Source organism: Streptomyces sp. NPDC056231, from assembly GCF_048270745.1.
Classification (GTDB): Bacteria; Actinomycetota; Actinomycetes; order Streptomycetales; family Streptomycetaceae; genus Streptomyces.
On sequence record NZ_JBLVKW010000063.1, the window covers coordinates 1 to 49,282 of the forward strand.

Genomic DNA, 49,282 nt, shown 5'->3' on the forward strand with positions numbered 1-49,282 from the left:
CAACCCAGCCACCACATAGACCAAGGGGCCACCCGGCCTACGGCCGGACAGCCCCTCAACAAGATCTTCATGAGTCTTCTAGGGCGTGTTTCGAACGTCCCGCCTGCCGGGCGGACGACGCTACTTTCGAAACACGCCCTGGCAGACCTTCTTGCCGTTCGCGAACAGTGAGCTGCGGACAGTCACTTGGCGGCTGCGGCTCGCCGTGATCACCACACGGCAGGCCTGCCTCGCGAACCATTCGAGGTCGACGGTGAAACCACCCCGGGCGCGCAGTCCGCGGACTGATCCTTTGTTCCAGACGCCCTGGATGTTGGCGGGCAGCGATCCGGCGCGGGACGAGGCGATCAGCAGGTAGCGGCCGTCGCTGCGCGGTGAGGTGTAGCGCAGCGTGAAGGTGACCTGTCCCGGGCAGTCCGCGGCGAGGCGGCCGACGATGATCTGGCCTATCGTGCCGCATGACGCTGTAGGTCCGATGACTACCCGGACGAGACGCATGACAAAGCAGCCTCCCGGACAGAGGCTGCGAGTACTCGGACAGGAGTACCCCGCGGCCGCCCGATCAGTACGGACGGCCCTTGCGGGATGCCGGGGTCGGAGAAGCAGGGACGTTTCAGCCCTGTTGGAACAGCTCGGCCGGCAGCGGTTTCAGGAGGGTGTACAGATCATCGGTGATCGGCCGGTCCCAGCTGGCGATGGTGACGAGCACCCCGTCGCTGCGGTCGAACTGGACGCAGGAGATCCGGGTCTCGGAGAGCTTGACGCGCCGGACGATCAGCAGGTTGTCACCCTGCATCACCGGCATGTCATCGGTGCCGGTCACCTCGACCGGCTCGTCGTTCTCCAGCGCGAGCAGCAGCTGCGCGACCTCGAAGGGGACCTGGCCCTCCTCGGTCTCGCGGGCGGGCGAGCCCTCCGGGAGATTGCCGATGATCATCGCCGGTCCGCGGCCGCCGAACAGGTCGTACCGCAGGAAGACGCCCTGACAGCTCCCGTCGGGGGCGGGCAGCAGACCGGCGCCGAGATTTCCGGGCCAGTCGCCCGGGTCCATGGCCAGGACGTCGAAATCCGGGCCCGCGGGTGTGGCGGCGCTACGGCGGCGGAGGAAGGACATGCAGACATGTTACGTGTCCCGGCTCACCTTGCGGAGCCGGGCCCGGAGACCCTCCCGTCGGACTCCGCGGCGAGGGCCTGCAGCACACTCACCGCCTCGGCGCCACGCCCGTGGGGGACGAACAGGTGGTCGTGGTGGTAGCCCGCCACCACATTGCAGCTGACGTCCGCGTCCGTGAGGGCCAGCGCCACGGCGGCGGTGAGTCCGACTGCGTCCAGGGCGGAGTGGACACGAAGAGTGATCCAGGCCGCCACATAGTCGTACGCAAGCCCCGCGGCGAGGGCTTCCGATTCCGGGATCACAAGAGTCAGCCCTTCGGGCTCGGCGACCGTCACCACGGGAATGACTCCGGCGGGGACTACGGCGCCGGGCACCGTGGTGAAGACGTACCGGCCGGGATTCAGCTTCGGCCGCAGGCTGCTCAGCAGGGTTCGAAGATCACGCTCGCCAGTCATGATCGCCACGCTACTGCGGTACGCCCTGCGAAGGCGGGGTGCGGTGCCGCTCGTGGTGGCGGGCCGCTCGGGCGCGGTTGCCACCGGACGGTGTGCTCCACTCCTGGCGGGGGTGCTCCTTGACGCAGTAGCGGACGCACCATGGGGCGTGGCAGGCACGCAGTGCAGCCAAGTCCGGTCCGGCCCGGAAGCCCATCGCGGTGCGGGCCAGGGCGGTGGGCAGGGCGTTCCGCCGCGGCGTACCTCCGGTCGGGTGACGAGAGACGAAGGGGGCGCCGTCGTCCGGCCACTCCAGGTACGAGGCGGTCGGGACGGCGGCGGCCGACGGTGTTGAGCCGATCGAGTGCCTTTGGCACGGGCATCAGGCTGCGCGCGTCGGCGGGACTCGGCTCGTCGGGGCCGACGGCCTGCGCGAAGAGTGCCCGGACGGCTGCGCGCAGGGACCGTACGACGGCAAATGTCTCCCCGTCGTCCGTCCTGGGCGGGGCGGGGCGGCCCTCGGGTGAGGCCGGACGTCAGGTGAGGTCGAACTCGCCGTCGCGGGCGTTCACCACGAAGGCCCGCCATTCGGCCGGAGTGAAGATCAGCGAAGGGCTGCCGGGTCTGCCGGCGTTGCGCATCGCGATGAATCCCTCGACGAAGGCGATCTGGACATCCCCGGCCCCCTGAGTGCCCGGCTGCCAGTTCGCGTTGCTGAGATCGAGGTTCGGCTTGTCCCAGCCGGCAAAGGGCTGCTGGGTGGTGGTGCTCTCCGCCACGTCGGCTCCTCCCGCTCGTCGTCCCGGCCAAAGCCTAGCCACCGTCGGCGGTCCCGGACAGGCCGCGGCCAGGGGTCGTTCGGCCTGTCCGGGACGGCAGCCGGGTCAGCCGGTGGGTGGTTCGGCCCCGACCAGCCACATGGAGAAGAACTGCGCCCCACCGCCGTAGGCGTGGCCGAGCGCCTTGCGGGCGTCCGGCACCTGGTGTTCGCCCGCCTGTCCGCGTACCTGCAGGGCGGCCTCGGCGAAGCGGATCATGCCGGAGGCACCGATGGGGTTGGTGGAGAGCACTCCGCCCGAGGGGTTCACCGGCAGATCGCCGTCGAGTTCGGTGACGCCGGACTCGGTGAGCTTCCAGCCCTCCCCCTCGTCGGCGAAACCGAGGTTCTCCAGCCACATCGGCTCGTACCAGGAGAACGGGACGTACATCTCCACGGCGTCGATCTCCCTGCGCGGGTCGGCGATCCCGGCCTGCCGGTACACATCGGCGGCGCAGTCCTTGCCCGCTTGCGGTGACACGAAGTCCTTGCCCGCGAAGAGGGTCGGTTCGCTGCGCATCGCCCCGCCGTGCACCCAGGCGGCCGGATGCGGTGAACGGTCCGCACCGGCCAGGTCGGTGAGGATCATCGCGCACGCGCCGTCCGAGGACGGACACGTCTCGGAGTAGCGGATCGGATCCCAGAGCATCGGTGCCGCCTGGACCTTCTCGAGAGTGATGTCCGGGTCGTGGATGTGTGCGTACGGGTTCTTGAGCGCGTTGCGCCGGTCCTTGTACGCGACGAGCGAGCCGACTGTGTCGGGCGCTCCCGTGCGACGCATGTACGCGCGCACGTGCGGGGCGAAGAAGCCGCCCGCGCCCGCGAGCAGGGGTTGCTGGAACGGGATGGGCAGTGACAGGGCCCACATGGCGTTGGACTCGGACTGCTTCTCGAAGGCCAGGGTGAGAACGGTGCGATGCACCCGGGCAGCGACCAGATTCGCGGCGACGAGTGCGGTGGAACCGCCGACCGAGCCCGCAGTGTGCACCCGCAGCATCGGTTTGCCGACCGCGCCGAGGGCGTCGGCCAGATAGAGCTCCGGCATCATCAGGCCTTCGAAGAAGTCCGGCGCCTTCCCGATCACGACGGCGTCGATGTCCGCCCAGGTCAGTGCGGCGTCCTGCAGCGCGCGGACAGCGGCTTCGCGGACCAGGCCGGCAATGGAGACGTCCCGGCGGGCGGCGACGTGCTTGGTCTGGCCGATGCCGACGACGGCCACGGGCTCCTTAGGCATGAGCGGCCTCCCCTTCGAGGACGGCGACCAGATTCTGTTGCAGGCAGGGCCCGGAGGTGGCATGAGCGAGCGCCCGGTCCGACTCACCACGCTGGATGCGGGCCGCGGCCTCGCCGAGCCGGATCAGTCCGGCAGCCATGACGGGGTTGGCCGCGAGCGCTCCTCCGGACGGGTTGACGCTGACGTCGGCATCGAGTCCGAGCGCCCTGCGCAGCACGACCTCCTGCGACGTGAACGGGGCATGCAGCTCCACGGTGTCCACCGGTCCTTCGAAGGCTCCAGCGCGTTCGGCCGCGAGGCGGGTCGACGGCGAGTCGGTCAAGTCGCGCACCCCGAGACTGTGGGCCTCGATGCGGTGGTCGATGCCACGGATCCAGGCGGGGCGGGTGCACAGGGCGCGTGCGGTGTCGCCGGCGGCGAGGATCACGGCGGCGGCGCCGTCGCCGACCGGCGGGCAGTCCCCCGTGCGGAGCGGCTGTACGAGGTAGTCACCGGCCGGGACCGAACCCGAAAGCTGTGTGTGCGGGTTGTCCGCGGCAGCGGTGCGGCTGCGGTGGGCGATCGCGGCGAGGGCGGCCTCGTCGGTGTGGCCGGCGTCGATCAGCGCCTGGGCCTGGAGTGCGGCGAGGGCGACGGAGTCGGGCCAGAGCGGGCCGACGTAATACGGGTCGAGCTGGCGGGTGAGGACGTCGCGCACGTTGCCGGGAGAGGACTTCCCGTACGCGTAGACGAGGGCGGTGTCGGCCTCGCCGGTCTGGAGTTTCACCCATGCCTCGTACAGCGCCCAGGCGCCGTCCATCTCCACATGGGACTCGGAGATCGGCGGGTGGGCGCCGACGCCGTCGAGCGCCATGGTGAAGGAGAAGGCTCGGCCGGCGAGGTAGTCGCTGGATCCCGAGCAGGTGAACCCGATGTCGCTCGCCTTCAGACCGGTGGCGTCGAAGACCTGGTGGAGGACCGGCATCAGCATGTCGACTTCGGAGAGTTCGTCGGCGCGCCGCAGATGATCCGTCTGCGCGAAGGCGACGATCGCTACGTCTCGCATCTACAGCAGCCCCTTGTACACGTCGTAGTCGGCGTCCGGCTCTCCGGTGGGCCGGTAGTGGTCGGGGTGGCGGCCCTCCCCGGTCCAGACGGGTTCGACCCGCAGCCCCATGCGCACCTGGTCGTACGGGATGCCGCCGATCCGTCCGTGCAAGGCGAGGTCGGCGCCGTCGAGCGCGATGTGGGCGTAGACGTACGGCACTTCGATGTCGAGGTTCTTCGCCTTGATGTTGACGATGCAGTACGTGGTGACGGTGCCGCGCGGGCCGACCTCGACCTGTTCCGTGGTGGCGACGCCGCAGGTGGGGCAGGCGCCGCGGGGCGGGACGTACACCTTGCGGCAGGACGGGCAGCGCTCGCCGACGGTGCGTTGCTCGGAAAGGGCGTTGAGGTACGCGTTCTGGGCGCGGCCGGGGGTGTATGTGTAGTCGAGGCGGGCCGGGGTGACGATGCCGGTGACAGGGTCCGTGAACTCACCGCTGTGCGGGGATGGTTGGCTGATCTCGCCCTCGTACGGTTCGAAGCAGGCGATGTCCGTGATGGCACCGGTACGCTCCGGGGACCAGCGGATGCGGACGCGCATGCCGGTGCGCACTGCTCCGGGTCCCGGTGCGTCGAGGACGTGGAGCAGGGCGGTGTCGGCCCCGTCCAGCTTGACCAGCACCCAGGCGAACGGGGTGGCCAGGGGCTGGTCGCGGCGCGGGGCGGGGTTCCAGGCCCAGGTGATGACGGTGCCCGCGGGGGCGACCTCGGTCAGTTCGCGGAGTTCTTCGGCGGTGACCGGGTCGTACTCGACGGGCGGGACGAGGACTCTTCCGTCGGCGGTCCGCACGCCGAGGACGGTCCGCTCGCGCAGTCCGGTGAGGAAGGCACTCTGGACGGGGCCGAGGGAGCGGGTGAAGGGGAATTCGACCACCAGCGGTGCGCTGAGGACGTCGGGCACAGTTGTCTCCTTGGCTCAGGCGCGCCGGTACACAGGCGGGCGTTTCTCGGCGAAGGCGCGGGCGCCTTCCTTGGCGTCGGCGGTGGCGAAGACCGGCCAGCCGCGCTTCAGTTCGGCGGCGAGGCCCTCGGTTTCGGTCATCTCGGCGGTCTCGTACACGGAGGCTTTGACGGCCTCGACGGCGAGCGGGCCGCAGGCATTGATCCGCTCGGCAACGTCGAGGGCCTGCTCCAGTGCGGTTCCGTCGGGGACGACTCGGCCGATGAGCCCGATGCGGGCGGCTTCGTCGGCGCTGTACGGGCGTCCGGTGAGCAGCATTTCGAGGGCGTGGGTGAGGGGGATCTGGCGCGGCAGCCGGACCGTCGAGCCTCCGATGGGGAACAGTCCGCGCTTGACCTCGAAGAGTCCGAAGGTGGCGCTCGCGCCGGCGATGCGGATGTCTGTCCCCTGCAGGATCTCGGTGCCGCCGGCCACGCAGTATCCCTCGACTGCGGCGATGACCGGTTTGCGGGGGCGGTGGTGGCGCAGCATCGCCTTCCAGTGCAGATCGGGGTCGGCCGCCATCCGGTCCCGGTACTGCTCGCCCTCCATCCCCTTGCCCGCCAGCGCCTTGAGGTCCATGCCGGCGCAGAAGGTACCGCCCGCGCCGGTCAGGACAACGGATCGGATGCCGTCGTCCTCGTCGGCGGCCAGCCAGCCGTCGTACAGCCCGACCAGCATCGGCAGCGAGAGCGCGTTCTTCGCTTCCGGCCTGTTCAGGGTGAGCACCAGTGTGGCGCCTTCGCGCTGCACGGTGAGGTGTTCCGTACCACCCATTGCCTGCCTCCCGTCTCCAGATCCAGAACAGGTTGCAGTAGGCCGGGGTTCAGTTCAATAGTTTTCTGACAGTCAGTCAGATTTCTTCTACGGCACCCCTTCCCAGTTGTGCGGGTCGGCGCTCTAATGGCCGCCGAGCCACTCAGCGCCCCGGGGTCAGGAGGAACGGTGGAGTACAACCTTGCCGACCTTTTCGAGTCGGTCGTCAACGCGGTCCCGGATCGCGAGGCGCTCGTGTACCTCGACCATCCCGGTACGGGTGCGGAGCGCCGGCTCACCTACGGGGAGCTGGACGCCGCCGCCAACCGGATCGCCCACCATCTGATCGACGCGGGCCTCACGCCGGGAGAGCACCTCGGCCTCCACCTCTACAACGGCATCGAGTACCTCCAGACGGTACTGGCCTGCCTCAAGGCACGCCTGGTACCAGTCAATGTCAACTACCGTTACGTGGAAGAGGAGTTGATCTACCTCTACCGTGATGCGGATCTGGCCGCGTTGGTCTTCGACGCCGAGTTCGACGAGCGGGTCGCAGCCGCCGCGCCGAAGGCCCGTAAGCTCCGCCACCTCGTACGGGTGGGCACGCCGGTGGCGGGCGCGCCCGGTCCGGATGCCGTGGCGTTCGCCGATGCCGAGGCGGCGGGGAGTCCCCGGCGCGGTTTCGCCCCGCGCTCGGCCGACGACCAGTTCATCATCTACACCGGTGGGACCACGGGCATGCCCAAGGGCGTGATGTGGCGCCAGGAGGACCTCTTCTTCTCCGGCCTCGGCGGCGGCGCCCCGACCGGCGAGCCGGTGAAGACGCCGCAGGAACTGGCCGAGCGGGTGGCCGCGGGTGGTGGCGGCATCACGTTCTTCCCCACTCCCCCGCTGATGCACGGCACCTCGACGCTCACCGCGTTCATCGGGTTCAACTTCGGGCAGCGGGTCGTCATCCACCGCAAGTTCGTCCCCGAGGAAGTGCTCCGGACGATCGAGAAGGAGAAGGTCACCAGCATGTCGCTGGTCGGCGACGCGATGCTGCGGCCGCTGATCGACGCACTGAAGGGACCGCTGAAGGGCACCGACTGTTCGTCCATGTTCTCCCTCTCCAGCTCGGGCGCGATCATGTCGGACTCGGTGCGCGCGGAGTTCCAGTCACTGGTGCCCACCGTGATGATGCTGAACAACTTCGGCTCGTCCGAGTCCGGCTTCAACGGCACGGCGACGGCCGACTCCGGTCCGCAGAACGGATTCCGCCTCCAGGTCAACTCCCGCACTCTGGTGGTCGATCCATCGACGTACGAACCCGTGGCCCCGGGCGAGCCGGGGCGGATCGCCCAACGGGGACATGTGCCGCTCGGCTACTACAACGACCCGAAGAAGACCGCGGAGACGTTCTTCCGCAAGGGAGAGCAGCGGTGGGTGCTGCTCGGTGACATGGCGACCGTTGACGCGGACGGCATAGTCACCGTCCTCGGACGCGGCTCCCAGTGCATCAACACCGGCGGCGAGAAGGTGTACCCGGAGGAGGTCGAGCAAGCCCTGAAGTCCCATCCGGACGTGTACGACGCACTGGTGGCGGGGGTGCCCGACGCACGGTGGGGCAATCGCGTGGCAGCGGTCGTGCAGCTGCGGGAAGGCACGTCCGAGCTCTCGCTCGACGACATCCAGGCGCACTGCCGGACCCGTCTCGCCGGATACAAGATCCCCCGGCAGCTGGTGATCGCTCCGCAGATCCAGCGCTCACCGAGTGGCAAGGCCGACTACCGGTGGGCCCGCTCTGTCGTGGCACCCGGCAGCGGGGCTCAGGGCTGAGACGCGCCGAGTCACTCGATTGCCTCAGCCCGCGAGCACCCCCGGACGTGCGACGCGGCCGTCCGGTCGTAAGCCATTCGGGCACGGGATACGCTCGTCCGCTCACCCTGCGTGGCGATGGTCGCCGATCGCCCATAGCTTCGGCTCATGAGGAAACGACACATCACCAGCCTCGTGTGCATGGCAGTCGTCTCGGCCACCGCGGTGGCCTGCGCCGAACCGTCCGTCTCCGCCGCTACCCCGGCCGTGCGCACGGTCCAGCCGGGCCAGTCGATCCAGGCCGCCGTGGACGCCGCCCGGACGGGTGACACCATCGTCGTCCAGCCCGGCACCTACCACGAGAGCGTCCTGATCAAGAAGCAGGGTCTGACCCTGCGCGGCAGCGGGGCCCGGACCGTCATCAAGCCGAGCGCGACCGGGACCAAGGCCGGCAACGCCTGTGCGAAAGCCGGCAGCGGCATCTGCGTGCTCGGCACGTCCGCTCACACCGTCGACGGTGTGAACATCCGCTCCCTCACCGTCTCCGGATTCAAGAAGAACGGCATCTGGGCGTCCTGGACCGACGGTCTGAAGGTCGGGCAGGTGACCTCCGAGACCAACGGCGTCTGGGGCATCGCCCAGGAGAGGTCGACCCGCTCCGAGCTCCGGAGCAACACCGCCCACGGCAACGGCGACGCCGGCATCTTCGTCGCGAACACCGTGGACGAGGAGGGCGGAGCCACCGACACCCACGGGACGCAGCTCCGCGGCAACACGCTGACGGACAACCGGATCGGCATCACCGCCCGCCGCGTCCGCAACCTCACCATCCGGGACAACACCTTCACCGGCAACTGCAGCGGCATGTTCGTCGTCGGCGACGAGGGTAAGCCGCAGGCCGGGGTGATGACCATCCACAACAACCGGGTCACCGGCAACAACAAGTTCTGCCCGGCGACCCCCCGGCTGCCCGCCATTCAGGGCTCCGGCATCGTCCTCACCGGCACCGTGGACACCAAGGTGCGCGACAACACGATCCGGAACAACGTGGGCGCCACCCCGCTCTCCGGCGGCCTCGTGCTGTTCAAGAGCTTCGTGGGCGCCCACAACACCGGCAACACCATCAGCCGCAATGTGGTGCTGGGCAACCGGCCCGCGGACCTGGCCAACCAGGAAGCCGGACCGAGCAACACCTTCACCGGCAACACATGCGCGACGTCCGCACCGGCCGGCATGTGCCGACCGTGACCCGCCGCACGAGAAGAAGCGAGACGGTATGACCACCGCGAGCACTACTCCCATCCCCACCACTCCCCTGCACACCCCGCAGCCGGGAATGCGGCTGCGCGAGATCGTCTTCGGCGCGGCCTGCGCCGCGGCCGTTCGCGCCGCGGCCCGGCTGGGCGTCGCCGACGCGCTCGGTGAGACGCCGGCCACCGCGGCCGAGCTCGCGGCGCAAGTGAACGCCGAGCCGGCGCCGCTTCGCCGGCTGCTGCGCGCTCTGTCCTGCTACGGAGTCTTCGCCGAGACCGCCGACGGAAGCTTTGTCCACACCGACATGTCCCGACTGCTGCGCGAAGACGACCCGAACAGCCTGCGGTACATCTCCCTGTGGTGCACCGAGCCCTGGACCTGGGAGGTCTGGCCGCGGCTGGACGACGCGGTGCGCTCAGGCACGAGCGTCTTCCCCGACGTGTACGGGAAGGGGTTCTTCGACTACCTCCACGACGACGCGCACGAGTCGGCGCACGTCTTCAACCGGGCCATGACCACCTCCAGCATGCAGTCCGCGCTGGATGTCGCCGAACTCCTCGACCTCGCAGGGGTGTCCGAGGTCGCCGACATCGGCGGCGGTCAGGGGCACGTGCTCGCCAGCCTGCTGGAGAAGCACCCGAAGGTCCGCGGCACGCTGATGGATCTGCCGGGCGTGGTCGCGCGCGCCGACGCCCGGCTGCGGGACGGCGGAGCGCTCGCCGGACGGACGAGCATCGTCGCCGGGGACTGCCGCGAGGCGATCCCGGTCGAGGCGGATCTCTACATCATCAAGAACATCCTGGAATGGGACGACGAGAGCACGCGCAGGACACTGCGCAATGTTATGGCGTCGGCCCGCCCGGGTGCCCGGGTCGTGATCATCGAGAACCTGGTCGACGACACCCCGTCGATGCGGTTCACCACCGCCATGGACCTGCTGCTGCTCCTCAATGTCGGCGGTGCGAAGCACACCAAGGAGAGCCTGATCGGGCGGATGGAGGAAGCGGGGCTGATCCTCGGCGACATCAGTCCGGTGAACGGATACCTGCACGCGTTCGAGTGCATCGTGCCCAGCTGAATCGTTTCGCCTCACGCAATCGCCCCGGGTCCGGCTCTTCAGCCGGACCCGGGGCGATTGTCGTGTGTGTGTCTCAGGCGCTGGAGTCGCGCTCCCACCGGTAGAACTCGTGGGCCATCGCGTCCTTCGGACCACGCCAGGTCTGCGGATCGTACGGACTGATGAAGGCGGTGAGCTTCTGGCTGAGGTCCTGGAACTCCGGGTGCTGGTGCACCTTGGCAATCTCCGGGCCCGGCGGGCGGTCGGACTCGATCAGGTGCAGATAGACGTCGCCGAACTGGAACAGCTTGCGCTGCTTGACTCCGACGAGGTGCGGCAGTTCGCTGCGGTCGGAGGCGGCGAACAGTTCGGCGATGTGCGGCGCCGACTCCGGCGCCATCCGGGCAACGATCAGAGCGTGGTGCATGAGCGGGGTGCCTTTCTGATACCCGGCCGGTACCCCGCCGGGGCGGCGGGGTGGCCGGACGCGGGCGGGCGGGGGGTCAGCGGGCGTTGACCGGGGCGGTACGGCGCTCGCGGTCGCGCTGCTCGATCTTGTCCCGGATGAGTTCCATCTGGACGCGCGAGTTCCGGTTGATGTTGTCGGTCATCCACGCGTCGTCGACGGGCGCGTCGGACCGCATCGCGAAGTCCTGCGTCCAGTGCAGCTTCGTGCCACCGGGGACCTCCGAGTACTCCCAGCGGATGTTCATGTGCTCGAACGGCCCCGGCTCGACGCGGCGCGCGACGACCTTGCGCCCGGCGCGGTCGGTCGTGCGCTCCGAGACCCAGCTCCACACCTTGCCGTTCTCGTCAGGGTGCATGGTCAGACGGAACCTCGTCCTCTCGCCCTCCCGCTCGATCACCTCGACCGCCGCGTACTCACTGAACAGCCGCGGCCAGTTCTCCAGATCGTTCGTCACGTCCCAGACCAGGTCGAGGGGGGCGGCGATGGTGATCTCGTTCTCGGTGTGTCCGGACACTTCAGGCTCCTGTCATGAGGGTGTGGTTGACGAGGTCGAGGAATTCACGGGGCGTCTTGCACCGGTCGGCGTCGGCCGGGAGCGGCCTGCCGTGCCGGTTCTCCAGCACGCCCACGATGCCGAGGAGGCCGAGCGAGTCCAGGCCGTACTCGTCGAAGCCGGACGCGGGCCGGCTCTCCATCTCCTGCGGGTCGACGCTGACTCCCGCGCCCTTCTTCATCAGCGCAGCCAGCTCCTGGTAGGTCAGTGGACCGTTCATGAGGACTTCTCCTTACTCACGCGTGGATAGCGGTGGGGCGCCGCAGCACGATGGCCGCGTTCGAACCCATGAGGCCGCGGCTCAGCACGAGCGCCGTCCGCAGTTCGGCGGGGCGCGCCCGCCCGGTGACGACATCGAGTTCGTGACACACGTCGACGACGTTCGGGGTGGGAGGTATCAGGCCGAATTCCATGGCCAGTACGGCGGCTGCCGCGTCCAGCACCGGCGCCCCGCAATAGGCCCGGCCGATCCCGGTCTTGGGCGCCGTCACGGGTACCCGCTTGCCGTGCACGCCGAGCGCGTCGGCGATGGCCATTGCTTCGGCGCGGTCGGCGGAGGGTACGCCGAGGGCGTCGGCGAAGACCACGTCGATCTCCTCCGGCGCACAGCCGGCCTCCCGCAGGGCGCCGCTGATCGCCCGGGCGAGCCCCTCCCGGGACGCCTCCCATCGGGACGCCCCGGTGAACGTCGCGGCGTGGCCCGCCAGTTCGGCCCTGATACGGGCCCCACGACGGTTCGCCGCGACCTCCTCCTCGACCACGAGCATGGCGCCGCCCTCGGCGGGTACGAAGCCGCACGCGTCCGAGGTGAAGGGGCGATAGGCCCGGTCAGGGTCCTCGCAGACGCTGAGGTCCTCGTACCCGAGCTGACAGACGACCGAGTACGGGGCCAGAGGTGCCTCGGCGGCGCCGACGACCACTGCGTCGGCGCCGCCGCGGATGGACCGGGCAGCCTGCGCCAATGCGTCCAGGCCGCCCGCTTCGTCGCTGGCCACAACGGCGCACGGCCCCTTGAATCCGCCCCGGATGGAGATCTGGCCGGTGCTGGCCGCGTAGAACCAGGCGATGGACTGGTAGGGGCCTACGTAATTGGACCCCTGTCCCCACAGCCGTTGCAGTTCGCGCTGGCCGAACTCGCCGCCGCCGGAGCCGGCGGCGGTCACCACTCCCACGGCGAACGGGTCGCCCTCGTAGTCGGCCCGGCCGATCCGGGCGTCGTCCAGGGCGAGATCCGCTGCGGCCATCGCGAAGTGGGTGAAGCGGTCGGTCTGCACGAGGTAGCGTTCCTCGATCAGGTCCACCGGGTCGAAACCCCTGACCTCGCCTGCGACTCGCAGCGGCAAATGCTCGCAGCCCTCGCGGGTGACGCGGTCGAGGACGCTCGTCCCTTCCTGCGTCCTCTTCCAGAACGACTCCGTGGTCGTGCCGTTGGGGGCGACGACACCGATGCCGGTGACGACGGTACGCCTGGCCTTTCGGGTGCTCATGGTGTCCTCCCACCTGTTCTGGTCAAGGCAACGGCGGACTGGAAACCACCGAATCCGCTGCCGACCGACAGGACGCTGCGCAGCTTCCGGGGCCGTGCGTCACGCGGCACGTAGTCGAGGTCGCACTCCGGGTCCGGGGTTTCGTAGTTCGCCGTCGGCGGCACCGTCTGGTTGACCAGGGACAGTACGCAGGCGGCGATCTCGATGGCGCCGATGGCGCCGAGCGAGTGACCGACCATGGACTTGATGGAGCTCATGGGCACCTCGTAGGCGTGCGCGCCCAGGGCCCTCTTCACTGCGGCCGTCTCGTGACGGTCGTTCTGCTTCGTGCCGGATCCGTGCGCATTGACGTAGTCGATCTGTGAGCTGTCTATCCGGGCATGACCGAGGGCCCGGTTGATGGCCTCGGCCATCTCCAGCCCCTCGGGGGTCAGCCCGGTCATGTGATAGGCGTTGCCGAAGGTGGCATAGCCGGCGATCTCGCAGTACACGGTGGCACCGCGGGCTCGGGCATGTTCCAGCTCCTCCAGGACGAGTACGGCTCCGCCCTCGCCCATGACGAAGCCGTCCCGGTGGGCGTCGAACGGCCGGGAGGCGTGCTCCGGGTCGTCGTTGTTCGCAGAGGTCGCCTTGATCGCGTCGAAGCAGGCCACCGTGATCGGAGTGATCGGCGAGTCGGACGCCCCTGCGATGCAGACGTCGACCCGCCCCTCCTCGATGGAGTGGAACGCGTACCCGATCGCGTCGAGGCCGGAGGTGCAGCCCGTCGAGACGGTCTGCACCGGGCCGTGCGCGCCGACCTGCTCGGCGACCGCCGAGGCGAGGGAACTGGGTGAGAAGGCCCGCTCCAGATGCCGGCCGGCCGGGCGGTGGTCGACGTCCCAGCGGGCGCCGCTGCCACTGACGGCGACGTAGTCGTGCTCCAGCCGGGTGGTGCCGCCGACGGCGGTGCCGAGGGACACCCCGATGCGCCAGGGGTCCACCTTCTCCGGGTCAAGGCCCGCGTCGCCGAGGGCTTCCCTGGCAGCGACGAGCGCGAACTGGATGTACCGGTCCGAGCGGGCGATCTCGTCCTCGTCGAGGCCGTGGGCCGCAGGGTCGAAGTCGCACTCGGCGGCGATCCGGGAACGGAATCCAACCGGGTCGAACAGGGTGATGCCGCGCGTCGCGGTGCGTCCGTTGGCGAGGAGGTCCCAGAAGGCCGGCGCGCCGATTCCGCCCGGGGCGACGACACCGACTCCGGTGACCGCCACGCGCCGGGTCATGAAGCCGCCTCGGTTCGTTCTGGCGGCGCGGCCCGGCCGGCGGTCTCGGCGGTCTCGGTGTGCTCGGTGTCGACGTGACCGAGCTCCGGACGCGGGGCGAGCGGACCGAGGTGGAAGACCATGCGCGCTTCCACATCTCCCACGTTACGGAACCGGTGACGTACATGCGGAGGGATCAGCAGGCCCTGGTCGGGCCGCAGGGCATACGGTTCCCCGTCCAGGTCCACCTCCAGGAGACCGTTCACGACGTACACGAACTCCTCCGAGTACGGGTGGTAGTGTTCGCCGATGCGGTCGCCGGGCTGCACGATGGCCAGCCCCATGAAACCGCTGGTGGCACCCACCGCGGTCGGCGTGAGCATGGCGCGCAGGTCGCCTCCGCGCCTGCGGTTGGGCTGGGTCTCACTGAGGTCCACGATGCGTGGCCGATGCGTGGTCATGACTGCTTTCCTCCTGGCGCAGTGCGCGTGGTGTTGACGGGTTGAGCGAGAACCCCCCAGGGTGCTGACGCGCGGTTCAGGAAGCCGCGGCCCGACGATCGGTGACCAGGGTCATTTCGGACTTCTTGAGGAAGCGCGAGATCTCCTGGTCGTTGGTCGGCGCGGCGTTGACGCCGCCGTCCAAGAGCCGTCCGAGCCGGGTCACCTTGGCGGGGTCGTCGATGCCCAGAGCCTGAGCGGGCTGCGCGTCCAACGGGCCGACCATTTCGAGGAGCCGCACGACGATGTCGTCGCGCTGGAAGATGGTGCTGCTGTCGATCGGGCTGCTCCGGTCCTCGGCCGCCTCCTCGTCGTTACCGGCGAGCAGCCGGGCGAGCGCCATCCCGCACCCCTCCTTGGCCTGGTAGAACAGCGCGTGCCGACGGATGTCCGCGGCGTTGTGCCGGCCAGCGGTGACGTGGTGGACCGTCGGCAGAGCCGCCCGGGTGAAGAACACCCGGGCGGAATTCTCGTCGCTGAGGTCCCGGTCCTGCTCCAGGTACGGGTTGATGGCCTCCTCGACCGCCCTGATCTCGGGCTGACGGGACACATGGCGCAGCGCCGCAAGGAGGTCCCCCTCGACCTCAACGGCCCGGACGACCCGGTTTCCGTGCATGAAGAGCGAGGTACGGCGCAACTGCGTGTGCTCGTCGACCCGGGCCTGCGGGGCGTCGTAGTCGGCGAGGATCTTCGCGACGACGTCCTCACTGCCGGGCTTCACGGTGAACGTGAGGGCGTGGCGGACCACGCCGTCGCCCAGCCGGGGGGCGGACTGCAGGTTGCGCTTGGCGCCATCGGGGGTGGTCTCGAAGGCCCTCCCGGTCTCCCGCAGCACGGAGAAGCGCAGCGACCGGGTGTCGCGTACGCAGCTGTGCAGAGGCTGAACCGTCTGGACGTGCTCCTCGCTGTTGACCCAGGCGAGGAAGGGCGGTGCGCTCTCCCATTCACTCGTGATGAGCCACTGGGAGGGGTTCTCGATCGACTGGCACAGCTGGTCGCTGATGTGCCCGGGTACGGATGCCACCTGATTGCGCAGGTGCTCGTACGCCTCAAGGAATTGGTTCTGGGCTCCGTCGTGCAGATCCAGCAGCAGAACGACCCGCAGCCTGGAGCCGTCGAAGGCGGACTGCGAGATCCGGTCCGAAAGGGTGGTCATATGTCGTTCTCCTTCGAGACGGCGTGGCGTCCACGTGAATGGCAGGCCGTCGGTTGTCGAATGGAATCGGAGCGGGGAATCTCCCGCCGGATGCGTACCGTCCGCCCCCGCGCCGCGGGCTGCGTCTCCGTGACCGATCGTGAAACGCTGGTCCGGTCGACGCGAGATTTATGAACCGTTCAGGTGAGCAGCCGTCCGAGGGCCGTCCGAACGGCTCCCGCAGGGGCATGAACAATGCATCTGTACGGCGTCGGAGCTGGAGCAACTGATGAACGAGAACGTCGACCTCCGTGTACCCGTCCTCATCGTGGGCGGCTCCCTGGTGGGCCTGTCCGCATCACTTTTCCTCGGCCGGCTGGGCATCGAGCATCTGCTGGTCGAGAAGCACGCGGCCACCTCCACACACCCGCGTGGCCGCGGCAACAACGTACGGACCATGGAGGTGTTCCGCACGGCGGGAGCCGAACAGCGGATCCGGGAGGCCGCTTCGGTGCTCGCGGAGAATCACGGGATTCTGCAGGCAGGTTCGCTGACCGGCGACGACCAGGAGTGGCTGTTCAAGGAGATCGACCCGGGCGGCGGACTGGCGCGGTTCAGCCCGAGCGGCTGGTGCCTGTGCAGCCAGAACGATCTGGAGCCGGTGCTGTTGGCGCAGGCCCGTGAGCAGGGCGGCGACATCCGGTTCTCCACCGAAATGATGACGTTCGACCCGGATGGCTCAGGGGTGGGCGCCGCACTGAAGAACCGGGAGACCGGTGAGCACATCAGCGTCCGTGCGGACTACCTGATCGCGGCCGACGGTCCGCGCAGCCCCATCCGGGAGCAGCTGCGGATCGGTCAGTCGGGACCCGGCGACCTTTTCCACAACGTGAGCATCACCTTCCGCTCGCGGAAGCTCGCCGACGTGCTGGGCGACCGGCGTTTCATCGTGTGCTACCTGACCAACCCCGCGGCGGACGGGGCTCTCTTGCCGGTGGACAACAAGAAGGAGTGGGTTTTCCACGCGCCGTGGCATCCCGAACAGGGCGAGACGCTGGAGGACTTCACCGACGAGCGGTGCGCGGAACACATCCGCCGGGCGACCGGTGCGCCGGACATCGACGTGGAGATCACCGGGAAGGCCCCGTGGCACGCCGCGGAGCGGGTCGCCCAGCGGTACGGCCGGGACAGAGTCTTCCTCGCCGGCGACTCCGCCCATGAGATGTCGCCGACCGGGGCGTTCGGCTCCAACACCGGTATCCAGGACGCGCACAACCTCGCCTGGAAGCTCGCCGCCGTGCTGCGCGGCGAGGCCGGTCCGGGGCTGCTGGACACGTACGAGGCGGAGCGGCTGCCCGTGGCGCGGGCAACGAGCGAGCGGGCCTCGTCCCGTTCCGCGGAGCACAGCCACCCCGGATATGCCCCTGCCCCCGGTGTGGGCGGCGGGAAGAAGGGCGGCCTGTTGCCGGTGGCGCTGGGATACCGCTATGTCCGTGGAGCCGTGCTGGGTGTGGACGCCGAACAGCCGGTGGTGCCGCAAGGGCTGCGGCTGAACGGTGACCCCGGCTCCCGGGCACCACACCTGTGGGTCCGTCAGAACGGCGAGCGCAAGTCGACACTGGACCTGTACGAGCGGTCGTTCGTGTTGCTGAGCGACGGTGCGGATGTGGCGTGGCGCAGGGCGGCGGCGCGCGTGGCCGCCCGGCTCTCGGTGCAGCTCGACGCGTTCGGTATCGGCGCCGGATCCGACCTGGAGCCGGAGAACGGGGCGGACTGGGCACAGGCGCACGGTACGAGCGCCGAGGGTGCGGTGCTGGTGCGCCCCGACGCCTTCGTGGCCTGGCGCTCGGAGGGTTCCGTCACCGATCCGGAGGCGACGTTGTACGAGGTGCTGTCCTCCCTGCTCAGCCGGGGCTGACGCCGCCGGTCAACAGTTCGTCGATGTCTCGGTCCATGCCGAACGACCGCAGCGCTGCAAGGAACTCTGCCGGCCGGGCGGTGTGGACGAGATGTCCGGCGTCGATGGTGACCAGACGGCAGTCGGGGATCTGCTCGGCCATCCAGGCAAGCTGGTCCTGCCCGAGGTGGCTGTCGGGCCCCCCTCCGATGATGAGGGTCGGGGCGGTGATCTCGCCGAGGCGCTCGCGGGCCGCCGGGTCGGGGTCGTTTAACTGTGCATCGATCGACGGGACGACCGGCCAGTCGAAGTCGACTTCTGTGTCGGGGCGTTGGGCCGGCGCGCGCGGCGGATCGAGCGGGATGAGCGGCGGGGCCTCCTCGATGACGAGCCTGCCGATCAGTGCTGGTTCCCGTTCGGCGAGCAGGAACGCGGCGACGCCGCCCATCGAGTGTGCGACGACGGTGGCGCCGGACAGATTGCGGGTTTCCAGGAAGGCGTGCAGGTCATCGCGGAACAGCTCGAAGGAGTAGCGGCCGGTCCAGTCGCTGAGGCCGTGGCCGCGGAAGTCGAGTGCGTACACCCGATGGTCGGCCGCGAGTTGTGCCGCGACCTCCGTCCAGGTGCGACTGGATTCGCCGCGCCCGTGGACAAGGACGACGGGCGGAGCGGACGGCTCGCCCCACACCCGGTAGGCGAGGCGAATGCCTCCGGCCTGGACGCTGCGCACCTCGGGGTCGAGGAAGGCGCTGACGGTGCGGACGAAGGCGCCCGGGTCGTCGATCCACGGGTAGTGCCCGGCGCCGCGCTGCACGGCGAACTCCGCTTTCGGGAACAGCGCGGCCAGTTCGGCGGCGCGGTCCGGGGTGGGTCCTGCGTCGTACTCCCCCGCGAGGACGAGCACCGGCGCCGTGACACCCCGCAGGGCGGTGACAGTGCCGGCCGGGTCGAACGCACCCTCCTGGTAATAGGCCTTGGTTGCCTCGGAGTTGACCTGCTCGGGAGCTGCGGCAGCGTGCGCCCGCGCGGCGGCGTCCCACCGTCCGTACGTGAACGGCTCGATCGCGGACCACGCGTCACCGAGGGAACGCTGCCCCGCCCATACGGACTCCAGCGCGTCCCGGCCCTCCGCGAACCACGGTTCGTCACAGCGCAGTTCGCAGGCCTCGCGCCAGTCGTCGTCGGTGACGGCGATACCGGCGGCACGGGTGCCGGGAGTGACGAGGGTGAGCGTACGCAGCCGCTCCGGGTGCCGGGCGGCGTAGAGCGCCGCCAGGTTGGCGGACGCGGAGTGGGCGAGGAGATCGATGCGCTCGTGGCCCAAGTGGGCGCGCAGTGCCTCCACGTCGTCGACGAGCCGGTCGCAGCGGTACGTCGAGGGGTCGTCCGGCGCCTCGGAGTCCCCGGTACCGCGAAGATCGAGCAGCACCAGTTGGCGGTGGGCGGCCAGTCCGCCCAGGTCGCCGAGGTAGGAGCTGGCCCGCATCGGCCCGCCGGGCACACAGATCAGCGGCTCGCCCTCCCCCAGCAGGTGGTAGGCGATCCCTGTCCCGTCGTATGCGTGGAAGGTCGGCATGTACGCCATCCAAACAGGACCCATGCCGTGATGCAGCTGTGTTCGGCATGAGTAGGGTCGGGGACTGGAAACGGAGCGGAAGCCACCGCACCAGTCCCCGACCCTACTCAGCTACAAGCAACGACGCCCACCTCACCGAGTGGATCACCGCAGTCCGCGCCACCGACCTGCGCTGCCTGCACAGCCTCTGCCACGGCCTCGAACTCGACCGCGCCGCCGTGAACGCCGGCCTCACCACAGCGGCCGCACCGAACGTGCAACACACGAACAAAAAGGATCATGCGGCAGATGCACGGCCGAGCCGGATTCGACCTCCTCCGCCACCGCCTACATATAATTCCCTCCGACTTTCAAGTACTATTCGAGCGAACCGGGCTCAGCCGTACCGAGGATGATTTCGAGGACGGGAACCGATTTTGGTCAGTACGAAACGGTCCGGACGTTGATGACGCCGGATGCGGCGTCAATGACCCCGCGGGCGTAAGAGGTGAGGCCCTTGTCGTAGACCATCGGCGTGTAGCACTGGGTCTGGCCCTGACGGATCGTGCAGGTGTAGGTGCGGCCGTCGTTGTTGCGGACGATCGAGGCAGTAGAGCAGGCTTGTCCTGCGGAAGCATTTCCGCACGCGCTCTCGGGCCCATCGAGCGTCAGTCGGGCCCATGCGGTATGACAGTTCAAGCTGTACCGCATCTCGATCGTACCGACGTGGTAGCCACTGAGGAGCGTCTTCATGGGCGCGGAGGCAACAGTGGATGCGTCGGAGGAGCAGCCCGTCGACGAGGGATCCGAGCCGTCGTAGGTGTAGGCCTGAGCGCCGCCGGTGCCGGCTATGAGCGCCAAGCCGAGACCGCCCGCGACTACACCGAGGCGGGCGAACTTCCGCATGTTGATACGCATTTCTATGACACCTTTCGGAGATTATGTGCGTTTGGTCAGTACGAGGCGGTGCGGGCGTTTACCGTGCTGGTGGTGCTGCCCATGCATGCCTGGACGAATGAAGTTGGGCCTTTGGCATGGGCCATCAGCGTGTAGCACTGGGTACGCCCCTGATGCACGGTGCAGCTGCAATTTTGGTCGTCGTTTTTTTCGGATGACGTGCGCATGCGCACAGCCGTAACCCGCAGAGACATTTCCGCAGGCACTCTGGATATAGGTGCGCATGCTCTGCACCCAGGCCGTATGACAGTTCAAGCTGTAACTGAGCTCAGTAGTTTCGAAATTACAGACGTCGACGTTACCGATGCGCGCTGATTCCACTGTCATCGTGTCGGAGTAGCAGCCCGTCTACGAGGGATCCGAGCCGTCGCAGGTACGGGCCTGAGCACCGCCAGCGTTGGCTAGCAGCGCGGCCTCTACGGCGCCGACCACGACGCCCGCCGGTGCGAACTTCCTCGGCCGAAAGCGCACGGATCCCCTCCCTGGTCTGTAATCGCCAAGATCGGGTGATCAGGCGTACGGGTTGCGCTCGTAAGTTGATCACCAGCGATGATCTTGCAGCAAGCTGCTAATCGGCCAACTGTGCCAATTTGAAGCTTTGTTGCTGAACGAGCTATCCGAGCGACCTTGGCATCGCCTGGCCTCAGGAGTTGCGCAGGCCGATCCCCCGGCCGCCTCCTGCATTCGTGCCAGGAGGCGATCGCCGCGCCCCGTTACCTGCGCCAACATCCCTTTCGAGCATTGGCGCAAATTGGACCCAGCGTTTTGTGACGATCCGTCGATTTGTCTGACGAGTCGTTTTAGCCTTGATTCGTCAGCGGTCGTGATTGCCTGACTGGGCTTCTGGTTCGCCCCGTTTGTCCCGCGTGATCATGGGTGGGGCCTTCGCGTGTCGCTGCGGCCGCGCCGGGTTCCACGGTCCCGGTAGGGGTGCTGGGTCTCTTCTTCCTGGTCTTCGTCGGGGTGGAGCTCGCGTGTCAGGTGGCGGCGGGAAGTTCGGTCAAGCGCTGCCAGGCCAGAACGAACGCGTCTGCCCAGGGCCGGTTGTGACTCCTCCCCCTCGTAAACGAGGGGGCTTCTCGCTATGCCGGTCGGGCTTCGCGACGGACCAGCCCGGCCCGTAGAACGTTCAGGGCGCCCACCGTGTCCGCATGCGCGTGGTGGCCGCACGAGACGCAGTGGAACTTCTCCTGGGTGGGCCGGTTCTCCTTGACGGTGTGCCCGCACCGAGGGCACCGCCGGGAAGTGTTGCGGGGGTCCACGGCCATCACTTCCCGTCCGGCGCATTCTGCCTTGGCGGTGAGGATCGTCAGGAACACCCCCCATCCGGCATCAGCGATCGAACGGTTCAGCCCGGCCTTCGCGGCGGCCCCGTTGGGCAGGAAACTGCCCGGCGTGGCGGGGTCCGGCTTCGGGGCCGGGGCCTTGCTCATGTTGCGGATCCTTAAGGCTTCGTGCGCGATGAAATCGTGTTCGCGTACGAGGCCGAGCGCGGTCTTGTGCGCGTGGTCCAGGCGCTGACGGCGGACCTTGCGGTGCAGCCGCGCCACCACCTCCACGGCCTTACGACGGCGCCTGCTGCCCCGCCTGCACCGGGCGAGGGCCCGCTGCGCGGCTTCGAGCCTGGCGGCGGCCTTCGCCCCGTGACGGGGGTTGGGCACGAACTCGCCGCCCGAGTCGGCGAGGAAGTTCGTTATCCCCATGTCGATGCCGACCACGCTGCCGGTCGCCGGCAGTGGCTCAGGCGCGGTCTGCTCGGCGGTCAGGATGACGTACCAGCGCCGCCCTTCACGCTTGACGCCGACCGTCTTGACCTTGCCGACCACCGGCCGGTGCTGGTGCACCTTGACGTGCCCGACGCCCTGGAGGCGGACGCGGGTGACGGGATCATGCGGAGTCGAGTCCCAGCGGCAGCCGTCGCCGTCCTTCGGGAAGTCGACGGTGTCGAACCGCTTGCCCGAACGAAAACGCGGATACCCCGGCGCCTCCCCGGCCTTCACCCGGCGGAAGAACGCCGCGAACGCCTTGTCCAGCCGCCGCAACGTCGCCTGCTGAGAAGAGAACGACCAACGGCCCTGACGCTCCAGGTCGAACGCCCGGATCTCCTTGAGCTGCGCGGACTGCTGCCCGTACCGAACCGTCGTCCTCGAGCCGTGCCGATAGGCGTCACGGCGCTCCTGCAACGCTCCGTTGTAGAGCGAGCAGTGATCACGCAGCATCTCGGCGAGCGCGCCCTGCTGGCCCACGGTGGGCCGCATCAGGAACTTGTACGCACGAATCATCCGGCCCACCCCCCTTCGGCTGTCGTGATCAACATAGTGCAGGCCACTGACAACGCAGCGAACTCCGGCGCTTCGCGCCTCCGGGCCGAGGATGCGTTTCCCTCCCCGGCTGAAGCCGGGGATACCCACGCAAGATCACGGATGGGCGAGACGCAGGTGCCTGCGGCGGGCATGGGCGGCGAGACGGGCGGCAGGTGGCAGATCCGAAAGCGCAGCGTGTCCGGCTCGGCGTCGGCGAGATCGTCCTGGTCGCGCAGGGTGAGAAGGCAGAGCCAGGCGTCGAGGTCGTCAGCAAGGTTCGCGGCGAGCATCCGTCCCTGGTTCATGGCGAAGGATGTCGACGACAGGTTATACAGCCCCATCACTTTGTTCGTGCGGACACGGTCTTCGACGACGGCGTGGTGGCGGTGCAGGGCATCCAGCCACTGAAGATCCACCATCTTAAAGTCGCTGGTCACGGGGCTGGCGTGAGTCGTTGATCGTGTACTCGTGCTGGTCGGGGGCGGTTGTCGGAGCTCAAGATCGCCTGCCGTTTCGGCGATCGGGGATCTTCGGATCCTCCGGGGTGAGCGAGGTGCCTGTCGCACCGCTCGCCCAGCCCACCGAGAATCGTCCATGTCCACCGAAACCGCCCGTTCGGCATGTGCGCGGTGCCCAGGGAGCCGCCGGAAAATAACTCCACGGTTTGGTAGGGGTGTTGGCCGATAGGGTACTGGCTGTTCACCGGCGGCCTCGGCGCGCCCTACGGGACGGAACGGCTCGGCTGTACGGTCATCCCGGCATCCGGTGGCATGACGTCGCACCATGTGCAGCTGCTCGACGCGGAGCGTCGCTGACCGACGACAACGCCGCAAGCGCAGTCGCAGGGCGTGGGGAGCCCACCACCTGTCGCGGGGAAGGCCGTAAGGGCCCTTCTTTCGGATCAGCCCGGCATGATCCGAAAGAAAGGCCTCTCAGGGGTCACGGCCGCGCGAACCGGTCCCTGAGCTCGCGCTTGAGAACCTTTCCGCTCGCGTTGCGGGGGAGCTCGTCCACGAAGAAGATCTTCTTCGGGGCCTTGAAGTGCGCGATCCGTTCCCGTACATGGTCGAGAAGCTGCTGCTCGGTGGCGTCCTCGCGCACCACGACGACGGCGGTGACGGCCTCGATCCAGCGTTCGTCGGGCAGCCCCACGACGGCGGTCTCGGCGACGGCGGGGTGGGTGTAGAGGGCGTCCTCGACCTGGCGGGAGGCGATCAGGACACCGCCGGAGTTGATGACGTCCTTCACCCGGTCGACGACCGTGAAGAAGCCCTCCGGGTCACGGACGGCGAGGTCGCCGGAGCGGAACCAGCCGTCGCGGAACGCCTCGGCGGTCTCCTCGGGCTTGTTCCAGTAACCCTCGCACAACTGCGGTGACCGGTAGACGACTTCGCCCGCCGTACCGTCGGGGACCTCCTTGCCGTGCTTGTCGACAACCCGTGCTTCGACAAAGAGCACCGGCCGACCGCAGGAGTCCATCCGGCCCTCGTGCTCCTCGGGCCCGAGAACGGTGGCGAGCGGGCCGATCTCGCTCTGTCCGAAGCAGTTGTAGAAGGCCAGTTCGGGCAACCGCTCGCGGAGCCGCTCCAGCACCGGGACCGGCATGATGGACGCGCCGTAGTACGCCTTGCGCAGCCCGCCGAGCTCGCGGGCCGCGAACTCCGGGTGGTTGGCGAGCCCGATCCAGACGGTGGGCGGGGCGAACAGGCTGTCCGCCTGCCCGGCCTCGACGAGGTCGAAGATCCGGCCCGCTTCGGGCGCGTCGAGGATGGTGTTCTCCGCCCCGACCGCGAGGTAGGGGAGCAGGAACACATGCATCTGCGCGGAGTGGTAGAGCGGCAGCGAGTGGGCGGGCCGGTCGGTGGGGCGCAGGTCGAGGGCGGTGATGGCACTGACGTATTCGTGGACGAGGGCGCCGTGCGTCATCATCGCGCCCTTGGGGAGCGCGGTGGTACCCGAGGTGTACAGCAGTTGCACGAGATCACCGGCGGCGGGTTCCCGCTCGGGGGTGAAGGGGCGCGGGGTGGCGAGCGCGCCGAGCAGGGAGTCCGGTGCGTCGCGCAGCGGCCGTACGGCGAATCCGGCCGGGATGCGGTCACTGAGTGCCGGGTCGGTGAGGACGAGGGCGCTGCCCGACTGCTGCAGGATGTAGGTCAGGTCGTCGCCGGTGAGGTTCTGGTTGACCGGCACATGAACCAGCCCGGCGCGGGCGCAGGCCAGGTACGCGATCAGGTAGGCGTCGGAGTTGTGCGCGTAGGTGGCGACCCGGTCGCCGGGGCGCAGGCCGTGGTCGGCGAGCAGCACGGCCGCCGCGGTGCTGACCGCCGCGTCCAGGGTCCGGTAGGTCCAGGACCGGTCGGCGTACCGCACGGCGGTGCGCTCGGGGGTGCGCCGTGCGCTGCGGGTCACGACGCCGTCGACTGTGGAGCTGCGTACACCTGTCATGGCGTGATCCTGGGCGGCCGGGACCGGGTGGTCAAGAGTTTGTTACTGCCGAGTTGTTGACAGGGCTGCGGGCGTGCTGGCTGAGTTGCGCATGGCGTCTCGGGGCATCCGAGCAACCGCCTTTCTCACCCGCACAGTTGGGAGGACCCTTGCCCCTCCGTAACCGTCTGAGACTTCTCGCGGTGTCCGGTCTCGCACTGTTCACCGTCTCGGCGTCCCTGCCTCCGGCCGTGGCCGACGCCTCGCACACCCGGCATCCTTCGGGCGGCGGGCTGTCCGCCGTGATCCGCTACACCGAGTACGGAATCCCGCACATCGTCGCGAAGAGTTACGCGGATCTCGGGTTCGGCAACGGCTGGGCGCAGGCCGCCGACCAGGTGTGCACGCTCGCCGACGGCTTCGTGACGCTGCGCGGCGAACGGTCGCGGTACTTCGGTCCGGACGCGGCTCCGGACGGTTCGCTGTCCTCCGCGACGAACAATCTCTCCAGCGATCTCTACTTCCGCGGGGTCCGGGACAGCGGCACCGTGGAGAAGCTGCTGGCAGTGCCCGCCCCGGCGGGTCAGAGCCATGACGTGAAGGAGCTGGAGCGCGGCTGGGCGGCGGGCTACAACGCCTGGCTGAAGCAGAACCGGACCAGCGATCCGGTCTGCCGGGGCGCCGACTGGGTGCGGCCGGTGACGATGCTGGATGTCGCGACCCGCGCCTTTGCGCTGTCCGTGCTGGGCGGTCAGGGCCGCGGGATCGACGGCATCACGGCGGCGCAGCCGCCCACGGGCGCACCGGCGTCGCCCGGTGTTCCGCCGGGTGAGGCGGCGAAGGCGGCACAGCGGCTGCTGTCCACGCAGAACGCCGACATGGGCTCCAACGCGGTCGCGTTCCGGGGCAGTACGACGGCGAACGGGCGGGGGCTGCTGCTCGGCAATCCGCACTACCCGTGGCAGGGCGGGCGGCGGTTCTGGCAGTCGCAGCAGACCATCCCCGGGGAGCTGAACGTGGCGGGCGGTTCGCTGCTCGGCTCGGCGACCGTGTCGATCGGGCACAACGCGAACACCGCCTGGAGCCACACCGTCGCCACGGGTGTCACCCTCAATCTGCATCAGCTGACCCTCGATCCGTCCGATCCGACCGCATATCTGGTGGACGGCAAGCCGGAGCGAATGGTGAAGCGCGCGGTCTCGGTTGCGGTGAAGGGCGGCGACGCGGTGACCCGGACCCAGTGGTGGACCCGGTACGGTCCGGTCGTCACCTCCCTCGGTGCCGGGCTGCCGCTGCCCTGGACGGCGACGACCGCGTATGCGCTGAACGACCCGAACGCCACGAATCTGCGGTCCTCGGACACGGGTCTCGGGTTCAGCAAGGCACGCAGCACCGCGGACGTCCAGGCCGCGTTGCGTCGTACCCAGGGGCTGCCGTGGGTGAACACCGTCGCCGCCGATTCCGCGGGCCATTCGTTCTTCTCGCAGTCGCAGGTGCTGCCGCGGATCACGGACGATCTCGCGCAGCGGTGCTCCACCCCGCTGGGCAGAGCAACCTATCCGTCGTCGGGCCTCGCGGTGCTGGACGGTTCGAGGAGCGACTGCGCGCTCGGTTCGGACCCGGACGCGGTGCAGCCAGGCATCTTCGGGCCGGACCGGATGCCGACCGTCAAGGATGCTCCATACGTCGAGAACTCCAACGACAGCGCCTGGCTGACCAACGCCGAGGCACCGCTGACCGGCTACGAACGGGTCTTCGGGACCATCGGCACACCTCGCTCGATGCGGACCCGCGGCGCGATCGAGGATGTGTCGGCGATGGCGGCGAAGGGCCGGCTGACAGTCAGCGACCTGCAGGAACAGCAGTACGCGAACCGCGCCCCTGCCGGTGACCGGGCGGCGGCCGACCTGGCGCGCGCCTGTGCGACGCTGCCCGGCGGAACAGCGGCCGGCAGCGACGGCAAGGCGGTGGATGTGTCGGCGGCATGCGACGTGCTGGCACGCTGGGACCGGAAGTTCGACACCGGCAGCCGCGGTGCACTGCTCTTCGACCGGTTCTGGCGCCGGGCCACCGCCGTGCCGGCGGCCGAGCTGTGGAAGGTGCCCTTCTCCCCCACCGACCCGGTCGGTACCCCGCATACGCTGAACACTGCGGCACCGCGCGTCACCGCGGCGCTCGCCGACGCGGTGGCCGAACTGCGCGCGGCCGGGATCGCTCCGGACGCGCCGCTGGGCGCGAACCAGGTGGTCGTACGGAACGGGAAGCGCATCCCGGTCGGCGGTGGTACGGAGTCCCTCGGCGTCTGGAACAAGACCGAACCGGTGTGGGACGCCGCGGTCGGCGGGTACACGGAGGTCTCGGCCGGCTCCAGCTACATCCAGGCAGTCGGCTGGGACGGCTCCTCGTGTCCGGTGGCCCGCACCCTGCTCACGTACTCCCAGTCCTCGAACCCGAACTCACCGCACTACAGCGACCAGACCGAGCTCTTCTCGGGTGAGCGCTGGGTGACCTCCCGGTTCTGCGAGAAGGACATCGCGCGCTCACCGGCGCTGCGGGTGGTGCGGGTGCGCGAGCACCACTAGGTCGTGTTTCGAAAGTCCCGCCTGCCGGGCGGACGACGCTCCTTTCGAAACACGCCCGGGGCAATTCGGCCCCTGACCGTTTCCGGGCGGTCAGGGGCCCATCGCTGCCGACGATCAGGGGCCGGCCGTTGCGTGCGGTCAGGGACTGATCGCGAAGACGACGAACGCTGCGAAGATCGCCAGGTGGACGCCGCCCTGGAGCAACGTGGCCCGTCCCGGTACGACGGTCAGCGTGCCGACCACCACGGTCAGCGCGAGCAGCACCATATGGGTGGCGCTGAGGCCGAGCTGGAGCGGTCCGGGCAGCCAGATGGAGGCCAGGGCGATGGCCGGGATGGTCAGCCCGATGCTGGCCATGGCCGACCCGAGGGCGAGGTTGAGGCTGGTCTGCACGCGTTCGCGGTGGGCGGCCCGGACCGCGGCGAGGGTCTCGGGCAGCAGCACCAGAAGGGCGATGAAGACACCGACGACCGCCTGCGGAAGCCCGGCGGCCGCCACGCCGGACTCGATCGTCGGCGAAACGGATTTGGCGTCGCCGACGACGGCGACGAGCGCGATCAGCAGCATGGCGACGCTGAGCGCGGTCGCGCCCCGGCCGGGCAGCGGCGCGTGCTGCTCTTCCTCCCTGAGCCGGCCGTCCTGGGTGAGCGGCAGGAAGTACTCGCGGTGCCGGACGGTCTGTACGGCGACGAACAGCCCGTACAGGATGAGGGACGCGACGGCGGCGAAGGTGAGCTGTGCGGTGGAGAACTCGGGGCCCGGTCTGCCGATGGTGAAGGTCGGCAGCACCAGACTGAGGGTTGCCAGGGTCGCGACGGTGGCGAGGGCGGCACCGGAACCTTCGGCGTTGAAGACGGCGACGCGGGAACGGACCGCGCCCACCAGCAGGGACAGTCCGACGATGCCGTTGCAGGTGATCATCACGGCGGCGAAGACGGTGTCGCGGGCGAGTGCGGACGTCTTGGGGCCGCCGTCCACCATCAGGGTGACGATCAGGGCCACCTCGATGATGGTCACGGCGACGGCCAGGACGAGTGAGCCGAACGGTTCGCCGACCCGGTGGGCGATCACCTCGGCATGGTGGACGGCGGCGAGCACGGCGCCCGCGAGACAGAGCGCGACGACGCCGACGGCGAAGGCCGGCAGCACCCGCCCCCAGCTCAGCACCAGCGCTACCGCCGCGACGATCGGCACGACCACGGTCCACTGGGTAGCCAGGGACCGGACCGTCGCGCTCGTGTTCATGAGCCACACGCTGCCAGAGGTGGCCGGGGCTCGCTCGACGGACGGTGCCGGGGCACCGACGTTCACAGGGCCCTGTGGTGCCCCTCCCAGTACGGGTCGCGCAGTCGCCGCTTGTACAGCTTGCCGTTGGGGTCGCGCGGCATCGTGTCGATGAAGTCGACACTTTTGGGGTGTTTGTATCCGGCCAGCCGGTCGGCGCAGCGGGTGAGGATCTCGGCGGCCAGCCGACCGTCCGGGTGGTGTCCTTCGGCCGGTTCGACGACCGCCTTGACCTCTTCGCCCCAGTCGGCGTGCGGTATGCCGAAGACGGCGGCATCGGCGACGGCCGGGTGGCTGAGGAGTGCGGCCTCGATCTCGGCGGGGTAGATGTTCACCCCTCCCGAGATGATCATGTCGATCTTGCGGTCGCGGAGGAAGAGATAGCCGTCCTCGTCGAGGATGCCCAGATCACCGACGGTGAAGAAGTCCCCGATGCGGTTCTTCTCCGTCTTGGCCCGGTCCTTGTGGTAGCTGAAGCCGCCGGTGCTCATCCTCATGTAGACGGTGCCGAGCTCGCCCGGCGGGAGGCGGTTGCCGTCGTCGTCGAAGACGGCGAGTTCACTGATCGGCCAGGCCTTCCCGACCGTACCGGGCTTCTTCAGCCAGTCCTCGGCAGTGGCGAACGCGCCGCCGCCCTCGCTGGCCGCGTAATACTCCTCGACGCACGGGCCCCACCAGTCGATCATGGCGCGTTTGACATGGTCGGGGCACGGGGCCGCGCCATGGATGGCATGGCGCATCGAGGTGACGTCATACCGCTCCTTCACCTCGTCGGGCAGGGCGAGGAGGCGGTGGAACTGGGTGGGCACCATGTGCGTGTGGGTGCAGTGGTGCGCGTCGATGACCCGCAGCATCTCCTGCGGCGCCCATTTGTCCATCAGGACGAGGCGGTGCCCGATGTGCAGGGCGGCCCCCGCGAACTGGAGCACGGCGGTGTGGTAGAGCGGCGAGCAGACCAGATGGACGTTGTCGTCGAACGGCTTGATGCCGAAGATGCCGAGGAAGCCGCCGAGATGGCTTTCCTCGGGGAGCCTGCCCGAGAGCGGGCGGCGAATGCCGCGCGGGCGTCCTGTGGTGCCCGAGGTGTAGTTCATGACCCAGCCGAGGCTGCGGTCCTCGGGCGGTGCGTCGGACTGCTCCGCGAGCAGTTCCGCGTACGGGCGGAAGCCGTCGACTGCGCCGACGGCGTAGCGGTGGCTCACGGGCAGTTCCGCCTCGTCGGCGGCGGAGGTCGCCGCGTCGGTGAACCTCTCGTGCGCGATGAGCACCTTGGCGCCGGAGTCGGAGACGATCCAGGCGATCTCGGGGCCGACGAGGTGGTGGTTGACGGGGACGAGATAGAACCCTGCCTGGGAGGCGGCGAGGTACGCGGTGAAGAATTCGACGCCGTTGGGGAGGACCACGGCGAACGCGTCGCCCTGCCGGAGCCCGGCCGCGCGCAGCCCGTGGACCAGGCGGTTGGCCGCGGCGTGCAGCCGGCCCGCGGTCCAGGTCTCGTCGTCGGGGGCGACCAGGATCGTACGGTCGGGGTCGGCGGTGGCCTGGGCCCAGAAGCCGTTGGGCGGCTGGTTCATGCGGCGCTCCGTCCGGCGATGCGGTTGATCCGGTCCACGGCGCGTTCGAAGCCGCGGGTCAGGTCGTCGAAGACGGCCTGCACGCTGCGTTCGGTGTTCATTCTTCCGACGATCTGGCCAACGGGGGTGCCCAGCAGTGGGCCGGTCTCGTACTTCTGGATACGGGAGACCGCCTCGGCGACCAGCAGCCCCTGGAGCGGCATGGGCAGGGGGCAGGGGCCGGACGGGTCGTCCCAGGCATCGGTCCATTCGGTACGGAGCTGGCGTGCGGGTTTGCCGGTCAGGGCGCGCGAACGGACGGTGTCACCGGAGCCCGCGGCAAGGAGCTTGCGGGTCAGTGCGCGGGAGTGGAGGTCGGCCTCCTCGGTGGTCAGCCAGAGCGAGCCGAGCCAGACGCCCTGGGCACCGAGGGCGAGTCCGGCGGCGATCTGCTGTCCGCTGCCGATGCCTCCGGCGGCGAGGACGGGAAGAGGTCCCACGGCGTCGACGACGTCCGGGACGAGGACCATGGAGGCGATCTCTCCGGTGTGACCGCCCGCTTCGTATCCCTGGGCGACGACGATGTCGATGCCCGCGTCGGCATGGTGCCGGGCGTGTTTGGCGCTTCCGGCGAGGGCGGCCACGAGGACGTTCCGGTCGTGGGCACGTTTCACGACGTCCGCCGGGGGCGAGCCGAGGGCGTTGGCGAGGAGCCTGATGGGGTAGTCGAAGGCGACGTCGAGCTGGTTGCGGGCGACCTGCTCCATCCACCCGGTGATGCGCCAGCCGGATGCCTGGCCCTCGGCGAGTTCGGGGACGCCGTACTTGGCGAGGGTGTCCTGGACGAACTGGCGGTGTCCGGGCGGGATCATCGCCTCCACATCGGCCTCTGTCACCCCTTCCACCTTCTTCGCGGGCATGACGACGTCGAGGCCGTACGGCTTGCCGTCGGTGTGCTCCTGCATCCAGTCGAGGTCACGTGCCAAGTCGTCGGGGGCCGTGTAGCGGACCGCGCCGAGTACGCCGAATCCGCCGGCCCTGGTGATCGCCGCGGCCACCGCCGGGAAGGGCGTGAAGCCGAAGATGGCGTGTTCGACTCCCAGTTTCTTGCTCAGCTCCGTCTCCATGGGCGGCAGGATGCCGCAGTCGGACATCCGAAGGAAGGGATTTTCTGATGCAGTGTCAGATTCTTTGTGGCGCCGGAGGGCCTCCGGGACGGCAGGGGTGACAGTAATCTCTGCGGCGGCAGGAAGTTTCATCGTAGGACTGGATGACGAAAGTTACTTTCAACCGGTAGGAAGGGGTTCCGGATGACCGAGGACGCAACCGGCAGAGGGATCAGCCGACGCAGGCTGAGCGGCGGGATGCTCGCACTGGGCGGAGCACTCGCCCTGGCACCGATTCCCTTCGCGGAGACGGCATCGGCCATGGAATCAGGGGCGGGAACGTCGGGGACGTCGGGAGCAAGCGCCGTGGACGCTTGGGATGCGACTGGCGACGAGCGGCCGACGCTGCGGCGCGGTTCCGCCGCCCGCGCCGGACTGTTGCAGGGACCGCTGGACCAACTGGTCGAAGAGGCGGAACGGTTCCTCTCCGCATCCCCCAAACACCCCTGGTACGCGGGCGCGGTGCTGCTCGCCGGGCGCGGTGGCACGGTGGCGCTGCACCGGCCCATCGGCAAGGCCGTACGGTACGCGGCCTACGACGAGAAGACCGACACCGGGGTGGAGTTCCCGGCGGACCAGCAGATCGCGATGGCCGAGGACACGGTCTTCGACCTGGCGTCGGTGTCGAAACTGTTCACTTCGATCCTGGCCGTGCAGCAGATCGAGCGCGGGGCACTGGAACTGGAGGCGAAGGTCGCCTCGTATCTCCCCGACTTCGCGGGAGGCGGCAAGCAGGACGTCACGATCCGTCAACTGCTCACGCACACGTCGGGATTCCGTGCCTGGATCCCGCTCTACAAGCAGCCGACCCGGGACGGCAAGCTGCGGCTGCTGTGGAACGAGGTACCGGCCAATCCGCCTGGCACGGTGTACCTCTACTCCGACCTCAATCTCATCTCGCTGCAACTGGTCCTGGAGAAGATCACCGGACGCACCCAGGATGTACTGCTCCGCGATGAGATCACCGGGCCACTCGGGATGCACCGCACTCGCTACAACCCGCCTGCCGCCTGGAAGCCGAAGATCGCGGCCACCGAGGACGCCCGGCTGCCCTGGTCCGGCCTGGACCGCGGGCTGGTCTGGGGCGAGGTGCACGACGAGAACGCGTACAGCCTGGACGGGGTGGCGGGCCACGCCGGAGTGTTCTCTTGCGCCTGGGACCTCGCGGTCCTCGCCCGTACGCTGCTCAACGGCGGCGTCTACGGACGCGCGAGGATCCTCTCCGAGGAGTCGGTGGATCTCCTGTTCACCGACTTCAACACCGCGTTCCCCGGAGATGCCCACGGGCTCGGCTTCGAGCTCTACCAGCACTGGTACATGGGGGCGATGGCCACCCCGAGCACAGCGGGCCATACCGGCTTCACCGGGACGAGCCTGGTCCTCGATCCGACGACCGACTCGTTCCTGATCGTGCTCGGCAACTCCGTTCATCCGGTGCGCACATGGCGCTCCGGAAGCGCACCTCGGGTCGCCACCGCGAACCAGATGGCGCGGGCGGTGGCGGTGCGCCCCGCCCAGGGCCGTACCGCCTGGTTCTCGGGCATGGCGAGCGCCGCCTCCGCCACGCTCACGCTGCCCGCTGTGCGTCCGGCGTCCTCGCGTGCCGCGCTGAGCTGCGCGGTGTGGTGGGACACCGAGCCGGGCTCCGACTTCCTCTTCCTGGAAGCCTCGTCGGACGCCGGGACGACCTGGCAGCCGGTGCCCTTCACCACCGTACCGACGGCATCCGGATCCCACCGGGCGGAGCCGGAACCGCATCCGGGGGGCTCCGTCTCCGGCTGGTCGGGCCGGGTCTGGCACCGCCTCGACGCGGACCTGGCCGCCTGGCAGGGCAAGGAGGTGCGGCTGCGGTGGCGGTACACCACCGATCGGCTGTACGTCGGGCGCGGGGCGTACGTGGACGGCATCCGGGTCGAGGACGACGGCCGGACCGTCTTCCACGACGGCAGGTCCGGCGACGCCGGGCGCATCGAGGCGAACGGGTGGACGGTGTCCGCGGACTGAGAACGGCTGCCGGCCGGTTCGGACCGGCCGGCAGCCGCTGGTTCGACGGGGTGGTTGCGCGTCAGGATGCCGGTACGAGCAGATGGACGGCGAGCGCGGTGATCAGCAGGGAGGATGCCAGGGCGGTGACGAGTCGCCCCCGGCCGCCGGTGAGTACCCGACCGAGCAGCACTCCCCCGCCGGCCAGCAGCACCTGCCAGCCCGCGGACGCGGCGAAGGCCGCGAGGACGAACACGGCCTGCTCCAGTCGGTCCGGGGCGGCGTCGGTCGCCCGGCTGCCCAGCACCAGCGCCGTGAAGTAGACGACGGTGGCGGGGTTCAGCAGGGTCATCCCGGTCAGCCCCAGATAGGCGCGCGCGGGGCTGAGCGGGGTCCGGTCGGACCCGGACACCGAATGCCGCCTGCGGTACTGGCCGATCGCAGTAGTGGCGCTCCACAGCGCCAGGACGACGAGCACCATCGCCGAGGCCCAGCGCAGCGGCAGGGCGACCGGCTCGATGACACGGGTGAGTGAGGAGCCTCCGACGACCGCGGTCAGCGCATACAGGCCGTCGGCCGTCGCGACTCCGAGCGCGGCGGCAACGCCGGTTCCGAGGGAGGTCCGGGCGGAGAGAGCCACCAGATAGGTCCCGACCGCTCCGACCGGCATGGCAATGCCCAAGCCGGCCAGCAGCCCCGCGACCAGGGCGGCGCTCACGCGGGAAGGAGAATCGGCCTCCGTTGTCGGCCGGACTGCTGCTGGACCCGCACCGGTCGAGTGGCGGGGGTCGTCGGCAGGAGGGCGGTGATCGAGTTCATGAGCAGATGGTGGGGCCGCACGGGAGCGGGGGCAACACATTTCTTTCGGGTGTGCGGCCGCATCGGCATGGGGACTCCGTGCTGCGATCCGTTGAGCCGCTACCGAGCCACGAGGCTTCTCGGTCGCGACCGAACCCGCCTACGTACGTACCACCCTGGCGTTCTACGCACCGTCGCGGCCGACCACGCCGAGCTCTTGAGAACGGAACTCGGACGCAGGCCGCTGAACCGGGCGATGCTCGCCGCGTTCGTCGAACTCGTACAGGCCACCGATGCCGGACCGGTCGCCGACATCGGCCGCGGTCCCGGGCGGGTGACGGGACATCTGCAGTCCCTGGGACTGACCGCACGCGGCATCGACCTCGAGGTCGACACCTCCCTGCTCGACGCCCCCCAGCCGCCGCTCAGCGCCGGTCTCGACCAGCGCGCCTGAGCCGCATCGCGAGCGTCGGCTCGCCTCCATCAGTGTCACCGACACCGTCTACGCCCACGCCCGACGCCCATTCCAGCTCCAGGCCATCGACACCCTCGGCGCCCCGCCGAACACCAAGACCGGTGGGGTCGTCCGCGGAGAACTGCCGGCCGGCGGCTCTCGTCCGCCGACGTTGCCGTCAACCACCCCGGAACTCGCTGTTCCTCGCAGCCCGGCCCGCTGTCCGGCTCAGGCGGATGCGGGGGCAGGCACAGCGGCCGGCGCTGTCGACTCCCGTACGACCAGGCGCGGCCGGATGAGCAGCGAGCGCCCGGCCACCGGCGCCGAGTCGATCCGGGCCCTCAGCTGCTGGAACGTCTCGGCAGCCATCTCCGGAAGCGGCTGGCGGACCGTGGTGAGTGGCGGTTCGAAGAGGTCGGCGAGCAGGATGTCGTCGAAGCCGACCACCGAGACATCCTTTCCGGCGGTGCGCCCGGCGTCCTTCGCGCCCCGGCAGATCCCGATCGCGTACATGTCGTTGATGGCGACGAACGCGCTGGGCGGGCGCGGTCCGGACAGCAACTCCCGGGCTGCGTTACGGCCCAGCTCGGCGGCGTCCTTGTCGCCGAACTCGGTGGTGTCGGCGCCCGGCCAGACTACCGCGTCGGCCGGGTCGAGCCCCGCGGACTCCAGGGCCGCGCGGAAGCCGCGCAGTCGCTCACGGCGGTTGACGCTGTTGACCGAGCCGGAGACGAACGCGAGGCGTCGATGGCCCAGTTCGACGAGATGACGCGTGGCGAGCTCGGCGCCCATCGCGTTGTCCACACTGATGCTGGCCAGCGACGGGGGTCACCCGCCTGGGCGGTGCGGTCGAAAGCGACCATCTTCAGACCGCGGCTGAGCAACGGCGCCACATGGTCGAGCGACGGCAGTGAGGAGCAGAGCACCACTCCGCTCACCCCGTCGGCCAGCAACTCAGGTCCGCTGTCGTGCTGGATCTCGACCGGCGCGGCCTGACCGTCGTCTCCGCCGATCCCGGCGTGAGCGCCGCGCCCACCGCCCGGGGCATCCGGATCACGGCGGACACCACTGAACTCCACGGTGCAACCCTCACCCTGACCTTGAAGAGGAGCTAGACCCTTGTTGTTCGACATGCCCCTGGAGCGGCTGCGCGAGTACCGGCCGGAGCCGGAGGAGCCCGCGGATTTCGACGCGTTCTGGGCGAAGACGCTCGCCGAGACCGGCCGCCACGGCCTGGACGCCGAGTTCGTCCCGTACGACGCCGGGTTCGCGACCGTCGACGTGTTCGACGTGACGTTCCGCGACTGGGGCGGGCAGCCGGTGAAGGCGTGGCTGATGCTGCCGCGCGTCCGCTCGGGCCCGCTGCCCGCGGTGGTGCAGTACATCGGCTACAACGGCGGCCGGGGCATCCCGTACTCCTGGCTGACCTGGAGCTCCCTCGGCTACGCGCATCTGGTCATGGACAACCGGGGACAGGGCGGCGGTGGCAAGAACACCGCGGACAGCCCGGACATCGGACCCGACGGCCACGGCTCCTCGTCACCGGGCTTCCTCACCCGCGGCATCGAGGATCCGTACCGGCACTACTACCGGCGGCTGATCACCGACGCGGTGCGGGCCGTCGACGCGGCCAAGGCCCATGAGGCCGTCGACGCGTCGCGGGTCGCGGCGTCGCCGGGCTGCGGGACGACGTGATGGCGGTTGTCGCCGATGTGCCCTTCCTCTGCCACTACCGGCGCGCCTCGCAGATCACGGACGCGGGCCCGTACGCGGAGATCGCCCGCTGGCTGTCCGGGCACCGCTTCCGGATCGACGAGGCCATGGAGACGCTGTCCTACTTCGACGGGGTCAACTTCGCGGCACGGGCGACCGCTCCCGCGTGGTTCTCGGTCGGGCTGATGGACAAGATCTGCCCGTCGTCGACGGTGTTCGCCGCCTACCACCGCTATGCGGGTCCGGCCGAGATCGAGGTGTTCACGTACAACGGACACGAGGGCGGCGCGGAATACGACCTGCCGCGCAAGCTCGGCGCACTGCGCGGCGTCCTCGGTCCGTAGGTACGGGAACGGGTCACCGGCCCAGCGCCGCCATCGCGGCGTTGTGGCCGGGGACCCCGCTGACCCCGCCGCCGCGCACCGCGCCCGCCCCGCACAGCAGGACGTTGGCGTGCTCCGTCTCGACACCCCACCGGCCGGTGGACTCCGTGGCGAACGGGAAGGCGAGGTCCCGGTGGAAGATATGGCCGCCGGGCAGCCGCAGATCCTGTTCGAGGTCGAGCGGGGTCTTCGCCTCGATGCACGGTTCGCCGTTCCCGTCGACGGCCAGACAGTCGGCGATCGGCTCGTCGAGATGCGCGTCGAGTTCGGCGAGCGTGGCCTCGAGGAGGGCGGCGCGCGTCGCCTCGTTGTCCGCGGCGAAGAGCCGGGCGGGCGTATGCAGACCGAAGAGGGTGAGGGTCTGGTAGCCGCGGGCGGCGAGGTCGGGGCCGAGGATCGACGGGTCGGTCAGCGAGTGGCAGTAGATCTCCGACGGCGGGGCCGTGGGCAGCCGGCCCGCAGCCGCGTCCCGGTAGGCCTCGGCCAACTGCCCGTACCCCTCCGCGATGTGGAACGTCCCGGCGAACGCCTGGCGAGGGTCGACGGAGCGGTCGCGCAGCCGGGGCAGCCGGCGCAGCAGCATGTTCACCTTCAGCTGGGAGCCCTCGGCAGGAGTCGGCGGTTCGTCGCCGAGAAGGGTGGCCAGGGCCTGCGGCGAGGCGTTCACGAGGACCCGGCGGGCGGCGACCGTCCGCTCGCCCGCGGGTGAGCGGACGGTGACCTCGGCCCATGTCCCGTCGGTCTCGATCCGGGTCGCCTCGTGGTGGACCTGGATCTCCGCCCCCGCCGTCCGGGCAGCCTGCGCGAGGGCGTCGGTGAGCGCGCCCATGCCGCCGACGGGGACGTCCCAGTCGCCCGTTCCGCCGCCGATCACGTGGTAGAGGAAGCAGCGGTTCTGGAGCAGCGACGGGTCGTGCGCGTCGGCGAAGGTACCGATCAGTGCGTCGGTGAGCACAACGCCGCGCACGAGATCGTCGGTGAAGTTCTCCTCGACGGCCGCGCCGATCGGCTCCTCGAAGAGCATGCGCCAGGCGTCCGCGTCCCCGATCCGGTCGCGGAGCGCGTCCCGGGTGGGGAGCGGTTCGGTGAGGGTCGGAAAGACCCTCTCGGCGACCTGCTGTGTCATGCCGTAGAAGCGCTGCCAGGCCTCGTACTCGCGCTCCCCACCGGTGAGGGCGGCGAAGGACTCCCGGGTGCGGTCCCCGCCGACGAGCAGTCCGGTGGCTCGCCCGCCACGGAAGGTCGGGGTGTACGAGGAGACGGTCCGCTTCCGTACGGCGAAGTCCAGCCCGAGATCGCGGACGATCTTCTGTGGCAGCAGGGACACGAGATAGGAGTAGCGCGACAGCCGTGCGTCGATCCCGTCGAAGGGACGGGTCGAGACGGCCGCTCCCCCGGTGGTGCCCAGGCGTTCGAGGACCAGGACGGACTGTCCGGCGCGGGCGAGGTAGGCGGCGGCGACCAGTCCGTTGTGGCCGCCGCCCACGATCACTGCGTCATAGGTGTCAGGTGCGGGCATGGCCCTTGGTAACACAGGATGATCGCCGTCGACCAGAGGCGGTGGCCCGGGATTCCCCGGTCAGTGCGGGGGCATGCCCCGCTGCTGACGCAGCGCCGCGACCCTTCGGTACAGCTCGACCGCCTCGGTGCCCCGGCCGAGCTGTTCGAGGCAGTGCGCCTCGTCATTGCGGCTGGCGAGCGCGTCGGGGTGATCGGCTCCGAGGACGCGCTCGCGAGCCTCCGAAACCGTCCGGTAGACGGTGAGGGCTTCGGCCCAGCGGCCCAGCCAGCCGAAGCCGACGGCGACCTCACGGCGGCTGATGAGGGCGTCGGGATGGTCGGGGCCCAGGACTCGTTCCCGGATCGCGCACACGTCGCGTGCTTCGGTGAGGGCTTCCTCCCAGCGGGCCAGCCGCCCCAGGTTGACGCCGAGGCCGTGGCGGGCCCGGAGCGTCTCGGGATCGGCGGGGCCGTTCACCCGGGTCCGGTCGGCGACGAGCGCACGGTAGAGCTCCAGGGCCTCCGCGCTGCGGCCGAGTCTGCCGAGACTGATGCCGACCTCGTAGCGGGCCGAAAGCGTGTCGGGGTGGTCGGCGCCAAGGGTTCGCGCGCGGCCCTCAGTGACTTCCCGGTAGGTCTGCAGGGCATCCGTCCAGCGCCCCAGCCGGCCCAGGGTGTATGCGACTTCATAGAGGGTGACCAGGGTGTCGGGGTGGCTCGCGCCGAGCAACCGGGCGCGGGCATGCGCCACGTCGCGGGCCATCCGGTACGAATCCTCCAGGCGCCCGAGCCTGCTGAGGTTGAACGCGAGGTTGTGGCGGCAGCGGAGGGTATCGGGGTGATCGGGGCCCATCGTCCGTTCCCGGGAGACAAGCACCGCGGCGTACACCTGGTGGGCCTCGAAGTGGCGGCCGAGCCGGCCGAGGACGTATGCCATTTCCTGCCGGGCGGCGAGGGTCTCCGGGTGGTCGGGGCCGAGAATGCGCTCGCGGCCCTCGGCGACCCGCCCGAATTCGCGCAGCGCGTCGGCGGCGCGCCCGGTACGGCTGAGGGTGAACCCCACCTCGTACCGGCTGGAGAGGGTGTCGGGGTGCTCGGGGCCGAGGGCGTGCTCGCGTTCGGCGGCGACCGCGCGGTGCACCTCACCGGCCTCCTCCCAGTGACCGAGCCGTCCCAGGTTGAGGCCCGCGCTGTGCCGGTTGGCGAGGGTGGAGAGCAGCTCCGGGGAGGGGGTGGGCCGCTCGGGCCGGGCGGGCAGCAGCCCGCCGGTCAGGGCCCTCAGGTCGGTGCCGGTGGTCCACTCGCCGGTCAGGCCCGCGGAGTGGTCGGGCGGGGCGAGACCGAGCTGCATGGCGCCGGACGCCTTGTGGCCAATGGTCATGCCCCAAGTCCAGGACGGCAGCCGGGGTTCGCCATCGGGCGGCTGCTGTCCCGGACGTACAACGGGGACCGGCGGGGCGAGCCGGACACGCCCCGTCGGCAGTGCGGTTCCGGACGACAGAAGACGCTGCTGTTCACCGGTGCGTCCGACGGCGATCCGCTGCCGCAGGTCGCCCGCGTCGGCGGGCCGCTCCTCCGGGGTCTTCGCCAGCAGCTCCAGGACGACGCGGTCGAAGAAGCCGGGGAGTTCGGCACGGTGGGTACGCAGCGGTTCCGGCTGGGTGTCGCGGTGTCCGACGAGGACGGCCCAGGCGTCGTCGAGGTCGAACGGCGGAACCCCTGTGGCGATCTCGTAGAGGACGCAGCCCAGCGAGTAGAGGTCGCTGCGGTGGTCGACCTGGCTGCCGCTGATCTGCTCGGGCGACATGTAGTGCGGGGTGCCCATGGCGATGCCAGTACCGGTCAAGCGGGAGGTGAAGCCGATGTCGTGGCCGAGCCGGGCGATGCCGAAATCGCAGATCTTCACCGTGCCGTCGGCCAGCCGCATGATGTTGGCGGGCTTGAGGTCGCGGTGGATGATGCCCTGCTGGTGGGTGTAGCCGAGGGCGTCGGCGACCTGCTCGGCGATGTCGACGATGTCCGGGACCGGCAGCGGATGCTGCTTGTTGTCCTCCAGGAGCTGGCTGAGGTTACGGCCGTCGAGGAGCTCCATCACCAGGTAGAGGACGCCCTCGTACTCACCGAAGTCATGGACGACGGTGACACCGCGGTGCTGGAGGGCGGCGGCCACCCGTGCCTCTCTGCGGAACCGTTCGCGCAGGATCCGGGTGAACGACTGGTCGTGCTGGGGCCCCACAGGCTTGAGGCATTTGACGGCCACGTGGCGGCCCAGCGACTCGTCGCGGGCGCGCCACACCTCGCCCATGCCTCCGCGCCCGATCAGATCGAGCAGCCGGTACCGGCTCTGGATCAGCCTGGTGTCCGCCATCGCGTGCTGTCGCCCCCGTCGCCTCGCCTATTGCTGCGCCCTCCCCGGCCCGTCCAGTATGGCTGTCCGGCTACGGAGTTTGGAGGGGGTGGGGCGGCTGCCGGGACCGAGTCGTTCCATCGCCTTCAGAATGTGGCGGGGCGGGAGTTGCCAGCGCAGCCGTGAGGGGATGCAGCGCAAGGCCGTGCCGGTGGCGCGCAGCCGCCGGTCGACGGTGCGCGGGGGCGGCGCGGTCCTGCCGTAGAGCTCATGGGCGTAAGGGGGCAGTGACTGATAGGCGAGTGCTGCGACACACCGCCAGAGGAGTTCGCGCGCCGGTAGCAACAGCGCGGGGACGGGTGGCCGGCGGAGGAAGGAGTCGACATCGAACGCCTCAGCTCCCGCGGCGAGCTCGGGGCGCACCCGGTCGAAGTAGTCGGCGAGCTGGTCGGTGGTCGCGGGTACGCCGTCGGGGTCGAGGCCCACCAGGCGGGCGCTGGTTCGGTGTTCGTCGATGTAACGGTCGGCCTGGGCGGCGCTGATCCTCTGGCCGGAACGGAGCTGCACCTGGAGGTAGGAGTCGACCTCGGCGCAGTGCACCCAGAGCAGCAGCTCTGGTTCGTCGACGCCGTACGTCTCGCCGGTCGCCGGGTCGGTGGCCTTGAGCAGCCGGTGGATCCGGCGGACGCGGGCGCCCGCCTTTTCGGCGGCTTCGGTGGTGCCGTAGGTGAGGGTGCCGACGAAGCCGGCGGTGCGCATCAGCCGCCCCCAGGCGTCCGTGCGGAAATCGGAGTTCTGCGTGACGCCGCGGACGGCGCGCGGGTGCAGCGCCTGGAGGTAGAGGGCACGCACCCCGGCGATCCACATCATCGGGTCGCCGTGCAACTGCCAGGTGACGGATTCAGGACCGAAGAGCCCCGGGTCGGCTTCCACCATGACTGCTCGTACCTCCCGCTCGGCCGCGTACGCAGGTATGGCGTACGCACCCACAGGATGCGCTGTGACCGGGCTGACGCTCCAGACCCCGCTCCGGCTCGGTCACACCCCGGCGCCGACGCTCTATTCGACGGAGTCGCCACCTACGCCATGGTCACCGGCACCGTCTTCGCCCTTCCGCTGCTGCCCGCGACCATCCGAGCGACCACCCACGCACCCGCCGACGTCCTGCTCTCCGCCACCTTCCTCGGCCTTCTGCCGTCCGCTCTCGGCGCCGTGATCCGGGGCTGCGCCGTCGCCCGCCTGCCGCAGGCCTCCACCGCGGCCCTCTGTCCGGTGCTGCCCGTGGCACCCGTGCGGCGGCGCTTTTCACCGCTGTTCACGCAGCACCGTGAGGCGGCGTTTGTACTCGTCCTCGTCGATCTCCCCGCGGGCGAACCGTTCTGCGAGCAGGTCTTCGGCTCTTCGGCTTCCCCAGGCTGCCTCATCGGGGCGCGGACCGGGCTGGTAGCTGCGGCGGGTGCGTGTGAGGTAGTGAATGAGGGCGACGACCCCGACGATCACCAGCGACCAGAAGACAACCATGATCACGGCCATGAAGAACCATCCACCCCAGCCCCAGCGGCCGTCGTACCACATCATGCCGGTCACCTTCTTTCGGTCGGACCGACCGCCGACAGTTCCAGGGTGGCGCGGCGCGGCGCCGGTGAGGAGAGGAAATATGGGCCCTGCCGGGGGGCTGAACGGCCCGTACCGATCTGCACGGGGGCGGTCGCTGACGACAGCGCGATCAAGGCGTGGGCCTCACGTGCCTCGGCACGTGGGAGTGAGCGACACATCGACGGCCCCCACACGTGGCCGGCCCGATGTGTCAACGCATCGGCCCTGCGTGGTCCTCGCGTCAGTCGTGGGGGACGATGGCGATAGGACAGCGCGCGTGATGAACGGCGGCCTGCGCCACGGGGCCGAGGTGTGGTGCCAGGGGTCGGCGGTGCCGGCGTCGGCCGACGACCAGCAGATCGGTACCCTCGGCGGCCCGCACGACAGCCTTGGCGGGGCTCACAAGTGCCGTGCTGTCGGTGACGTCCACCTGCGGGAACCTGTCACGCCAGGGGTGGAGGGCCTGGCTGAGGAGCTTGTGTGCGTCCTGAACGATTCCTTCCGCCACGTCATGGTCCACGCCCCAGGGCACGTATGCGTCCACCGGCAGGCTCCGGCCGTGGGCAACCCGAAGAGGCATGCCTCGCGCAGCAGCGGTCTCGAAGGCGAATTGGAGCAGGTCGTCGCAGGGCCCGTGCAGTTTGAGCGCCACCACCACGCCGCCTGTTCCAGTCCGAGTGGGCTGTGTGCCGTCCTCGCCCGTGCTGGATCGCACCAGGACCACCGGACGCTCGGCGTGTGCCACGACGGGCATGCTGATGTCGCCGAGGAAATAACTCTCGACGGGCGTCAGCCCCCGCGAACCGAGCACGATCATCTCGGACTCCGATGCCGCTCGCAGAAGCGCGTGCTCGGCATCGTCGGCGACCAGGCTGCCGACGACGGGGAGCCCCGGGTGGTGTGCCTGGAGCTCCGTCCGCGTGTTGCGCACGATCCGCCTCGCCCAGTAATTCTGATCCATCTCGGCGGGAATGCGGGTCGGTTCCGGCACCAGCAGAGGCCACGCGTGCAGCAGGCGCAGCGTGAGCTTGCGCCTCTCGGCTTCGTCGGCGGCCCAACGAGCAGCGGCCAGGCTCTCGGGTGACCCGTCGAGGCCAACAGTGACGCATGGCTCCATGACGACTGCCTCCGTCTCGTAAGAAGCCGGAACGAGGGTGTGGGAGCCGCTTTTCCGCACTGCTGTGACCCATGTGCCCCGCGGTCCAGGGCATGGAGTACGACGGCAGGTGATCGACGGGGTGAGCACCTACGCAGACACCCCGGGCACGGTTTCCCTTGACGATAAGTACCCCAGATCCTCCGGTGACGCATGCGGAACCCTGCGGGGCGAGTGCCGTGGGACCCGCGGAGCAGTACCTCACGCCCCAGGCAGTGAACGGCCTGGAGCGATGTCTGTCCGTCCGCTGAGGCGGCACCGGCCGTGGTGCCCAACTCGTGCTCCGCTTCAGCGAGACGTCGACCGGCCTGAACGGCGAAGCACGCCAAGGGCTGTCCCGTAATCCGTGGCGGGCGCACGCACGGCACGGCAGCGACAGCGGAGGCGATCCATGCGTGCCCGGAACTCGCGGCCGCGAGTGGTCGACGAGACGGAGAAACCGATCCGGTCGCCGACCTGTCTCACCGATCGCATCGTTCCGAATCCGCGCGCCGAGGCCCGTTCGGCCCTGACGCTTGACTTCGACCACGGCCTCCTCCGTAACGTCGTCCCATGTCGCACGAAAAAGACTCGAGCGGGCCCGGAAAGCTGCCACGCCCGGTGTACGAGCGCGAGCTGTACCGGCTCCAGATCGAGCTCGTGAAGCTCCAGGAATGGGTTCGGGCCGAAGGCGCACGGCTCGTCGTGGTGTTCGAGGGGCGTGATGCGGCGGGCAAGGGCAGCACGATCAAGCGCGTCACCGAGCTCCTCAATCCCCGGGTGGCACGAATCGTCGCGCTGCCGCAGCCCACTGAGCGCGAGCGCAGCCAGTGGTATTTCCAGCGCTACGTCGAGCATCTTCCAGCCGCAGGGGAAGTGGTCCTGCTCGACCGAAGCTGGTACAACCGCGCGGGCGTCGAGCGCGTCATGGGTTTTTGCACCATGGAGGAACACCAGCGGTTCCTTCGCCAGTGCCCGATCTTCGAGCGGATGCTGGTCGAGGACGGAATCCTGTTGCGCAAGTACTGGTTCTCGGTGAGTGACGCGGTGCAGGAGCAGCGACTCCGGCGTCGGCTGGAAGATCCCACCCGTCGGTGGAAGCTCTCGGCGCTGGACGTGGAATCGATCAGCCACTGGGAGGCCTATTCGCGGGCGAAGGACGAGATGTTCATCCATACGGACATCTCGGAAGCTCCCTGGTACGTGGTCGAGAGCGACAACAAGCGCCGGGCGCGACTGAACATGATCGCCCATCTGCTGTCGACCGTGCCGTACGAAGAGGTCACCTGGCCGGCGATCGAACTGCCACGACGCCCGCCGGCCACGGGATACCAACGTCCGCCGAGGGACCTTCAGACATACGTCCCCGACCATGCGTCAGAACTGTGCGAATGAGGCGGGCACGTCTCGTTCGGTCAAGTCGCCAGAGGTATGACAGCCACTGGACAGTCAGACCGGTGAAGCAGGGTACGAGCGACCCGGCCGAGGCTGGTGCCGAGTGCCGACGCGGCGCCCTCGCGTAACCCGGCGCATGGCCGCGCTCACCGGTCGTGTCCGCGACGCCGCGAAACACGCCCTGGTCCGGGAAGGGACTGCCCCCCGGAGGAGCCCATCCGGTCCGATCAAGGGACGAACGGCCCATACGTACCGGGCAACGGTCCGCTCCATGCTGAAGACATCAACCATTCCCGCCTCCCCGGGAGACCCGCGATGCCAACCGAAGCGCTCGACGACACGACGCTGAACGGCCTCGTCGCCGATGCCACCGCTGCCCCGTCCATGCACAACGCCCAGCCCTGGCAGTTCCGCTACGGGCGCGGCAGCCGGACCCTCACCCTCTTGGCGGACCTCGACCGCGCGATGCCGGAGGCCGACCCCGACACCCGAGCACTGCACGTGGGCTGCGGCGCGGCCCTGCTGAATCTGCGGGTTTCCGCTGCTCACCGCGGCCTGGAGGCGGTCACCGCACTGCGGCCCGTCCCCTCGGCCCCGACCGTACTGGCCCACGTCCGGCTCGACAGTCACCCCGACGCCCCACGGAAGCCGGAGCACGAAGCCCTCGCCGCTCTCCACCCCGCCATCCGGGAACGGCACACCAGCCGCTACCCGTTCGACGAACAGACGATCCCCGAGGACATCCGAGGGCGCTTCGCCGACGCGGCCCGCGCCGAGGGCGCGGACTTCGCGTTCCTGACCCCGGTACATCTGGAGACCGTGCTCGAACTGATCCGGGACGCGGAGGGATACGACCGCAGGGACCCCGCACGCGAAGCCGAGCAACGGCGCTGGACCCGGGACACGAACGCCGAGGCGCCCGTCGACGGAATCCCGGACTACGCCTTCGGCCCCCGCGACGCCTCCGAACGGGCGACCGTGCGCGATTTCGCGGGCACCGCCGTCTTCGCGAGCCGGGCCCGCGTCCTGTTCGAGAACCGGCCCCAACTCGCTCTTCTGAGCACTCCGGGCGACCGTCCCGAAGACTGGCTGCGCGCCGGTCAGGCCCTGGAACGCGTCCTGCTCACCGCCACGCTCCACTCGGTGTCCACCTCCTTCGCGACGCAGCCCCTCGAATGGCCGGACCTGCGATGGATCCTGCGCGACCCCGTCTTCGGCACGGGACACGCCCAGATGATCGTCCGCCTGGGATACGGGCCCACAGGACCACGTACGCCACGTCGCCCCCTCGAACAGGTACTGACGATCGAACCGTGAGAGGGGCCGCGCTCCCGATGAATCACCTCCCAGCCAGCCTGGGGTACTCAGCGGAAGGAAGTACCTGGCCATGACCCAGCACACCAGCACCGACAAGCCACGCACCAAGCAGTGGAGCGTGCGCCTAGACCTCTTCGAGGAAGGTGACCTCACCAAGGTTCATGCCGTCCTCGACACCGGTGAGGGCTCCCTTCAGAGCCGCACCTCCGCCCAGCGCAACCCTCACGACGCACCCGTCCCCGAGATCGGCGACGAGTACGCTGCTGGCCGGGCCCTGATCGACCTCGGCAATCAGTTGCTCCGCGCCGGAAGCAGGGACACCACGCCGAACGACCTCGCCGCCCCCGAGTGACAGGTGTCCGAGTCCTCAACGGGGGCGTCAGCAGCCGGTTCGGGCTCGCTCGACGGTGAGGCCGAAGAAGTGGGCCGAGCATGAGATGCACGGGGCGTGATCGCGCATCGCCCGTACGCACAGGGCGGTCAGCTCCGCATCTGTGGAATCGCCGTCTCCCAAGACGTTCCTGAAGGAAGAACCCGAACACCGGTGACTCGGCCTGCCTGACGGTAAAGGTTCCACCTTCATCCGACGGTGTAGGGACGCATCATTTCGTTGTCTTCGTGTTCGAGCATGTGACAGTGCCAGACATACCGGCCCGCCCGGTCGAATGTCGCCTTCAGCCTCATCACGGCACCCGGGTAAGCGACTGCCGTGTCCTTGAACCCTCTCTCCCAGGGCTCGGCAGGACGGGCGGCACGGCCGCCCTGTTGCCGGTCAAGGACCTGGAACTGGACCTCGTGGACATGGATCGGGTGTGCATCCTTCGTGAGATTGTGAATCTCCCAGATCTCGGTCGCACCCAGGGCCGGATTCTCCGTGACGGGGTCGTCCCAGCGCATCGGCACAGCGGCTCCGTTGCGGTCCACGGTGCCGAGGAGCATTTGTCGGGGTCCGACGTTCGGGAGTGACGTGGAGTTCTGCTCACTGAGGGAAAGCCGTCGGGTGCGGCTCGCCTTCCCCAACGGCTCGAACGACGGCAGCGACAGTTGGGCGGGTGGGACGGTCGTGTCCGGTGCGGTGAGTGCTCCGACCGTGAGCTTCATGACCTGCCCGGTGGTGGCCGGGTCCGCCGGGGAGAAGTCCGTACCCGCCTTCCCGCCCCGGAATGCTTTGTCGGGGCCCTCGTTGATGAGATACAACTCGCTCCCGACCGGGAATGACGCGAAGTCGACGATCACGTCGGCGCGCTCGGCAGGGGCGATGAGTACCTGGTCCCGTCGTACCGGCGCGGAGAGGAAACCCCCCTCGCTGCCAATCTGCCAGAAGGGGAGGGCAGGGGCCGCGGGCCTGTGGGCGAGCGGGCGGGTGACGATCTTCAGGATCAGGAACCGCGAGTTGCATCCGTTGAGAAGCCGGAACCGGTAGCGGCGCGGTTCGACGTGAAGGGCCGGCCAGGTTCTCCCGTTGGTCACCATCGTGTTGCCGAAGAACTCGGGGTTCCAGATCGGAGGGATGTCGCTGCCCGGGATGTAGGGGCCCTTGAATCCGTCGAAGGCGGCGCGTCCGGCCGGGTAGAACAGGCTGCCGTCGACGTGGAACGACCGGTCCTGGATGGCCAGAGGGATCTCGTAATACTTCCGGCCGGGCGGATCACCGAGCCGGGGTGCGGGACCGGGCAACACTCCACCGGGAAGGTCCGCAGTTCCGCCTCGCAGAAGGTAGAACCCCGCCAGTCCGGCGTAGACATTCAGCCGCGTTATACCCAGTGCGTGATCGTGGAACCAGATGGTCGAGGCTCTCTCCGCATTGGCGTACTGGAATACTGCGTCCCCCCGGCCCCAGGCGTCGCCGAACCTGTCCTCGAACTTGTCCTTGAACTCCTCGTAGAACGAGCCGCCTTCAGCGTATCCCGCGGGAATGTCAAGCGCGTCGGGAAGATACCAGGCTTCGGTGTAGCCATCGCTCTCCTCCGAGTTCTGCCCGCCATGCAGGTGCGTCACGATCGGCACCGGGCCCGTGTACGGTCCGGGTGTCGAGCGGAATCCGGGACGTGAGTCCCGGGCCGACGCTCCGCCCGGAGGGTTCGCCCAGTGCAGGGTGGGGTCGACGGTCAGCAGGTGCGGCAGGTAACGGCCTTTGTGGTCCCGCAGTTGGTTTTTCCACCTCACCCGCACAGGCGTTCCGAAGCGGGCCTCGATGGTGAAGGCGGGGTAGTGGAAGCTGTCCGAATGCAGAGTTGAGCCGTACCCCCATACGGTCGTCGCCGGCAGGCCGGGGGGCAGCACCTGCTGCTGGAACTGTCGCACGCCGATCACGTAGTGGTCGATGCGATCACCGACGTCGCCCTCGGCCTGCGGCATGACGGGCGGGACGACGAGCGGCGTGACGTACTTGTCCACCTTTCCCGGATCCAGGAGGCCCCCGCCAGCCGGCGCCCAGAGCCGCGAAGCCCCGTAACCGGCCGGAACGAGAGCGAGCATTCCGCCGGCCGCTGCCTGCACTACACGCCGTCTCGTGACCACCCGTGCCCTCCACCACTCGCCGGGCTGACCCCAGCCCTGCTGTCTGCTCCAGCTCTGCTCGGCGGTCAGACCGCCGATAAGTACCGAGCATCATCAGGTTGCCGCAGACGGTAAATCAGTGCGCTGCTGGATTACTCCGGACGAGGAATCACTCGACCACCGCCGACAGCCCACACGGAGCGACGACCGCAGAGGCCTGATGGGACGACGACTCGTGCGTATGGGTGCTGGTTGCACGAACCCCGCCCCGGGCGCAGTGGCTGTGCGCGCGTCCGATTCCTCCCGCATCCTGGAAAGGTAAGGGGAGGCCACGGAGGGAGTGGTGGGGATGCGGATCGTTGTGGACCTCACGCGCTGCCAGGGCTATGCGCAGTGCGTATTCCTCGCGCCGAAGGTGTTCGAGCTACACGGTGAAGAGGGATTGCTGTACGCCCCGGCCGTCCCGGAGGACCAGGGCGAGCGCGTGCGCCAGGCCGCGGCGGCGTGCCCGGTCCAGGCCATCCTCGTCGGCGAAGAGGTGAGCGCCGGTGCCCGGTGATCTGC

The 49,282-nt window shown here is 69.4% G+C and carries 42 protein-coding genes and 3 pseudogenes; 14 read left to right on the plus strand and 31 right to left on the minus strand.

Going from position 1 to position 49,282, the window contains the following annotated elements; genetic code table 11:
• Positions 1–120: 120 nt before the first annotated feature.
• The 8 genes and pseudogenes from ACNPQM_RS33045 to ACNPQM_RS33080 all read right to left on the minus strand — a co-directional run.
• Positions 121–363 (minus strand): annotated as a pseudogene (locus ACNPQM_RS33045) (glycoside hydrolase family 95-like protein); the annotation flags it as partial.
• A gap of 250 nt (positions 364–613) precedes the next feature.
• Positions 614–1,114, minus strand: a complete 501-nt coding sequence (locus ACNPQM_RS33050; protein ID WP_030928952.1) for a hypothetical protein — start codon at positions 1,112–1,114, stop codon at positions 614–616.
• A 23-nt stretch (positions 1,115–1,137) separates the two neighbouring features.
• The gene (locus tag ACNPQM_RS33055; RefSeq protein WP_418086846.1) at positions 1,138–1,569 is read right to left on the minus strand and encodes an ACT domain-containing protein; all 432 of its coding nucleotides are present in this window, start codon (positions 1,567–1,569) and stop codon (positions 1,138–1,140) included.
• 515 nt (positions 1,570–2,084) lie between these two features.
• Positions 2,085–2,327, minus strand: a complete 243-nt coding sequence (locus ACNPQM_RS33060) for a DUF397 domain-containing protein (RefSeq protein ID WP_358862496.1) — start codon at positions 2,325–2,327, stop codon at positions 2,085–2,087.
• Between the two features lie 105 nt (positions 2,328–2,432).
• A complete protein-coding gene (locus ACNPQM_RS33065; protein WP_418086847.1) occupies positions 2,433–3,599 on the minus strand; it encodes a thiolase domain-containing protein in 1,167 nt (388 codons plus the stop codon).
• Positions 3,592–4,644 (minus strand): thiolase domain-containing protein, encoded by a 1,053-nt coding sequence (locus ACNPQM_RS33070; protein WP_418086848.1) that lies wholly within the window; start codon positions 4,642–4,644, stop codon positions 3,592–3,594. Before ACNPQM_RS33070 ends, ACNPQM_RS33065 begins: the two co-directional genes overlap by 8 nt.
• A complete protein-coding gene (locus tag ACNPQM_RS33075; RefSeq protein ID WP_418086849.1) occupies positions 4,645–5,586 on the minus strand; it encodes a Zn-ribbon domain-containing OB-fold protein in 942 nt (313 codons plus the stop codon). It abuts the gene before it with no gap.
• A 15-nt stretch (positions 5,587–5,601) separates the two neighbouring features.
• Positions 5,602–6,402 (minus strand): crotonase/enoyl-CoA hydratase family protein, encoded by an 801-nt coding sequence (locus ACNPQM_RS33080; protein WP_358862492.1) that lies wholly within the window; start codon positions 6,400–6,402, stop codon positions 5,602–5,604.
• A gap of 168 nt (positions 6,403–6,570) precedes the next feature.
• On the opposite strand from ACNPQM_RS33080, the gene ACNPQM_RS33085 reads away from it, so the two are divergent.
• From ACNPQM_RS33085 to ACNPQM_RS33095, 3 genes are all read left to right on the plus strand, one after another.
• Positions 6,571–8,199: an acyl-CoA synthetase gene (locus ACNPQM_RS33085; RefSeq protein ID WP_418086850.1), complete on the plus strand. Its 1,629-nt coding sequence runs from the start codon at positions 6,571–6,573 to the stop codon at positions 8,197–8,199.
• Between the two features lie 180 nt (positions 8,200–8,379).
• Complete coding sequence (locus ACNPQM_RS33090; RefSeq protein ID WP_358862490.1) at positions 8,380–9,426, plus strand: right-handed parallel beta-helix repeat-containing protein; 1,047 nt, start codon at positions 8,380–8,382, stop codon at positions 9,424–9,426.
• A gap of 28 nt (positions 9,427–9,454) precedes the next feature.
• Positions 9,455–10,510, plus strand: a complete 1,056-nt coding sequence (locus tag ACNPQM_RS33095; protein WP_358862489.1) for a methyltransferase — start codon at positions 9,455–9,457, stop codon at positions 10,508–10,510.
• Positions 10,511–10,583: 73 nt separating this feature from the next.
• On the opposite strand, the gene ACNPQM_RS33100 is transcribed toward ACNPQM_RS33095, so the two are convergent.
• From ACNPQM_RS33100 to ACNPQM_RS33130, 7 genes are all read right to left on the minus strand, one after another.
• Positions 10,584–10,916, minus strand: a complete 333-nt coding sequence (locus ACNPQM_RS33100; RefSeq protein WP_358862488.1) for a TcmI family type II polyketide cyclase — start codon at positions 10,914–10,916, stop codon at positions 10,584–10,586.
• Positions 10,917–10,992: 76 nt separating this feature from the next.
• Positions 10,993–11,472, minus strand: coding sequence for an SRPBCC family protein (locus tag ACNPQM_RS33105; protein ID WP_358862487.1), 480 nt, complete (start codon positions 11,470–11,472; stop codon positions 10,993–10,995).
• Between the two features lies 1 nt (position 11,473).
• Positions 11,474–11,731, minus strand: coding sequence for an acyl carrier protein (locus ACNPQM_RS33110; RefSeq protein WP_358862486.1), 258 nt, complete (start codon positions 11,729–11,731; stop codon positions 11,474–11,476).
• Positions 11,732–11,747: 16 nt separating this feature from the next.
• Positions 11,748–12,998, minus strand: coding sequence for a beta-ketoacyl synthase N-terminal-like domain-containing protein (locus ACNPQM_RS33115; protein WP_418086851.1), 1,251 nt, complete (start codon positions 12,996–12,998; stop codon positions 11,748–11,750).
• Positions 12,995–14,263 (minus strand): beta-ketoacyl-[acyl-carrier-protein] synthase family protein, encoded by a 1,269-nt coding sequence (locus tag ACNPQM_RS33120; protein WP_358862484.1) that lies wholly within the window; start codon positions 14,261–14,263, stop codon positions 12,995–12,997. The genes ACNPQM_RS33115 and ACNPQM_RS33120 overlap by 4 nt, the downstream gene beginning before the upstream one ends.
• Positions 14,260–14,703 carry a cupin domain-containing protein gene (locus ACNPQM_RS33125; RefSeq protein WP_418086852.1) on the minus strand — a complete coding sequence of 148 codons (444 nt, stop codon included), beginning with the start codon at positions 14,701–14,703 and terminating at the stop codon, positions 14,260–14,262. The genes ACNPQM_RS33120 and ACNPQM_RS33125 overlap by 4 nt, the downstream gene beginning before the upstream one ends.
• A gap of 76 nt (positions 14,704–14,779) precedes the next feature.
• A complete protein-coding gene (locus ACNPQM_RS33130) occupies positions 14,780–15,898 on the minus strand; it encodes a SchA/CurD-like domain-containing protein (RefSeq protein WP_418086853.1) in 1,119 nt (372 codons plus the stop codon).
• Positions 15,899–16,166: 268 nt separating this feature from the next.
• Here ACNPQM_RS33130 and ACNPQM_RS33135 point away from each other — a divergent pair, with 268 nt between their 5' ends.
• Positions 16,167–17,795 carry an FAD-dependent oxidoreductase gene (locus ACNPQM_RS33135; protein WP_418086854.1) on the plus strand — a complete coding sequence of 543 codons (1,629 nt, stop codon included), beginning with the start codon at positions 16,167–16,169 and terminating at the stop codon, positions 17,793–17,795.
• On the opposite strand, the gene ACNPQM_RS33140 is transcribed toward ACNPQM_RS33135, so the two are convergent.
• Entirely contained in the window at positions 17,782–19,350 is a 1,569-nt protein-coding gene (locus ACNPQM_RS33140; protein WP_418086855.1) for an alpha/beta fold hydrolase, read from the minus strand. The genes ACNPQM_RS33135 and ACNPQM_RS33140 overlap by 14 nt on opposite strands.
• Before the next feature lie 119 nt (positions 19,351–19,469).
• Between ACNPQM_RS33140 and ACNPQM_RS33145 the strand changes: the two are divergent.
• A pseudogene (locus tag ACNPQM_RS33145) lies at positions 19,470–19,680 on the plus strand (ISL3 family transposase); the annotation flags it as partial.
• Positions 19,681–19,770: 90 nt separating this feature from the next.
• Here ACNPQM_RS33145 and ACNPQM_RS33150 read toward each other — a convergent pair.
• The 4 genes from ACNPQM_RS33150 to ACNPQM_RS33165 all read right to left on the minus strand — a co-directional run bounded on the left by ACNPQM_RS33150 (position 19,771) and on the right by ACNPQM_RS33165 (position 25,034).
• Positions 19,771–20,247 carry a DUF2690 domain-containing protein gene (locus tag ACNPQM_RS33150; protein WP_418086856.1) on the minus strand — a complete coding sequence of 159 codons (477 nt, stop codon included), beginning with the start codon at positions 20,245–20,247 and terminating at the stop codon, positions 19,771–19,773.
• Between the two features lie 1,121 nt (positions 20,248–21,368).
• Positions 21,369–22,568, minus strand: a complete 1,200-nt coding sequence (locus tag ACNPQM_RS33155) for an RNA-guided endonuclease InsQ/TnpB family protein (protein ID WP_418086857.1) — start codon at positions 22,566–22,568, stop codon at positions 21,369–21,371.
• A complete protein-coding gene (locus ACNPQM_RS33160) occupies positions 22,565–23,026 on the minus strand; it encodes a hypothetical protein (protein ID WP_418086858.1) in 462 nt (153 codons plus the stop codon). The genes ACNPQM_RS33155 and ACNPQM_RS33160 overlap by 4 nt, the downstream gene beginning before the upstream one ends.
• A 502-nt stretch (positions 23,027–23,528) precedes the next feature.
• Positions 23,529–25,034: an acyl-CoA synthetase gene (locus tag ACNPQM_RS33165; RefSeq protein WP_418086859.1), complete on the minus strand. Its 1,506-nt coding sequence runs from the start codon at positions 25,032–25,034 to the stop codon at positions 23,529–23,531.
• Positions 25,035–25,183: 149 nt separating this feature from the next.
• Here ACNPQM_RS33165 and ACNPQM_RS33170 point away from each other — a divergent pair, with 149 nt between their 5' ends.
• Positions 25,184–27,595: a penicillin acylase family protein gene (locus tag ACNPQM_RS33170; protein WP_418086860.1), complete on the plus strand. Its 2,412-nt coding sequence runs from the start codon at positions 25,184–25,186 to the stop codon at positions 27,593–27,595.
• 138 nt (positions 27,596–27,733) lie between these two features.
• Here the strand turns inward: ACNPQM_RS33170 and ACNPQM_RS33175 are convergent, their stop codons facing one another.
• The 3 genes from ACNPQM_RS33175 to ACNPQM_RS33185 form a co-directional block, all read right to left on the minus strand.
• Positions 27,734–28,840 (minus strand): calcium:proton antiporter, encoded by a 1,107-nt coding sequence (locus ACNPQM_RS33175; protein ID WP_418086861.1) that lies wholly within the window; start codon positions 28,838–28,840, stop codon positions 27,734–27,736.
• 62 nt (positions 28,841–28,902) lie between these two features.
• Complete coding sequence (locus ACNPQM_RS33180) at positions 28,903–30,453, minus strand: acyl-CoA synthetase (RefSeq protein WP_418086862.1); 1,551 nt, start codon at positions 30,451–30,453, stop codon at positions 28,903–28,905.
• The gene (locus tag ACNPQM_RS33185) at positions 30,450–31,559 is read right to left on the minus strand and encodes an NAD(P)H-dependent flavin oxidoreductase (RefSeq protein ID WP_418086863.1); all 1,110 of its coding nucleotides are present in this window, start codon (positions 31,557–31,559) and stop codon (positions 30,450–30,452) included. Before ACNPQM_RS33185 ends, ACNPQM_RS33180 begins: the two co-directional genes overlap by 4 nt.
• Before the next feature lie 183 nt (positions 31,560–31,742).
• Here ACNPQM_RS33185 and ACNPQM_RS33190 point away from each other — a divergent pair, with 183 nt between their 5' ends.
• Positions 31,743–33,602, plus strand: coding sequence for a serine hydrolase (locus ACNPQM_RS33190; RefSeq protein ID WP_418086864.1), 1,860 nt, complete (start codon positions 31,743–31,745; stop codon positions 33,600–33,602).
• 61 nt (positions 33,603–33,663) lie between these two features.
• Here the strand turns inward: ACNPQM_RS33190 and ACNPQM_RS33195 are convergent, their stop codons facing one another.
• A complete protein-coding gene (locus ACNPQM_RS33195) occupies positions 33,664–34,299 on the minus strand; it encodes a LysE family transporter (RefSeq protein ID WP_418086865.1) in 636 nt (211 codons plus the stop codon).
• 297 nt (positions 34,300–34,596) lie between these two features.
• Between ACNPQM_RS33195 and ACNPQM_RS33200 the strand changes: the two genes are divergently transcribed.
• The gene (locus ACNPQM_RS33200) at positions 34,597–34,833 is read left to right on the plus strand and encodes a hypothetical protein (protein WP_418086866.1); all 237 of its coding nucleotides are present in this window, start codon (positions 34,597–34,599) and stop codon (positions 34,831–34,833) included.
• Positions 34,834–35,061: 228 nt separating this feature from the next.
• Here the strand turns inward: ACNPQM_RS33200 and ACNPQM_RS33205 are convergent, their stop codons facing one another.
• Positions 35,062–35,625: a substrate-binding domain-containing protein gene (locus ACNPQM_RS33205; protein WP_418086867.1), complete on the minus strand. Its 564-nt coding sequence runs from the start codon at positions 35,623–35,625 to the stop codon at positions 35,062–35,064.
• Positions 35,626–35,801: 176 nt separating this feature from the next.
• On the opposite strand from ACNPQM_RS33205, the gene ACNPQM_RS33210 reads away from it, so the two are divergent.
• Complete coding sequence (locus ACNPQM_RS33210; RefSeq protein WP_418086868.1) at positions 35,802–35,948, plus strand: hypothetical protein; 147 nt, start codon at positions 35,802–35,804, stop codon at positions 35,946–35,948.
• A gap of 16 nt (positions 35,949–35,964) precedes the next feature.
• Positions 35,965–36,890: pseudogene (locus ACNPQM_RS33215) on the plus strand (acetylxylan esterase).
• Between the two features lie 13 nt (positions 36,891–36,903).
• Here the strand turns inward: ACNPQM_RS33215 and ACNPQM_RS33220 are convergent.
• The 5 genes from ACNPQM_RS33220 to ACNPQM_RS33240 form a co-directional block, all read right to left on the minus strand.
• A complete protein-coding gene (locus ACNPQM_RS33220; protein WP_418086869.1) occupies positions 36,904–38,448 on the minus strand; it encodes a phytoene desaturase family protein in 1,545 nt (514 codons plus the stop codon).
• A 60-nt stretch (positions 38,449–38,508) separates the two neighbouring features.
• Positions 38,509–40,797, minus strand: a complete 2,289-nt coding sequence (locus ACNPQM_RS33225) for a tetratricopeptide repeat protein (RefSeq protein ID WP_418086870.1) — start codon at positions 40,795–40,797, stop codon at positions 38,509–38,511.
• Between the two features lie 27 nt (positions 40,798–40,824).
• On the minus strand, positions 40,825–41,712 hold the full coding sequence (locus ACNPQM_RS33230; protein ID WP_418086877.1) for an oxygenase MpaB family protein: 888 nt from the start codon (positions 41,710–41,712) through the stop codon (positions 40,825–40,827).
• 369 nt (positions 41,713–42,081) lie between these two features.
• Complete coding sequence (locus ACNPQM_RS33235) at positions 42,082–42,354, minus strand: SHOCT domain-containing protein (protein WP_358862062.1); 273 nt, start codon at positions 42,352–42,354, stop codon at positions 42,082–42,084.
• A gap of 259 nt (positions 42,355–42,613) precedes the next feature.
• Complete coding sequence (locus ACNPQM_RS33240) at positions 42,614–43,489, minus strand: universal stress protein (protein WP_418086871.1); 876 nt, start codon at positions 43,487–43,489, stop codon at positions 42,614–42,616.
• A 591-nt stretch (positions 43,490–44,080) separates the two neighbouring features.
• Between ACNPQM_RS33240 and ppk2 the strand changes: the two genes are divergently transcribed.
• The 3 genes from ppk2 to ACNPQM_RS33255 all read left to right on the plus strand — a co-directional run bounded on the left by ppk2 (position 44,081) and on the right by ACNPQM_RS33255 (position 46,571).
• Complete coding sequence (ppk2, locus tag ACNPQM_RS33245) at positions 44,081–44,902, plus strand: polyphosphate kinase 2 (protein WP_418086872.1); 822 nt, start codon at positions 44,081–44,083, stop codon at positions 44,900–44,902.
• 315 nt (positions 44,903–45,217) lie between these two features.
• The gene (locus ACNPQM_RS33250) at positions 45,218–46,219 is read left to right on the plus strand and encodes an Acg family FMN-binding oxidoreductase (RefSeq protein WP_418086873.1); all 1,002 of its coding nucleotides are present in this window, start codon (positions 45,218–45,220) and stop codon (positions 46,217–46,219) included.
• 70 nt (positions 46,220–46,289) lie between these two features.
• Positions 46,290–46,571 carry a dsRBD fold-containing protein gene (locus ACNPQM_RS33255; RefSeq protein WP_418086874.1) on the plus strand — a complete coding sequence of 94 codons (282 nt, stop codon included), beginning with the start codon at positions 46,290–46,292 and terminating at the stop codon, positions 46,569–46,571.
• Between the two features lie 227 nt (positions 46,572–46,798).
• Here the strand turns inward: ACNPQM_RS33255 and ACNPQM_RS33260 are convergent, their stop codons facing one another.
• Positions 46,799–48,616, minus strand: a complete 1,818-nt coding sequence (locus ACNPQM_RS33260) for a multicopper oxidase family protein (protein WP_418086875.1) — start codon at positions 48,614–48,616, stop codon at positions 46,799–46,801.
• A gap of 451 nt (positions 48,617–49,067) precedes the next feature.
• Between ACNPQM_RS33260 and ACNPQM_RS33265 the strand changes: the two genes are divergently transcribed.
• A complete protein-coding gene (locus tag ACNPQM_RS33265) occupies positions 49,068–49,277 on the plus strand; it encodes a ferredoxin (protein WP_418086876.1) in 210 nt (69 codons plus the stop codon).
• Positions 49,278–49,282: the final 5 nt, after the last annotated feature.

Excerpts from the sequence above, each read along its gene's own strand:
- ACNPQM_RS33050 (WP_030928952.1), bottom strand. The coding sequence starts at position 1,114 with ATGTCCTTCCTCCGCCGCCGTAGCGCCGCCACACCCGCGGGCCCGGAT.
- ACNPQM_RS33255 (WP_418086874.1), top strand. The coding sequence starts at position 46,290 with ATGACCCAGCACACCAGCACCGACAAGCCACGCACCAAGCAGTGGAGC.
- ACNPQM_RS33120 (WP_358862484.1), bottom strand. The coding sequence starts at position 14,263 with ATGACCCGGCGCGTGGCGGTCACCGGAGTCGGTGTCGTCGCCCCGGGC.
- ACNPQM_RS33165 (WP_418086859.1), bottom strand. The coding sequence starts at position 25,034 with ATGACAGGTGTACGCAGCTCCACAGTCGACGGCGTCGTGACCCGCAGC.
- ACNPQM_RS33225 (WP_418086870.1), bottom strand. The coding sequence starts at position 40,797 with ATGGCGGACACCAGGCTGATCCAGAGCCGGTACCGGCTGCTCGATCTG.
- ACNPQM_RS33250 (WP_418086873.1), top strand. The coding sequence starts at position 45,218 with ATGCCAACCGAAGCGCTCGACGACACGACGCTGAACGGCCTCGTCGCC.
- ACNPQM_RS33095 (WP_358862489.1), top strand. The coding sequence starts at position 9,455 with ATGACCACCGCGAGCACTACTCCCATCCCCACCACTCCCCTGCACACC.
- ACNPQM_RS33220 (WP_418086869.1), bottom strand. The coding sequence starts at position 38,448 with ATGCCCGCACCTGACACCTATGACGCAGTGATCGTGGGCGGCGGCCAC.
- ACNPQM_RS33175 (WP_418086861.1), bottom strand. The coding sequence starts at position 28,840 with ATGAACACGAGCGCGACGGTCCGGTCCCTGGCTACCCAGTGGACCGTG.
- ACNPQM_RS33070 (WP_418086848.1), bottom strand. The coding sequence starts at position 4,644 with ATGCGAGACGTAGCGATCGTCGCCTTCGCGCAGACGGATCATCTGCGG.
- ACNPQM_RS33180 (WP_418086862.1), bottom strand. The coding sequence starts at position 30,453 with ATGAACCAGCCGCCCAACGGCTTCTGGGCCCAGGCCACCGCCGACCCC.
- ACNPQM_RS33135 (WP_418086854.1), top strand. The coding sequence starts at position 16,167 with ATGAACGAGAACGTCGACCTCCGTGTACCCGTCCTCATCGTGGGCGGC.
- ACNPQM_RS33265 (WP_418086876.1), top strand. The coding sequence starts at position 49,068 with ATGCGGATCGTTGTGGACCTCACGCGCTGCCAGGGCTATGCGCAGTGC.
- ACNPQM_RS33150 (WP_418086856.1), bottom strand. The coding sequence starts at position 20,247 with ATGCGTATCAACATGCGGAAGTTCGCCCGCCTCGGTGTAGTCGCGGGC.
- ACNPQM_RS33240 (WP_418086871.1), bottom strand. The coding sequence starts at position 43,489 with ATGGAGCCATGCGTCACTGTTGGCCTCGACGGGTCACCCGAGAGCCTG.
- ppk2 (WP_418086872.1), top strand. The coding sequence starts at position 44,081 with ATGTCGCACGAAAAAGACTCGAGCGGGCCCGGAAAGCTGCCACGCCCG.
- ACNPQM_RS33080 (WP_358862492.1), bottom strand. The coding sequence starts at position 6,402 with ATGGGTGGTACGGAACACCTCACCGTGCAGCGCGAAGGCGCCACACTG.
- ACNPQM_RS33065 (WP_418086847.1), bottom strand. The coding sequence starts at position 3,599 with ATGCCTAAGGAGCCCGTGGCCGTCGTCGGCATCGGCCAGACCAAGCAC.
- ACNPQM_RS33155 (WP_418086857.1), bottom strand. The coding sequence starts at position 22,568 with ATGATTCGTGCGTACAAGTTCCTGATGCGGCCCACCGTGGGCCAGCAG.
- ACNPQM_RS33110 (WP_358862486.1), bottom strand. The coding sequence starts at position 11,731 with ATGAACGGTCCACTGACCTACCAGGAGCTGGCTGCGCTGATGAAGAAG.
- ACNPQM_RS33205 (WP_418086867.1), bottom strand. The coding sequence starts at position 35,625 with ATGGGCGCCGAGCTCGCCACGCGTCATCTCGTCGAACTGGGCCATCGA.
- ACNPQM_RS33130 (WP_418086853.1), bottom strand. The coding sequence starts at position 15,898 with ATGACCACCCTTTCGGACCGGATCTCGCAGTCCGCCTTCGACGGCTCC.
- ACNPQM_RS33230 (WP_418086877.1), bottom strand. The coding sequence starts at position 41,712 with ATGGTGGAAGCCGACCCGGGGCTCTTCGGTCCTGAATCCGTCACCTGG.
- ACNPQM_RS33115 (WP_418086851.1), bottom strand. The coding sequence starts at position 12,998 with ATGAGCACCCGAAAGGCCAGGCGTACCGTCGTCACCGGCATCGGTGTC.
- ACNPQM_RS33185 (WP_418086863.1), bottom strand. The coding sequence starts at position 31,559 with ATGGAGACGGAGCTGAGCAAGAAACTGGGAGTCGAACACGCCATCTTC.
- ACNPQM_RS33055 (WP_418086846.1), bottom strand. The coding sequence starts at position 1,569 with ATGACTGGCGAGCGTGATCTTCGAACCCTGCTGAGCAGCCTGCGGCCG.
- ACNPQM_RS33190 (WP_418086864.1), top strand. The coding sequence starts at position 31,743 with ATGACCGAGGACGCAACCGGCAGAGGGATCAGCCGACGCAGGCTGAGC.
- ACNPQM_RS33140 (WP_418086855.1), bottom strand. The coding sequence starts at position 19,350 with ATGCCGACCTTCCACGCATACGACGGGACAGGGATCGCCTACCACCTG.
- ACNPQM_RS33235 (WP_358862062.1), bottom strand. The coding sequence starts at position 42,354 with ATGATGTGGTACGACGGCCGCTGGGGCTGGGGTGGATGGTTCTTCATG.
- ACNPQM_RS33100 (WP_358862488.1), bottom strand. The coding sequence starts at position 10,916 with ATGCACCACGCTCTGATCGTTGCCCGGATGGCGCCGGAGTCGGCGCCG.
- ACNPQM_RS33090 (WP_358862490.1), top strand. The coding sequence starts at position 8,380 with ATGGCAGTCGTCTCGGCCACCGCGGTGGCCTGCGCCGAACCGTCCGTC.
- ACNPQM_RS33125 (WP_418086852.1), bottom strand. The coding sequence starts at position 14,703 with ATGACCACGCATCGGCCACGCATCGTGGACCTCAGTGAGACCCAGCCC.